At 63.3% G+C, this 50,657-nt stretch carries 39 protein-coding genes, 3 tRNA genes and 2 pseudogenes (1 of these 44 only partly in view); 16 read left to right on the top strand and 28 right to left on the bottom strand.

The window, feature by feature from the left end; genetic code table 11:
* Positions 1-173: 173 nt before the first annotated feature.
* Positions 174-247 (bottom strand) — tRNA-Gly (locus AUL30_RS17125).
* A 32-nt stretch (positions 248-279) separates the two neighbouring features.
* Positions 280-364: transfer RNA gene (locus tag AUL30_RS17120), tRNA-Tyr, on the bottom strand.
* Positions 365-585: 221 nt separating this feature from the next.
* Here AUL30_RS17120 and AUL30_RS17115 point away from each other — a divergent pair.
* A complete protein-coding gene (locus tag AUL30_RS17115; protein WP_062229127.1) occupies positions 586-1,395 on the top strand; it encodes a TrmH family RNA methyltransferase in 810 nt (269 codons plus the stop codon).
* Here the strand turns inward: AUL30_RS17115 and AUL30_RS17110 are convergent.
* Positions 1,357-1,620, bottom strand: coding sequence for a hypothetical protein (locus AUL30_RS17110; RefSeq protein WP_062229104.1), 264 nt, complete (start codon positions 1,618-1,620; stop codon positions 1,357-1,359). The genes AUL30_RS17115 and AUL30_RS17110 overlap by 39 nt on opposite strands.
* 143 nt (positions 1,621-1,763) lie before the next feature.
* On the opposite strand from AUL30_RS17110, the gene AUL30_RS17105 reads away from it, so the two are divergent.
* The gene (locus AUL30_RS17105; RefSeq protein ID WP_062229126.1) at positions 1,764-2,303 is read left to right on the top strand and encodes a TRAP transporter small permease subunit; all 540 of its coding nucleotides are present in this window, start codon (positions 1,764-1,766) and stop codon (positions 2,301-2,303) included.
* 33 nt (positions 2,304-2,336) lie between these two features.
* A complete protein-coding gene (locus AUL30_RS17100) occupies positions 2,337-3,833 on the top strand; it encodes a TRAP transporter large permease (protein WP_062229103.1) in 1,497 nt (498 codons plus the stop codon).
* Between the two features lie 82 nt (positions 3,834-3,915).
* Here AUL30_RS17100 and AUL30_RS17095 read toward each other — a convergent pair whose 3' ends face one another.
* Positions 3,916-5,019 carry a TRAP transporter substrate-binding protein gene (locus AUL30_RS17095; protein ID WP_062229102.1) on the bottom strand — a complete coding sequence of 368 codons (1,104 nt, stop codon included), beginning with the start codon at positions 5,017-5,019 and terminating at the stop codon, positions 3,916-3,918.
* 151 nt (positions 5,020-5,170) lie between these two features.
* Here AUL30_RS17095 and AUL30_RS17090 point away from each other — a divergent pair.
* Positions 5,171-5,246: transfer RNA gene (locus AUL30_RS17090), tRNA-Thr, on the top strand.
* A gap of 166 nt (positions 5,247-5,412) precedes the next feature.
* On the opposite strand, the gene AUL30_RS17085 is transcribed toward AUL30_RS17090, so the two are convergent.
* Complete coding sequence (locus AUL30_RS17085; RefSeq protein ID WP_157070266.1) at positions 5,413-5,862, bottom strand: hypothetical protein; 450 nt, start codon at positions 5,860-5,862, stop codon at positions 5,413-5,415.
* Between the two features lie 327 nt (positions 5,863-6,189).
* Positions 6,190-7,047 carry a hypothetical protein gene (locus tag AUL30_RS17075; RefSeq protein WP_157070264.1) on the bottom strand — a complete coding sequence of 286 codons (858 nt, stop codon included), beginning with the start codon at positions 7,045-7,047 and terminating at the stop codon, positions 6,190-6,192.
* Between the two features lie 823 nt (positions 7,048-7,870).
* Here AUL30_RS17075 and AUL30_RS17070 point away from each other — a divergent pair.
* From AUL30_RS17070 to AUL30_RS19550, 5 genes and pseudogenes are all read left to right on the top strand, one after another.
* On the top strand, positions 7,871-9,418 hold the full coding sequence (locus AUL30_RS17070; protein WP_202814524.1) for a recombinase family protein: 1,548 nt from the start codon (positions 7,871-7,873) through the stop codon (positions 9,416-9,418).
* Positions 9,418-10,317, top strand: a complete 900-nt coding sequence (locus tag AUL30_RS17065) for a plasmid partitioning protein RepB C-terminal domain-containing protein (protein ID WP_062229097.1) — start codon at positions 9,418-9,420, stop codon at positions 10,315-10,317. The genes AUL30_RS17070 and AUL30_RS17065 overlap by 1 nt, the downstream gene beginning before the upstream one ends.
* Positions 10,314-11,216, top strand: coding sequence for a plasmid partitioning protein RepB C-terminal domain-containing protein (locus tag AUL30_RS17060; protein ID WP_062229096.1), 903 nt, complete (start codon positions 10,314-10,316; stop codon positions 11,214-11,216). Before AUL30_RS17065 ends, AUL30_RS17060 begins: the two co-directional genes overlap by 4 nt.
* A gap of 777 nt (positions 11,217-11,993) precedes the next feature.
* Positions 11,994-12,158: pseudogene (locus AUL30_RS20170) on the top strand (integrase); the annotation flags it as partial.
* 646 nt (positions 12,159-12,804) lie between these two features.
* On the top strand, positions 12,805-13,977 hold the full coding sequence (locus AUL30_RS19550) for an ATP-binding protein (protein ID WP_083508019.1): 1,173 nt from the start codon (positions 12,805-12,807) through the stop codon (positions 13,975-13,977).
* A gap of 40 nt (positions 13,978-14,017) precedes the next feature.
* Here AUL30_RS19550 and AUL30_RS17055 read toward each other — a convergent pair whose 3' ends face one another.
* The 9 genes from AUL30_RS17055 to AUL30_RS17015 all read right to left on the bottom strand — a co-directional run bounded on the left by AUL30_RS17055 (position 14,018) and on the right by AUL30_RS17015 (position 24,745).
* Entirely contained in the window at positions 14,018-16,099 is a 2,082-nt protein-coding gene (locus tag AUL30_RS17055; protein ID WP_062229095.1) for a hypothetical protein, read from the bottom strand.
* Positions 16,099-17,514 (bottom strand): hypothetical protein, encoded by a 1,416-nt coding sequence (locus AUL30_RS17050; RefSeq protein WP_062229094.1) that lies wholly within the window; start codon positions 17,512-17,514, stop codon positions 16,099-16,101. The genes AUL30_RS17055 and AUL30_RS17050 overlap by 1 nt, the downstream gene beginning before the upstream one ends.
* Positions 17,515-17,523: 9 nt before the next feature.
* The gene (locus AUL30_RS17045; RefSeq protein WP_062229093.1) at positions 17,524-17,985 is read right to left on the bottom strand and encodes a hypothetical protein; all 462 of its coding nucleotides are present in this window, start codon (positions 17,983-17,985) and stop codon (positions 17,524-17,526) included.
* Positions 17,982-18,380 carry a hypothetical protein gene (locus tag AUL30_RS17040; protein ID WP_157070263.1) on the bottom strand — a complete coding sequence of 133 codons (399 nt, stop codon included), beginning with the start codon at positions 18,378-18,380 and terminating at the stop codon, positions 17,982-17,984. Before AUL30_RS17040 ends, AUL30_RS17045 begins: the two co-directional genes overlap by 4 nt.
* Before the next feature lie 309 nt (positions 18,381-18,689).
* Positions 18,690-19,313: a recombinase family protein gene (locus tag AUL30_RS17035; RefSeq protein WP_062229091.1), complete on the bottom strand. Its 624-nt coding sequence runs from the start codon at positions 19,311-19,313 to the stop codon at positions 18,690-18,692.
* A 114-nt stretch (positions 19,314-19,427) separates the two neighbouring features.
* Positions 19,428-19,730 (bottom strand): hypothetical protein, encoded by a 303-nt coding sequence (locus AUL30_RS17030; RefSeq protein WP_062229090.1) that lies wholly within the window; start codon positions 19,728-19,730, stop codon positions 19,428-19,430.
* Between the two features lie 861 nt (positions 19,731-20,591).
* Positions 20,592-23,105, bottom strand: a complete 2,514-nt coding sequence (locus tag AUL30_RS19545; RefSeq protein WP_083508018.1) for an AAA family ATPase — start codon at positions 23,103-23,105, stop codon at positions 20,592-20,594.
* A gap of 345 nt (positions 23,106-23,450) precedes the next feature.
* A complete protein-coding gene (locus AUL30_RS17020; protein ID WP_062229088.1) occupies positions 23,451-24,356 on the bottom strand; it encodes a hypothetical protein in 906 nt (301 codons plus the stop codon).
* Positions 24,353-24,745 (bottom strand): hypothetical protein, encoded by a 393-nt coding sequence (locus AUL30_RS17015; protein WP_062229087.1) that lies wholly within the window; start codon positions 24,743-24,745, stop codon positions 24,353-24,355. Before AUL30_RS17015 ends, AUL30_RS17020 begins: the two co-directional genes overlap by 4 nt.
* 517 nt (positions 24,746-25,262) lie before the next feature.
* Here AUL30_RS17015 and AUL30_RS19540 point away from each other — a divergent pair.
* The 4 genes from AUL30_RS19540 to AUL30_RS16995 all read left to right on the top strand — a co-directional run bounded on the left by AUL30_RS19540 (position 25,263) and on the right by AUL30_RS16995 (position 29,751).
* Positions 25,263-25,610 (top strand): Arc family DNA-binding protein, encoded by a 348-nt coding sequence (locus AUL30_RS19540; RefSeq protein WP_083508017.1) that lies wholly within the window; start codon positions 25,263-25,265, stop codon positions 25,608-25,610.
* The gene (locus AUL30_RS17005) at positions 25,610-26,794 is read left to right on the top strand and encodes a tyrosine-type recombinase/integrase (protein WP_062229086.1); all 1,185 of its coding nucleotides are present in this window, start codon (positions 25,610-25,612) and stop codon (positions 26,792-26,794) included. The genes AUL30_RS19540 and AUL30_RS17005 overlap by 1 nt, the downstream gene beginning before the upstream one ends.
* Before the next feature lie 218 nt (positions 26,795-27,012).
* Positions 27,013-28,122, top strand: a complete 1,110-nt coding sequence (locus AUL30_RS17000; protein WP_157070261.1) for a glycosyltransferase family 61 protein — start codon at positions 27,013-27,015, stop codon at positions 28,120-28,122.
* Between the two features lie 147 nt (positions 28,123-28,269).
* Positions 28,270-29,751, top strand: a complete 1,482-nt coding sequence (locus tag AUL30_RS16995; protein WP_062229084.1) for a PAS domain-containing protein — start codon at positions 28,270-28,272, stop codon at positions 29,749-29,751.
* A 22-nt stretch (positions 29,752-29,773) separates the two neighbouring features.
* Here AUL30_RS16995 and AUL30_RS16990 read toward each other — a convergent pair whose 3' ends face one another.
* The 3 genes from AUL30_RS16990 to AUL30_RS16980 form a co-directional block, all read right to left on the bottom strand.
* A complete protein-coding gene (locus AUL30_RS16990) occupies positions 29,774-30,145 on the bottom strand; it encodes a BLUF domain-containing protein (protein ID WP_062229083.1) in 372 nt (123 codons plus the stop codon).
* Positions 30,146-30,338: 193 nt separating this feature from the next.
* On the bottom strand, positions 30,339-31,343 hold the full coding sequence (gene glsA, locus AUL30_RS16985) for a glutaminase A (RefSeq protein WP_083508016.1): 1,005 nt from the start codon (positions 31,341-31,343) through the stop codon (positions 30,339-30,341).
* 34 nt (positions 31,344-31,377) lie between these two features.
* Positions 31,378-33,477 carry an ATP-binding protein gene (locus AUL30_RS16980; protein WP_062229082.1) on the bottom strand — a complete coding sequence of 700 codons (2,100 nt, stop codon included), beginning with the start codon at positions 33,475-33,477 and terminating at the stop codon, positions 31,378-31,380.
* Positions 33,478-33,746: 269 nt separating this feature from the next.
* Between AUL30_RS16980 and AUL30_RS16975 the strand changes: the two genes are divergently transcribed.
* Positions 33,747-34,535, top strand: a complete 789-nt coding sequence (locus tag AUL30_RS16975; RefSeq protein ID WP_062229081.1) for an outer membrane protein — start codon at positions 33,747-33,749, stop codon at positions 34,533-34,535.
* A gap of 64 nt (positions 34,536-34,599) precedes the next feature.
* On the opposite strand, the gene AUL30_RS16970 is transcribed toward AUL30_RS16975, so the two are convergent.
* The 7 genes from AUL30_RS16970 to AUL30_RS16945 all read right to left on the bottom strand — a co-directional run bounded on the left by AUL30_RS16970 (position 34,600) and on the right by AUL30_RS16945 (position 39,304).
* On the bottom strand, positions 34,600-34,836 hold the full coding sequence (locus tag AUL30_RS16970) for a hypothetical protein (RefSeq protein WP_062229080.1): 237 nt from the start codon (positions 34,834-34,836) through the stop codon (positions 34,600-34,602).
* Complete coding sequence (locus AUL30_RS19865) at positions 34,833-34,991, bottom strand: hypothetical protein (protein ID WP_157070259.1); 159 nt, start codon at positions 34,989-34,991, stop codon at positions 34,833-34,835. The genes AUL30_RS16970 and AUL30_RS19865 overlap by 4 nt, the downstream gene beginning before the upstream one ends.
* 70 nt (positions 34,992-35,061) lie before the next feature.
* Positions 35,062-36,285, bottom strand: coding sequence for an MFS transporter (locus AUL30_RS16965; RefSeq protein WP_062229079.1), 1,224 nt, complete (start codon positions 36,283-36,285; stop codon positions 35,062-35,064).
* A 95-nt stretch (positions 36,286-36,380) separates the two neighbouring features.
* Complete coding sequence (locus AUL30_RS16960; protein WP_062229078.1) at positions 36,381-36,842, bottom strand: DoxX family protein; 462 nt, start codon at positions 36,840-36,842, stop codon at positions 36,381-36,383.
* Positions 36,843-36,914: 72 nt separating this feature from the next.
* Positions 36,915-37,232 carry a hypothetical protein gene (locus AUL30_RS16955; protein WP_062229077.1) on the bottom strand — a complete coding sequence of 106 codons (318 nt, stop codon included), beginning with the start codon at positions 37,230-37,232 and terminating at the stop codon, positions 36,915-36,917.
* A 57-nt stretch (positions 37,233-37,289) separates the two neighbouring features.
* Entirely contained in the window at positions 37,290-37,664 is a 375-nt protein-coding gene (locus tag AUL30_RS16950; protein ID WP_062229076.1) for a diacylglycerol kinase, read from the bottom strand.
* On the bottom strand, positions 37,661-39,304 hold the full coding sequence (locus AUL30_RS16945) for a phosphoethanolamine transferase (protein ID WP_062229075.1): 1,644 nt from the start codon (positions 39,302-39,304) through the stop codon (positions 37,661-37,663). Before AUL30_RS16945 ends, AUL30_RS16950 begins: the two co-directional genes overlap by 4 nt.
* 125 nt (positions 39,305-39,429) lie before the next feature.
* On the opposite strand from AUL30_RS16945, the gene AUL30_RS16940 reads away from it, so the two are divergent.
* Both AUL30_RS16940 and AUL30_RS20165 read left to right on the top strand, forming a co-directional pair.
* The gene (locus AUL30_RS16940; RefSeq protein WP_062229074.1) at positions 39,430-40,101 is read left to right on the top strand and encodes a response regulator transcription factor; all 672 of its coding nucleotides are present in this window, start codon (positions 39,430-39,432) and stop codon (positions 40,099-40,101) included.
* 7 nt (positions 40,102-40,108) lie between these two features.
* Positions 40,109-41,416: pseudogene (locus AUL30_RS20165) on the top strand (ATP-binding protein); the annotation flags it as partial.
* A gap of 42 nt (positions 41,417-41,458) precedes the next feature.
* Here AUL30_RS20165 and pbpC read toward each other — a convergent pair.
* The 3 genes from pbpC to AUL30_RS16920 form a co-directional block, all read right to left on the bottom strand.
* Complete coding sequence (pbpC, locus tag AUL30_RS16930) at positions 41,459-43,540, bottom strand: penicillin-binding protein 1C (protein ID WP_062229073.1); 2,082 nt, start codon at positions 43,538-43,540, stop codon at positions 41,459-41,461.
* On the bottom strand, positions 43,537-49,023 hold the full coding sequence (locus AUL30_RS16925; RefSeq protein WP_062229072.1) for an alpha-2-macroglobulin family protein: 5,487 nt from the start codon (positions 49,021-49,023) through the stop codon (positions 43,537-43,539). Before AUL30_RS16925 ends, pbpC begins: the two co-directional genes overlap by 4 nt.
* A gap of 63 nt (positions 49,024-49,086) precedes the next feature.
* Positions 49,087-50,657: the 3' portion of an FAD-dependent oxidoreductase gene (locus AUL30_RS16920; protein WP_062229071.1), read on the bottom strand. 25 nt of this gene lie beyond the right edge of the window; the window shows 1,571 of its 1,596 coding nt (coding positions 26-1,596); the start codon falls outside the window, past its right edge; its stop codon occupies positions 49,087-49,089.

Here is a 50,657-nt window from a genome sequence, read left to right as displayed (position 1 = left end):
TTTATCGGTTTCCTGACGCTTAGCTCTGTGAGAACTGCGGCGCGACATATAGGCTTGAAACAAGAAAAACAAGCGCGCCGCGCAAAAGCCGTTGAAAGATGGAAGCCTGCACCGATACCTGGGGCGCTTCGTCGCGCCGGGCCACGGGCCTATCGTTACCTTGCAAGCGGAAGTGGAGCGGGTAGCGGGAATCGAACCCGCGTATTCAGCTTGGAAGGCTGCTGCTCTACCATTGAGCTATACCCGCGACAGTCCGAGACGCGCATGCTCCCGCGGCAGTGGTGGAGGGAGTTGGATTTGAACCAACGTAGGCTAAGCCAACGGATTTACAGTCCGTCCCCTTTAACCACTCGGGCATCCCTCCAGGCTCTGCCGCTTGGGAGCGTGTGCGTCGAAGCTGCTTTTCGGCCAGGCCGTCCCGCTGCTTCGGGCGGCGTTATGGAGAGGCCAGGCGCATCTGTCAACACACCGTCATGCAATTCCCAGGAAGTTCCGGGAAGCCTGCGGGCCCTACCGCACCGCGGGCTCGGCATGCCGCCGCAAAAGCCCGTCGCGCTTTGAGCGCCGATCATGTACATGGCCAGCATGACCGAGAACCCGCGCCACACCCCGAAGGATACCCATTACGCCAAACTCCGGCGCGCCCATCGCGACCGGCAGCGGGAGGCGGTGCCACAGGACGACGGCCGCGTGCGCCTGTACGGCCTGCACACGGTGCTCGCGGCACTCGACAATCCCCGGCGCAAGCTGATTCGGCTTCGGGCCACGCGCAACGCGCTGCAGCGGCTCGGGCGTGACCCCGCCTCGCTGCCCTGCCCCTTCGAACTGGTGGAACCCCGCGCGCTCGATGCCGAGCTCGGCAGCGATGCGGTGCATCAGGGCGTGCTCCTGGAGGCGGAGCCGCTCGCGAATGGCGGCCTGGCGCAGGCGGCCGGTGCCGACCTTCTGCTTGTTCTGGATCAGGTGACCGATCCACATAATGTGGGCGCCATCCTGCGCTCGGCAACGGCCTTCGGCGCGGGCGCAGTGGTGACGACGAGCCGGCATTCGCCCCAGGAATCCGGGGTGCTGGCCAAGGCGGCCTCCGGCGCGCTCGAAGAAATCCCCTATGTGCAGGTGGTCAATCTGGCCGAAGCGCTTGAGGATCTGAAAGCCAGGGGCTTCCAGCTCATCGGCCTGGATTCCGATGGCCCCCTGCCCCTCGAGCCGACATTCTCCGGTGGCCGAATCGCACTCGTCCTCGGCAGCGAGGGCAAGGGCCTGCGGCAGAAGACCAGAACCACCGTGGATGCGCTCGCCCGGCTGGAAGCGCCGGGGGCGATTCGTTCGCTCAACGTCTCCAACGCGGCGGCTGTCTCACTCTACGCCGCGCGAAAGCACCTCGCCGCGCGCTGATAAGCGTGCCGCCTGGCCGACAGCGCCGCGGGCCTGACGGTCCAGCGCGCGCAGGCGGATGTCGCGCAGCGTCAGCCTGCCGCCGCAGGACGCGGCCGTATCCCCCTTCGCCCGCATGCGCCGCAGGAGGAGGAGCTCGAAGGCAAGCCGCTGCGCAAGCGTCTCGACCAGCCGGGCCTGCCCTTCGATCCGCCGCGTCGCCGCGTCCACATTCGTTCCGGCCAAAACATCGACCCTTCCCTTGAATTTTGCGCCCCAGCACCCGCTAAGCGTTGGACATTGCGCGTTTCTGCGTGAACATTCGGCAGGGAAATAGCCTCGCCGCAAGGGGCGTCATGCCGGGCCGCGTCCCGGAACGGGGGGACGTCATGCCAATCCTGCTCGCCTTTTCGCGCGCGGTCGACCGCATCAATGCCGGCTTTGCCGTCATCGCGGATTATCTGGTGCTGGCCGCAGTGTTGATCAGCGCCGGCAATGCGCTGTCGCGCTACCTCTTCCATGTCAGCTCCAATGCGATGCTGGAAATCCAGTGGTACATGTTCGCCGGCATGGTGCTTTTGGGCGCGGCCTACACCTTGAAGCTGAACCAGCATGTCCGCGTGGACCTGATCTATGCGAGCCTGACGACCCGCCAGCGACTATACGTCGACATTGCCGGGTTTCTGATCCTGTATCTTCCCGTCATCGGAACCCTCTTCTGGCTCTGCTGGCCGTTTTTCCTGCGCTCGTTCCTGTCGGGCGAAACCTCCATGAATGCCGGGGGGCTGATCCTCTGGCCGGCCAAGGCGACACTGCCGCTCGGCTTTGCCCTTCTGTTTCTTCAGGGGCTGTCCGAACTCATCAAGCGCGTCGCCGCGCTGCGCGGCCTGACCGAGATCGAAACCCGCTACGAAAAGCCGCTGCAGTAGCCACGGGGCGCGTCCGCCAGGGAGTTCTTGCGTATGTTCGAATACGGACCGATGCCGCCGCTGATGTTCGGCAGCATGATCGTCTTCCTTCTGATCGGCTTTCCGGTGGCGTTCTCGCTGGCCGCGGTGGGGATGCTCTTCGGCGTGCTCGGCATCGTCTACGAGCATTTCAGCCCGAGCCTTCTGGGCGCCCTGCCCCTGCGCTTCTATGGCACCATTTCCAACGATCTGCTCCTGGCGATTCCCTTCTTCACCTTCATGGGCGCCATCCTGGAGCGCTGCGGCCTTGCGGAGGATCTTCTCGAAGGGTCCGGACAGCTCTTCGGCCCGCTGCCGGGGGGCCTTGCCTATGCGGTCATTCTGGTCGGGGCGGTGCTGGGCGCCATCACCGGCACCGTCGCGGCATCGGTGATCGCCATGGGTGTCGTGTCGCTGCCGATCATGATGCGCTACGGCTACGACATGCGGCTGGCGACGGGCGTCATCGCGGCGTCCGGCACGATCACGCAGGTGATCCCGCCATCGCTGGTGCTGATCATTCTGGCCGACCAGCTCGGTCGCTCGGTCGGCGATATGTATGCCGGCGCGATCGGCCCCTCCATCCTGCAGATCCTGATCTTCCTGGCCTTCATCTTCGTGATGTCGCGGCTGCGCCCGCACGCCATGCCGCCGCTGCCGCCGGAAGCGCGAACGCTGCATGGCTGGCCGCTTCTGTGGCGGGTGGCCAAGGCCATGGTGCCGTCCCTCGCGCTCATCTTCGTGGTCCTGGGCACCATGTTCATGGGGCTCGCCACGCCCACCGAGGCCGGCGCCATGGGGTCGATCGGCGCGATGCTGCTGGCAGCGCTGCACCGTCGTCTGAACTGGCAGCTCATTCGCGAAGCCATGGCCATGACCATGCGGCTGACCGCCATGGTGGTCTTCATCCTGATCGGAGCGACCGTCTTCAGTCTGGTCTTTCAGGGCATGGATGGCGGCCACTGGATCCAGTACCTCCTGTCACACATACCGGGCGGCGCGGTCGGCTTCCTGATCTTCGTCAACATCTTCATCTTCTTCATCGCCTTCTTCCTCGATTTCTTCGAGATCGCCTTTATCGTCGTGCCGCTTCTGGTGCCGGTGGCGGAGGCGTTGAACATCGACCTGATCTGGTTCGGCGTGCTCCTCTGCGTGAACATGCAGACATCCTTCATGCACCCGCCCTTCGGCTTTGCCCTCTTCTACCTGCGCGGCATCGCGCCGCCGCAGGTCCGCACGTCGGACATTTATCTCGGCGCCATTCCCTGGCTGTGCCTGCAGCTCGTGCTTGTGGCGGTGCTGATCGCCTGGCCGGAGTCAGTCACCTATTTCATCTCCCCGGAAGCCGTGGTGGACCCGGCCAATATCCGTCTGGATATCCCAATGCCGGGAGCAGGAGGCGCCGCGCCGGCCGCACCCTCCTTCGGCGCACCACCCGCCCCGACTTTCGGTGCGCCGCCGGCGCCGAGCTTCGGCGCCCCGCCTCCGCCGAGTTTCGGCGCACCAGGCTAGGCGCCAATGACAAAGGGGCCCCGCGATCACCTCGCGGAGCCCCTGTCACAAAGCCGTTGCGGTTGGCCGACGGCCGCCTCGCCTACTGGCCGGAGGCCTGCCGCGAATAGGCGTAGGTATCGTTGGTATATTCGGCGACGCGGAACCATTCGAAGCTCTGCGAGCGGAATGTGTTCCACGGATCGTAGATCGCCTTCCAGCGCGGATTGCTCTCGTCCAATTGCCGGTAGAGCGCCTGCGCCGAATCATAGGCTGCATCGAGCACGTCACGCGGCAGCGGACGCAACTGTACGCCCTTGGCGACGAGGGAGCGGATCGCCGTCGTGTTCTTTACGTCGTAATCGGCCAGCATGGAAATGTTGCAGGCCTTGGCGGCCGTATCGAGCGCCGTCCGGTAGGATTGCGGCAGTTCCTCGTATTTGGCCTTGTTGAAGACGTAGTGGACCGTCGGCCCCGCTTCCCAGAAGGCAGGGTAATAATAAAACGGCGCGACCTGATAGAAGCCGAGCTTTTCATCGTCATACGGCCCGACGAACTCGGTGGCGTCGAGCGTCCCCCGCTCGAGCGCCGGGTAGACATCGCCACCGGCAAGCTGCTGCCCGATGACGCCGAGCGGCGCGAGAACCTGCCCCGCAATACCTGCAATGCGCATCTTCAGACCCTGAAGATCGGCAACGCTGTTGATTTCCTTGCGGAACCAGCCCCCCATCTGCGTACCGGTATTGCCGCCGGGCCGCGCCACGACGGAATAGGGCTCCAGGAAGGTGTCGATCGCCTCGTTGCCGCCGCCGGAATAGAGCCAGGCATTCTGCTGCCGGGCGTTGAGGCCGAAGGGAATGGACGAGCCGATCGCGAAGGTCGGATCCTTGCCCACATAATAGTAGAGGACGGTGTGGGCGCATTCGACCGTCTGGTCGCTGACGGCATCCAGCGCCGACAGGCCGGGAACGAGTTCGCCCGCCGGGAAGGTATCGATGCGGAAGCGCCCGTCGGTCAATTCGGAAATGGTCCGCGCAAAGAGCTGGCAGTTGCCGTAGAGCGTGTCGAGCGTATTGGGAAAACTGGACGTCAGGCGCCAGCGTATGCTCGGGCTTTCCTGCGCAACGGCCGGCGCCGCCAAAGCCACCCCGCCCGCGACACCACCGGCCACGCTGCCGGACTTCAAGAGAAACTGACGACGATCCAATTGACCCTCCCACGCGACGCGATTCTTCCGATCGCCCAACTGTCTTTCCGTTCCGATCAAACGATAGCTGCGGCGGGAAGACAAGAAGGAACGGGCACGGCGCATTTCCAGGATGCAAGCCTGCCCAGCTTATGCTAGATGCGCGCGCAGGGCCGGCTTAGCTCAGATGGTAGAGCACCTGATTTGTAATCAGGGGGTCACGGGTTCGATCCCTGTAGCCGGCACCAATAAGAACAGGCACTTAGGCGGTATTTGGCTGGTTTGGCGTGTCGCGTCTTGTCGCACTCAGTATCCATGGTTTGTGGGGTTTTCAGCTGGGTTGCGGCAATTCTGTGCGACATGCTTGCGACATGGCTTTGCCGCTTCACACGAAGCCGGCGAGGTTCGTTAGCGTCAATCGAGCGATCCGCGGTCCTGCAGAGCGAAATTGTTTTCGAACTGCCCGAATTCGCGGATGACACGCGCGATTGTCATTCGCTGACGACCACTTTCAGCTCTCGATGCGACAGTCCGGGCGATATCGGACGGCACTATGAAAATACGACGACGTTCATCGGTTGTCGCGGGAATGAGAACAAACGCGATCCAATCGAACGCATCTTCGGCGTGAAAGCGGAACGCCTTCGTGTCGTTGGCGCGTGTCCGCGCCTTGACGGAAATCCTTTGAGCAGGCCGATCCACGGGCTGGGCAATGACATCGTACCCGGGCCAAAAGTCCGGTGCCTTCATCGCCGGCACACCCGCTAGGGTTAGCTCCGCCGCGATTAGCATTTCGCAAGCGTCTCCCATCTGTTTTGTCGTGTACGGTCGTACCGATCCTGCGACGTGAACCGTTTCTTCCATGAGACCCTCCAAGCCTAACTGCGCGCTCGTTCGCGCGGCGAAAAAGGGCTGACACAACTTCTGGTTGCTGGCAGCCCGCATTCTCGCTCAGTATGCTATGGGGATGATACAGCCGCCTCACCTCCTCGACGATCATCCCGACTACGCGTTCGAGTGCGAACAAGCACTGGACCAAGCGATCAACGATATCGGCGATGCGGCTGTAGCGGCCGGCTGGCATGATGCGGCCGTCGATGCCGCTCTCCTACGGATAGTGCGGGACCGTGTCTTCGGCCGCATTGAGGCAGAGCCACTCCTAATCAGGCCGCGCTTTCTCGATCGGTAGCGTCAGCCTTCCGGCGTCTGCTCGGCCAGCTCCCACACCCTGGCCCTGCCGGCACCGACTGCGCGGATCCAGCCGGCCCTCTGCATACGCTGCAGCTGAGATAGTCCTGAGCGTTGCGCTTTGATGCCGGCAACCTGACGAAGATCCGCGGCGGTCGCCTGGCCGACCCTTCGAAGCTTGGCCAGGATCTTTTTCGTTTCGGGCCGCTTCGCCAGCTCGGCCTCGCGTTCTTCCAGTGTCGGACGCTGGTATGGCTCTTTGACTGGTGGAGGGGTCCAGGCCCTACTGCCGTCTGGCATTGAGCCCGTAAGCAGCTCTGTTGCTGACCATAGCGTGTCCGGCCCTTTGGGGCCTTCGCGCTGGAGCCACCCGTCTGCCTCTCGATCACGAAGGGCTCTGGCCAACCGCTGACCGGAGATCTCGGGAAACCGGCGTCGCAATTCTTCGGTCGTTGCTGGCCCGTAGCGGCGGATGAGATCCAGGACCTTAAGCGTGGCGCTCTGGCCAGACGGGAGCCCTGTCCACGAGCGGTTAATCGGCTGCCACACACCGTCTATCAACTCGTCGCCGGGATCCAAGGACACTTCGAAGGCTAACCTGTGTGGCAACCTGATCCATTCGTGTTGCCAGTCTGCCCTACCATCGAAGAATTCCATAAATTCAAGCGCGCATCTGAGATGTGAGCGATCATCCGGCAAACGGTTGGCGACAACGGTTGCCTCGGCCAGCGCCGTGGCCCAAACCTTCGCAGCGTCCATCTTCAGGTCCGCAGGTGCGTTAGCGACTGCATCGTTCATCCGGGCCTGGATGACGGCTCGCACGGTCACCAAAAACTCCGCCCGCTTATCCAAGTCGATCACGAAAGCCCCCATCAATGACGTGGGTTCACCCTACACACTACCGTCTGCGGGCAAAAATGGATCGATCGTCGGGTTTGGCGCCTTGGTATATACGCATGATCGAGTTCGCAGCTCCCATGCACGTGAAGCAGCCGTGCTTGCACCTTTCCGGGTCTCGGCAGATTGCTGACATGATCTGATCTCGATCCGGGTGAACGGAGAATGCTCGAAGCGCTGCGACGACCAACATCGTTGTCTCTGGGCTTAACACCGCATTGTGCTGTGCCCTCGCGACCGCCTCCAGTCGTTCAGCAAGGTCAGGCAGGGATCTGTATGGGCGACGCATACCCACCTTATGGCGCGACACCGGATTGAGAACAAGTGGTGAACATTGCGAACTCGTGACGGCTTTCTACGCTAGCCGTCGACCAGGCGCACAAAGCGTTCCGCTTCGTCCCTCAGAGCGAATAGTCGAACTGACGATACGGCTTCCCGACGGCCCGCCATTAGGAGAAGCACTGTCAGGACTTCGGGAGAGTTTGCAGCCAATGACACCAGATGATGTCCGCGCGGCCCGACATCGCCATGTAGCCAGTTTGTAGCGGTCCGTTCGCATGCTCCCGTCCACCTTTGAACCAGCTTCAACGCGCGGTGGCTGTCCCCGATCTCATTGACCAGCGCTACTCCAACCGCCTTTGCGTATGCATCCGGCGTCACCGGAATGAACTTGCTGTTTTTCGGCAGCATTTTTCCATCCCTCCAATATAGCATTCCGTCTCTGTTGCACTTTGCTGTTGGCAATCGAGATGCGAATGGGAGAGTTCTGAGGATGCCTCCGCGCAGAATGACATGGCGTAAAACAGACGATGGGCGGCCGGTAAAGGCCGCATGCTACGTCCGCATGTCAACCGAGCACCAAAGATACTCCACCGAGAACCAGATTGGCGTGATCCAAACATTCGCCAAGCAGCATAACCTGGATATTGTTAAGACCTATCAGGACGCTGGCAAGAGTGGTCTAACGATTGAACGTCGGAGTGGCCTGAAGGCACTCGTTGGAGACGTATCATCAGGCAAGGCCGAATTCGTTGTCGTCTTGGTTTACGACATATCGCGATGGGGCCGTTTCCAAGACGTCGGCGAGAGCACGTATTACGAATTTCTTTGCCGACGTCAGGGTGTCGATGTCTGCTACTGCGCCGAGCAGTTTGAAAACGACGGCAGCATCGGATCTGAGATACAAAAGGTCGTCAAGCAAAGTATGGCTGCCGAGTACAGCCGAGAGCTCTCAGTCAAGGTGTTCCTGGGACAGGCAAATCTCATTCGGAAAGGCTTCCGGCAGGGTGGACACGCGGGCTTCGGGTTAAGGCGAACACTACTCGACGAAACCGGAGCGTTCAAACAGGAGCTTCGGTATGGCGAAAGGAAAAGCCTACAGACCGACAGGGTCATTCTTCGACCAGGGCCTGACGACGAAGTCGAACGGGTCCGATGGATCTTCAGTTCGTTCATCAGTGGCAAAATGCTCGAGAGCGATATCGCGTCTAACCTAAACTCACTGGGAATACGAACTGACCTAGGGAGGCATTGGACGCGCGGCACGGTGCATCAGATCCTCGTAAATCCGAAATATGTTGGCGACAACGTTTGGAACCGGAGGTCTTCAAAGCTCGGTGGCAGGTCGGAGCAAAACCCGAGGGAGGCTTGGATCGAGGAGCCCGACGCCTTTACGGCGATCGTGACCCGTGACCAATTCGAGCTCGTTCAGCGGATCATCGAAAAGCGTCATAGACGCCTTTCAGACAATGAGATGTTAGCTGTGCTTCGAGACATACTGCTCCGGCGCGGGCAGTTGTCCGGCCTGATCATCGACGAAGAAGAAAACGCTCCGTCCAGCAGCTGTTACGCCCGGCGGTTCGGCAGCCTTCACACGAGTTATCAGCTTATCGGATACGATACTGGGCGAGATTTGGCGTATCTGGCAGACAATCGCCGGCTGAGGGAGATGCATCCATCAGTCGTCAGTTCAGCCATAGGCCAAATTGTCCGCTCTGGCGGTACCGTCCAGCAGATGAGAGCCGGTCTACTGTCTGTTAACAGCGAGTTGGCGATCTCGTTGGTGCTGTGCAGACATAACACCTTACCCAGCGGCGCGTCACGCTGGACGGTGCGATTTGATACTGTTCTCTGCCCTGATCTGACAGTCGCAGTTCGAATGGACAAATCGAACACCGAGGCACGGGACTACTTCGTTCTTCCATTCGTGGAAATGACCACGGAGCATCTCAAGCTTAAGGAAGCCAATGGGGCCGGCTTGGACGCGTACAGGTTTGAAAGCTTAGATTTCTTAGGTCGCGTTTCATCCCGCACTCCGCTTCGGGAGGTTAGCTGATGCGTATCGATGAGCCGATCAGGCAATCATCCATTCTCCTAGTGCCTATCGCGTCAGTGCATGTTCTAAACCCAAGAACCCGCAATCAGAAAGTGTTTGCTGGATTAGTTGAGAACATTTCTACAGTCGGGCTTAAGCGGCCAATTACGGTCTCGAGAGCTCGAGCCGGGGATCGGAACGAGGCTTACGATCTGATCTGCGGCCAGGGTCGGCTTGAGGCCTGCAAGGCGCTTGGCGAGACCCATATCGCGGCGTCTGTGGTGCAGGCCTCGGAGGCAGATCGATATCTGATGAGCCTCGTCGAAAACCTGGCACGGCGTCGCCACAAGAGCGGGGATTTGCTGGGTGCAATCCGCGCGTTGGACGAGCGAGGTTACACCGGCACTCAGATCGCGGCGAAAACCGGCCTCGCCACGTCATACATCCATGGAATTGTTATGCTGCTAAAGGCCGGCGAGGCGCGACTGATTGGAGCCGTTGAGCAGGGATGGCTTCCCATGCGGTTGGCCTGTGACATCGCTCGGGTGGACGATGCAGGTACGCAGGTGATCATGATGAACGCATACCAGGATGGTCTGCTGAAGGGCGATCAGCTTCTGAAGGTTCGGAGACTGATTGATCAGAGGCGGATGGTGGGCCGGAACTACGAAAGGTGGAAGCACAAAGCAGCCACTCCGCTTACGGCAAATCGACTACTGCAGACATATCAACGCGAAGTGCGACGGCAGCGCATGGCGGTGAAGAAGGCGGAAATCAGCGAAAGCCGTTTGCTCTTTGTGGTTTCCGCCGTGCGGCGTTTGATGGCGGATGAGCATTTCAGAACCGTGCTTAGAGCCGAAGGCATTGAGACAATGCCAGCTGCACTATCGGAGCGACTTCAGTTGGAGGCGCAGACATGACCGGTGTTCGCTGGGCCTTCAAGCCTGAGATACTGACGATCCCACTAGCGAAACTGCTGCCAACGAAGGCCCTCGCTGCAGATCTTCAGTTCGCGTCCAAATTTCGAACCATCCTCGCGTCCGTACGGGAAGTTGGGATTGTGGAGCCCCTCGCTGTGTATCCGCAGGAGGGGGAAAACGAGGACATATACATACTCCTAGACGGGCACATGCGGTTAGAGGCTCTGAAGATACTAAACTCTACCGCCGCTCCATGCCTGGTAGCAACGGACGATGAGGCTTTCACGTACAACCGTCAGATCACTAGACTAAGTGCGATCCAAGAGCATCGTATGATCCTCACTGCCATTGAGCGCGGCGTTCCGCGGGAGCGTATAGCCGCTGCTCTCGAGGTGGACGTTGATCGCATTCGAGAGCGCCAAAATCTTCTTAAAGGCATCGCACCCGAAGTAGCCGAGATGCTGAAAAACAAGATGGCTAACCGTTCAATTTTTGCGGTTCTCCGCAAGATGAAGCCAATGCGCCAGATCGAAGCCGCCGAGATGATGATCGCTGCAAACATCTATTCTCTTAAGTATGTTGAGATGATCTACGCTACCACCCGGCCGGAACAGCTCGAACCATTGAAAGGGCGCCAGAAAATCCACGGCATCGCACCAAGCGATTTGGCCCGCATGGAGCGCGAAATGGAAAAGCTGAACGCGGACTACAAGGAAGTTGAGGACACGCACGGTGAGACCATGCTGACGCTGGTGGTGGCCAAAGGCTATATAAGCCGGCTCCTCGGCAACGCAAACGTCCTGGACTACCTCAAGCGGTACCATAACGAACTGACCGATGGGCTGTTCTCAACAATGGAAGGGATCGCAACAGATGCCCGCCGCATCGAAAGAGAGTGACGGCGGCCGATCAAACGATGCTAGGGTACGCAGGATAGCATCCAGGAGTGCGTCCGATGCCGATACCCAGTCCGACGGCAAATGAGAACGATCGCCGAGCTGAATGTGCAAGGATCGTTCAGGACATTGTTCTGCAGATCGAGCGTGAGGCGTTAGACGCAGGGTGGTCAGCTGCTGAGCTTGCGGAGGCCTTCACCCGTTATGCGCAAGGCGCGCAGTTAAGAGCTGTTCCTGCGGCTCAATATCAAGCACTCGCAAACGACCTAATTGACACCATAATTAGGAAACCCCGCTGACTAGGTCACTCTTCAGCCGCTGGGCTAAGTCAAGAATGGCATTAGAACGACCGCAATTACAAATTTCGCATTCGGTTGAACTGTCACACGCGTTGCCTGAAAGCCACGACGCGGTCGCTTCCTCACGCCAGATTTCGGGACGGTATGCAAGGCTGATTGTCGCCGCGTAGCGTTTCATGAAACAATGTCCGGTCTTGGGGGATCGGATGGGGAAGACAAGGAGCACATTTGGTTGGATTGCCGCTGGTGTGTTCGGCCTCCTCTGGCTTGGCTCTGGAGAGTAAGAGCCGAGACCGAGCGCCCCGCGCCCTCGTCCTGCCGCTTTCGCGGCTCCATCCGTCATCGAACGGCCGCCGCAGGTTGAGCGCACCGTGGCGGTGCAATCTGATGAAGGCATACGGTCTGTAGCTCGAACTGTCGCCTATGCGACGGTGCGCGTTCGGGTGCGATCTGGTCCAACGACATCAGACAGCGTTCTGGCAGCGCTCTTGCACACTTCGTCGGAGATGCTACCGAGCGCGCCTATCGCCGAGGCGATGCCTTGGAGAAGCGGCGTGCAATGATGGAAGCGTGGGCTGGTTTCTGTTTCGGCAACTCAGGAGATGACGTTGGATCGAAGGGGGTGAAGAATGGCCAGGAAGTCTAACGTCCGATCGCCTGCTGCATTTGCGATCAGTATATTGGCTCTGGCAGGATGCCAAACCGGCGCCGAGTACGAAGCTGGGCAGCAGGCCGCAATCGGCAATGCGCTCGCATCGTATCAGGGTCGTACAGTGGCCGACTTCATCACCGAGCAAAATGCTTTCCGATTGGTCGATGGTTACGATGCGGAGCCGGGACGGCGGATGTTCGTATTCGAAACGTCGCCAGTTTCGGTGACGACCACACTGCCCGCTTACACGCCCGCACCACGCACATACAACAACCAGGCTGTTGGTGCTGGGTTCAATAATGTGGCGTCGTCAATCGGGACTATCCCAGCCGTGTCTCGTTCGACCGTGCAGGTTTGCCGCGTTTCCGTCACAGCTCAGCATGACGGACCTGGTACTACCGCAAGCGACTGGACCGTGATGCGAGTTTCACACGGCGATCACTGTTAGCGACATTGGCAATATACGCGCACCGGTTCTCGAACGAACGCCCCACTGCATCTGTTCCTATGGAGCACCGCAGAAAACGTACCAGCTGACCCAGCCGAGCTAGACCGCTAATAGTCTACTAAAAACTACAAAAGGATAGGATAAATCGCTAGTGCGTGCTAGACATTTGTAGCGTTTAACGAGGAATGCGACGTGGACCCGTTTTCAAATCCCTTTGCGCCTGGGGCTGGAAGTCGCCCTCCAGAATTAGCCGGACGAGATACGATCCTCGAGAACGCTCGGATATCCTGTGGCAGGGCTTTGAAGGGGCGTCCCGCTCGCTCAATGATGCTGCTTGGGCTGAGGGGAACGGGTAAGACGGTTCTACTAAGCGAAATCGGCAGGATCGCCGAGAGCGAAGGATTGTTGGTTTCGAAGGTTGAGGCGCCCGAGAGAACGACATTAGCTAACCTTCTTTACCCGGAGATGCGGAAGGTAGCTCGGTCACTCTCTAACACTGAAGCCGCCAAGCAGTACGCTCAACGAGCACTGAGCGGTTTACGTAATTTCGCGGCAGTTTTCAAAATTGAATATGGTGGACTTGCATTCGGTGTTGAGCCTGCTCCTGAAGCCGGCCTAGCCGAGAGCGGGGATATTCAGCATGATCTCCCCGACCTCTTCGGTCAGATTGGTAGAGCGGCACAGGCTGCAGGCAAAGGCTGGCTGCTACTGATCGATGAAGTTCAATATCTTTCTGAGAAGGATCTTGCTGGCCTTATCGTTGCGCTACATCGAATGTCTCAAGACGGGCTGCCGGTGATCTTCGTCGGAGCCGGACTTCCGCAGGTTGCACGGCTTGCGGGAGATGCCAAATCGTACGCAGAAAGGCTATTCAGTTATCCAGCGGTCGGTGCGCTCGATAGTCAAGCCGCCGGAAAAGCTGTTAAGAAGCCAATCATTGATGAGGGAGCAAGCATTTCTGAGGATGGCCTACACGAGATCATTGATAGGACAAAAGGGTACCCTTTCTTTCTTCAAGAACTTGCCTCATTCGCTTGGAACAATGCTCCGGGGCCCGAAATCGACGCTACAGACGTAGTCTCATCCTACGATGAAACTGTTCGCTCCCTAGACGACGGATTTTTTCGAGTGCGTCTGGACAGACTTACCAAAGCAGAAGTGCAATTCGTGAACTCAATGGCATCCTTGGGTGATGGGCCTTACCAATTCTCTGACATAGCGCGGGCAATGGGTCGCGATCCCAGATCTCTAGGACCTGTTCGAGCGAGCATTATATTCAAAGGCATGATCTATAGCACCGATCACGGCTATCTAGACTTCACAGTACCGCTGTTTGCCGACTTTATTCGCAGACAAAACCCATAGCACGCGGACCTAATACCGCAGACTACCTGTCAGAATTGCATCACGGCTGTGTGATCAAAGTACTTGTAGCGCCTGCCATTATCGCCCGGATCAACTCCTGCGGATCTAACGTCGGCGGTGCTACCTGGGCGCGGCCGTAGCCGAAAATGGCGTCGATGAGTTCGTCTCGCTCCGGCCCCCGGCGGGACACGGCGTCTCCGAACTCAGTGCGCATCTGCTCCGCGCGACCGGCGCTACGGCGGTTGAGAAGCACATCGGCGCCCTTACCAACTGTGCGCTTCGTATCGCCCCACAAGCCGGTAGCAGGGTCGAGAGCGTTCAGAACGACATCCTGCTTGCCTTCATACTCCAGACCCCGCGATTGCCTCTCAGCTGTCGCGCTACCGCCCGTGATGGCGTTCGAGCGATTAGAGAAGGCCGTTTCATTCTGAAGGGTCTGCAGGAACTGTGTAGCTCGGTCATCATCGCCCAGGACAAGGCCGAGCTTCTCTCTGTTCCACCCCTTCTCAAACAGAGCTCGAGCTGCGGACGCGTCGCGGCGGGCCGTACCCATCACTTCGGCCAGCTGGTCACGCGCGCCGATCTGGAACGCTTCACGCTCGGCATCCGTCATCGAGCTCAGGCGGCGCCGAAGATCGTCCGGCCTGGTCGACGCGCTGAAGACGTCCTGACCGAGGGCCATCGCATCGCGGACGCGTGTGGGGCCCGACCATGCCTGGCGGGCTGCCGCGTATTCCGGATTGGCGTCGTCGAGTGCCCGAATGAACGATGATTGCAGTTCTACCAAAGCGCGGCCGCGCTCGTCCAAGGCCAATCTACCTGTGGTAGGATCGCGATAGGTTTCGATCTGCTGATCCAGCCCCTTCTTCGCCGCATTGAGCGTCCGCATGTTCGGCGTGCCCTGGATGATCGCATCTCCCGCTTCGTCGTAGCCGGCAATGCGAAGATCAAGGGGATTAAACTGTTCCCCTCGCGCGAGGGCCTCAAGCCTTTGTATCTCGACCCCATCGCGCAGCCCGCGGCGAATGTTCGGTTCGTCTATGAACTGCTGCATTCGATCGTTCCATTCGATCGGACGATCCAGTGCACCCCGGTACAACGGTTCAGCAGCAGCGGAACGAGTTCTAATCAGATCGTCCACCGTTTCGGCCATATTGCGAGCCGGGCCAAGTGCCGTGTCGGCTGCGTCTGCGATGCGCTGCGGCGCGCCTGCCTGGCGGTCGGCTAAGCGCCGGCGAACGGTCGCGGCGCCTTCGCCGGGCTTCGTCACCATCGCCGCCGTGCCGCGGCCGAGATTGTCGCCCAGATCAAGCAACATGGCGTCGTCGCCCATCTGCGCGGCGCGCTGCCGGGCGGCTGACACCGAAAGGCCATCCCGCTCCATCTCCCGGCTGATCTGCGCAGCCGTGCGGCCCGATATGCCAACTGGGGCGACAGCTTGGTCTGCAGCGCGGTTCCGCGCGATGGCGCTCGGGGCATTGGCAACTGCACCAGCCGGCAAGCCCGCAGCGAAACTTCCCGCAAGCGCGCCAACCGGCTCCCAGCCATCGGGCGCCATATCGGCGCCCGCGACCGCACCGGCACCTGCAGCGCCGCCGACAACAGCGTCTGCGGCAACGCGGCCGAGACTATTCGATGGGCCGAAGATGGTAGTCGCAGTCTGTGCCACCTGCGGGGAGAGCATACCAGCGCGATTGGCCGCGCCCAAGACGCCGGCCGGGACGACGGCGCCGACAACACCAGCTCCCGCGCCGCGGGCGAGTTGGTCACCCATTCCATCGGCGACGGTGTTCGCCGGATCCAGTTCCGGGCGGATTGCACCAAGAGTTTCGGCGATACCGCGCGAGCCCAAGCCGACATTTGGCGCCAACGGCTCGATCTCGGTTCCGAATGTCGCGTTGATGCCGCGAGCTGCGAGATTGCGGATACCGCGGGCAGCGTCGACCGGCGCCCCCGCAATCGCATACAGCGCCTCATTCGCTCCGGCAGTGGCGTTCATCGCCGCGCCGCCGAACTGGCCAGTACCTTCCAGCCTCGGCTGCTGGCGCCGCTCCCAAGGCTTCTGCGAGGGCATGGACGTGCCGCTCGCTTCGACGCCGTATCTTTCCCATGGGCCTGCCATCAGCGTATCTCCTTCCAACTGGAGGATTGGGCAGGATCTCCGCCAAGGTAGCGGTAGCCGTCCTCGATCGTGCCGATTGCCAAGGTGGAAGCGCCTGCGCCGCCTTCCGCGGCGGACCCGGGGTCGGCAGCTTCGATCATTGCTTTGACTTGCGGTGTCATGATCGACAGCCGGTTAAGGTCTGCCAGCTGACGGCGTGCGTCTTCAGCTTCCAACTCTCTGTTCTGGTACCCGGAGACAATCTCGCCGCGGCGCATATTGATATCCGCCTTTCGTTTCATCGTTTCCAGGATCAGTCGGTTCGCCTCAGGGTCGTAGCGAAGCCGAGGCAGCGAACGCAGCATGCCATTGTATTCGATGTCGCTTGTCGCGCCTGACCCTTCGACGCGTAGTCCTGGTGCTGCGCGACTGACAACCGCCTGCCATGCCGCACTCGAGGTAGTCGCTTCGGGAAACAGCTCTGCGAGGCGCCCGACAAGAGGACCTTGTGGGGCGCTGTCGACCAGCCCCTCCAGGATACTCAGATCCTGATTGAGCCCAGAGGCCGTCACGGCTGCGCTTTGCAGATCGCTCCAACGCTTGCCTTCGGCCTCGTCGAGCTTGTCGCGAAGCTTGCCGTCGGGCGCATCGCCGTTGTTGACCTGGACGAGCGGATTGTTCGGCGCAGCTTGCGCGCCGGTTCGAACCGCAGCGCCTGGGCTCATGAAGGTAGGAGCCCCATCTGCTCCGATGGCGCGCACGGGAGTGTTATCGCCGACAATAGCGTCGATCAGGTCTTGTTCGGAGAGAGTACCGTTTTCGACTAGTCGTCTCCGGTCTTGGCCGGCCACCTGCGTCTCGGATGGTGCGAACTTATCCCGAGCGAACTGCTGCAGGTCGGCGGTGGGCAGGCTGCCCATTGCCGCCGCCACCACCTCATCGGTGGATAGCGCCTGCGCCGCACCTTCCAGCTGAACACCGAGCCCTGTAGCAGCAGCTGTCTGACCCGGAAGGAATGCACGCTGGCCTGGGTTAAGGGTTACAGGTAGTGCGTTCTGGCGATCCATCGCGGCCGCTTCCATCATCTGACGCTCGGTCAGCGCACGCTGATTGTCGGCGGCGTTGTTCGCCCGCGAGGTCGCGGCGTTGGCATCTACTCCGTACCGCGCCGTCGCGTCGCCCATGTCGAGGGCGCGCCAGCTCTGCGTCGGATTGTAAATGCCGAGCGCCGTGGCTTGGCGGTCGAAATCCTGCTGCGGCATCGTGGTCGCGCCGGCGTAGAAGTCCTGGATCCGCGCCGCCTCTTCGGAGGCCGCCTTTGCCTTCGCGTACGCATACGTGTCCGACGCGCTCGGCGGTGCGAACATGGATGCAATGTTCGAGAACACCGCGCCGATGCTAGGGTCGTTGTACGCTCGGTTGGTCCGAATGGGCATCTGATGCTCCTAGTTCAAAACCGCGCCGGGGGCGGGTTGCGTTTCTTGGGCGCGGCGAATTGCGATCATCCGGGCGAACGGGTCACCATGGGCAGCAAGCCGGCGACGTCGGAAGAGCGCGTCGAGCTCGTCTGCAATCAGAGCAACGCGGTCGAGCCGGGCAAGTAGAATGCCTCGCGGCTCGCGCCTGTCGGCTCGCAGCCCCATCTGGATCAGCAATCCGGCAGCAGCGCCAAAGCCCATCCGAACGTCTTCGGGCTCCAACGAGGGTGACGCTGCGCGAGCAACATGGTCGGCAGCGAACCAGATGCCGTCTGCGAGTTCGGCTTTATCCGGCGACGCTGCGAAGACTGGGTCGAGAAACGCGATCAGGACAACGCGTAGCATCAAGACAGCTGGCTCGATCGGCTGCGATCCGTCCATATCGGCGATGTGCTTGCGGAGCACATCCTCAAGACGCCAGGCGGTCATTCGAAGACCCCCTGTCGAGGCGCATATGTCGTCGGATAGAATGGCTCACCCACGCGGGCCAAGGCTTGAATGACTACCGCTCGCCGCTGTCGCAACCGACCTTCAATTTCTGCTTCCAGCTGCGCGCTCTCAAGGCTGTTGCGGAAAATGCGTACGCTTGCGTGCGTGTCCGGATCGATCGCCTCGCGGGCTCCGTCTGAGCCGAGATAGGATATCAGGCTGACGGTCGCGTTGATGCCCCGCAGGATTTCAGCGCGAGTGATGTGTACGGGAAGGTGCTCGAGCGCCGCGGGTCGGCAGGATTTGAGCGCTTCTATATGGTTGGCGGCGGATGTTGGGGTGAGCGCAAAATCGTACCGGAAGGACCGGTCGATCTTCGTGATCGCCGCCGACAACTTTCGCAGCGTTTCAGCGCCGCGAGCCTCATTCAGGCATGCGAGCGCGCCTGGCGGGTCTGAGTAGGTTCGGCTCGGCGAGTGGAACATCGGAACGCCCGCGGTTGATCATGGGCCGATTATCGTCCGGATCCAATTGCGCTTCATCACCGAAAAATAGGCAACAAAGCGCCATGGCTTCGCGGGAAAAGTTCGGGGTAGCCAGAAATTTGTAGCGGGATGGGCCGCCGTTTCTGCCACCCGGGTCGGAGTACCCGGCGGGGGTGGGGTCGGGCTCCGCACCCACGCGGTGGCTAGGTCGGGATCAGCCTAAGTCGAAGCTATCTTCGTACGCTTGGCCAGCCGCGCCAATGTAGAGCGTGAGGCGCCAGTCGCTGCAATAATCTCGCTCCAGCTCATTCCCTTCTGGAGCATCCCGACGAGAGCACTGTTCCGCGTCGTGTTCTCCGGCCGTCCGCGGAACTTGCCTGCCGCCTTTGCCTTCAAAACTCCTTCGGCCTGCCTCCTACGGCGGTCGTCGTAATCCTTGGCACTTACGGCCGCGAGCAAATCCAGCATTAAGTGGTTAAGCGCATCGAACAATCGTTTTGTGAATTCGTCAGCACCCGGCGTAGCCATTGCCCACGATGTCGGCAAATCCAACGACACAATCCTCACGTGCCTAGTTTGGATCTCCGCCTTCAGCGACGCCCAATCGCCAACGGACAATCGGGTCAAGCGATCGATCTGTTCAACAAGCAAAATGTCACCGGGGCGGCTGTCGCGCAGCAGACGGAAAAGCTCCGGGCGGGCTAATGCAGCGCCGCTGGCGTGCTCAACGTAGGCACCGGCTACATTGAGACCCCTCTCCTCCGCAAAGCGCTCCAAGGCGCCGCGTGCCCGCTCTGCGTCCTGATCGATAGTTGAAGCTCGGAGATAAAGGCGGGTCAACATTCTAGGCACCGGTTCGTTTTGACTAGTACCATTAGTACCGGTTCGTTTTGAGTTGTCAAACGGAATTATCGAACCGCTGTTTGGCCAGTGCCATCCGGGTATACCCAAATGGCACTAGTCGAAAACGCCATCTTTTCGTGAGCCAGTTCGCATGCTCTCCCGCATGCGGCGCAATTCGCGATCAATTTCCTCCGGCGTCATCTCGTGCGGTTCTTTCGCACGCTCGGCTTCGTCAGCTTTACCAAAGCCGCCGAGCGCCGCGGCGCGGAAGAGCAGACCAGCCGCGGTGGCCCTGGCAGGGGCAGGAGCCTTCGGATCCTGGCAGATCGCGATCGCTGCATCAGCTGCTGCCCGAATGCCTTCCACCTGAATGGTGCGCAGTACATCGCGACGTTCGCTCTCGATTTCATCAGTCACCCGAAAACTCCTTCTCCTTGAGCGATGGCACGCTCATCACGCATCCGCTGCAACTCAGCTAACTCAGCGTCGAGCGTAGCAAGCCTGCTGTCGGCTATTGCCGGCGCTGACGCATGGGCTTCTAAACTCGCCCGGGCTGATCGGGCCTCCGCGATCTGCCGCCGGCGCGCGGTTCGCGCTGCTGGATCGCCGGGCTGATGAGCCGCCTTCCACTTGCGATAGCTTTCGCGCTCAGCCTCGTCGGCGGCTAAGAGGCGCCGGTTCAGTTTCTTTGCCGCTCGGTCCCGATCACGAAGTTTGCGGTCTAACCGCACACCCGCATCGGACCGATTTGGGTTCGGCCATTGCGGACGATGCCAATTTTTGCCGCGAGGCGTCTTACCGCCGTGGCAGTCGCACTTTCCATTTTCCATGGCTATCCGGCGGCATTGCTCGCCGGTCGATCTTGCCGTTGCCGAGCATCTCGGTCGGAAGGGCCGAACATTCCGATTATAATCGGTAATGGCCTGTCGAGCTTGCAGGCGGACATGTGCAGGGCAGTTCCCGGGCCGGCCAGTCATTGAGCGCCGCTCCTAGGCCAGCACATCTGGGGTATCATCTCGAGGCGGCACGCCGCCGGACAATTTGTCTTTCTCACCCACTCGGCAACGAACTCTGATACCTGCGACGCTAAACCTGCAACCGCCCCTATAAAGGGGGGCGTTGCAGGTTTGCAGGGTGTTGAGGTCTGCAGGTTTCCTAACCCCCGCAGATGCTGGGTTACAGCTCCATACATGCGAGAGGTGCAGCCTTCGCAGGTATCTGCAGGTTTGCAGGTTCCCAGAAAATAAGGGTTTTGGGCATTTGCAGGTCTCGCAGGTATCACTCGAAAACACCTCCGTTCGAGACTTCTTCAGCTTCGACAATCTGTCTGACAAATTGTCGGTGGACATACCACGCAGGATTACCGGCCGTTTTTTGCCTCTCACGCCATACCGCGTAGACGCATCCATCGACCTCGACCTCACGGGCATGCCTCCTCTCTGAGGGGACCACCGCATTGATCTTCTCGCGTCCAGTAGTCGCGCTGAACCCGAGGCTGTCACACATGACACGTGATAGATCTGTCCGAGACGTAGCGTCTTGGGTCATTGTGGAGGCGATAAAGCGAAGCAGTTCGGCCTCCTGTCTGGCGCCGCCATCTGCCTTGGCCAACGCGGCGAGAACCCGCTGCCGACTTGCGTCGAACCGGAGGTGGACGCCGACTGAGGAATTCGCCCGTGCGGCTACTTCAGGAACCGTCGATTGGAAATCTCTCGGCGCAACCCGCTCACCTGTCGGCAGGGCTGAAATCATCTCGAACCATTTCTCGCCAGGTTGCCGGCGAGCGTAGTTGCGCTTTGCATCATCCAAACGAACCATCTGAGATGCACGGTCGGGTGGCAACGCGAGCTCGGCAGCAATTGCAGGGCTCATCGGGAACAGAGTGTAAGCCGCCCGTACAAAGCCCATAATGGAGCTGCTCCCGCGTGACGCGTCCGCACTGCCGGCGCTCTGGTCTGAGTTACCTCGAGATTTCACTGTGTGATGGATGAGATCAATCGCAGCGCCGGACCGTTGCGCGAACGACCGGAGTGATACGCCCAAGGCCTCCATATCGGCCGAAGCGTTCTCATCGAGACCGCGATGCAGGGCAATCATCGGATCCAAGCCAACATAGACAATGCCTTCGCTACGAACGAAGGCAGCGAAAGCCGCGATATCGGGGTTGGGTGAAATCGACCCGTTGCGCTCCTTCCGCTCGGCGAACACCAAGCGGTGGTCGTCGTACCCGGACAGTATGCGAACGCGTTCACGAACTATGCGGTCTGGAACCTCGTGTACCCGTGCTATTGCCATTATCCGGCGACGCATTTCCTCCCGAGGATCTTCCGCGTTGTAAATTAGCACCGGACCAGGGCGTGCAACGTACTCTTGGGTCAGTGATCTACCGGTCGCAATTGCCAGCGCTGTTAGAATAGAAAAAGTGGACTTGGACACGCCTGGAGGACCAGAGCCGATTGTCACCACGCCAGGTTGAAAGCGCGTGCCGAGAACAAACTGACGAGGAGGTATTACCTCAATCTCATCGACGTCTAGACGAGAGGCCGTGGCGAAATCGAACGTTGGCTCGCCATCTCCAGAAGCTCCGGAGACAGCGGGAAAAAGCGGTTCCGATGGCTCTTCGAAATACCGCTCCACAATACCGCGGGGGGAATGGGGGTAGCCGCACCTTTCCCAATCACGTGCCAGCGCGCGAGGCGTCAGCTTTTCAGCTCGATCATGACCGGCCTGTACCGAGTGATCCCAAACCCAAGTGAGGGAAACGTAATCCTCGGCCTCAAACCCGGACTGCGCTAACAGTCGAGCGAGGGCCTCGCGATATCCTGACCCGGTCGTATCGGACGGTGCGTCCTGCCCATTCCAAAGCCCAGCAAGCGATGAACTCTGAGCCATGGCAGCTTGCAAGCGAGATTTCAGTCCCGCTGGCAGATCCTGAAAATCTATCGCGGCCGTCAGTTTTCCCCATGCCGAGGAAAATTCCGACTGTCTCCGCGCAATTGCGTCGTCACGATCGGCAGCGTCCTGTGTCGCCTTTGCGAGCGGCGGTGCGAATGCCGCGAATTGGTCCGGCGACATCACGGCGCTCGTCTGTCTAACCAAGGTTGCAGGGCGCATCACCCGTCCTCTAGCCTGCTTGCTTAAGTTGGGGGTGTTTACGGTACCAGGCAGTCGCGCGAGGCGATCGATGTTCTGAGTTGCGTCGCCCGCGAGCAGCCGACTTATGCTTCGGCCTTGAGCCTCGGCCCAGGCGGTCACTTCATTACTGACTGGCAATGGGTCCGAGAGCTTCCAGTGCAGCTGGAAGCCGCCACCGCTATCAATGACAAAAGTCGGTGGGAACGCAGCCGTGTCGTCGCGGAGACGTGCACCGAGTGCATCGATTTCCTGCGGGGCATTTCGCCCCGGAAGGTCGATATCAGCGGAGATGCTGCGTATATTGCCGATATCGGTCTTGCTCAGCTTGCCGTGTCGACTTCCGGGTGCAGGTTCGTTCGGTGAAAAGTAGAGATTGTCACCACGATCTATGCCCTCAAGGATGAAGCGTCGGGCTTCATCCCACCGCCCGGGGGGCATCGTGAACCCATCCCATCGAAGGCCGTTGTAGCGCACGATATTGTGCCAACCGTCAGGGTCGAAACGCTCAAGAAATGAAACCGCGGCATCCGCACGATCTTCGGGCGATGCTGCGCTGACACGTAGGTTGGGTTCGTCTGCTCGATCGGCAACGACGTCGCCGAACAACGCTGCCGGCTTACCATTCACTTTCGGCTCGGAATGCGCTAAGGTATTCATGTGCAATCCTTATTCCGGCGCTGGCGGTTCGCTCCCGCTGGCGCCGTCTACTTTCAGGGACGATCGTTGTTCACCACGAGCCTGAGAGTGGGCGGGCGGTTAATGCGGGGACGCTGACGGACGAGTGCGCGCAGGCTGGCTACAGTGACCCCGCTTCGTCCATTCACTTCAACGGGCTCCAAGACCTCAGCTCGGAGCCATGCCCTGATCCAACTATCACTGCGGCCAGCCCAGGTAGCCGCCTCGGCAATAGTCAAAGCCGTCGGCTCGGTTGTCCTCGTTGCAAGTCTCATGGCGCTCCCTCGAGTTGTTCCGCCACTATGCTGGCATCAAAGACGTTGCGCTTCATGCGGTCATTTTCGACGTTAAAGGGACACGCCGCCGCTTCTCCAGCATCTTGATTTGATGGCGGATCACGTAGCTCTCGAGGTGTTCAACTGCCCGTTTGCGCTGGCTGTCGAACGCTGGGTCGTGTTCATTTTCAGCATCGTGCAGCCACTGGGCTAAGTCGCCGCTGTCGATGACGCTGTTTAGCCTGGCTTCATGGTTTGATGGCGAGTAGTCGGATGCCCTGAACAGCTTCCACGCCCAATGCGCGATGCGAATGTCGTCGGCCAATCCTCCAGCAAGCGACGCCGTAGCGAAGGCCACTTCGGTCCGATCAGGGTTCCAGACGCTCCACAGCGGTCCAGTGTAAGTCGCCAGGCGACTACGGACATGGGAGTAGCTGACAACGCCATCCTGAGCCCCACGTGGCTTGCCCTTCTGAGCAACAAGCGCAGTTCGGGATATCTCCCCGGCGCCAAACGTCACGAAAAGCCCGGCAATGGCCGCGTTCAGTTGACGATCAAACGCCATGTTGGCCTGTGTCGCGGCAGACCGCTTACGCCCTTGATGCGTGTCCTGCTGCTTTAGCAGCACATAACGCAGCGTCCGATTTTGCCATACTAGGCCGCTGATCCAGTCAACGAGCTCCTGATTGACAGTGTCAATGAGGCGCTCCGCGTCCTGCGCGACCGCTTCACGAACATTTCCGAATTCCTTAGTCGCCCTCGTGCGGTGCCGGTGAAAGGCTGCGTTGCTCTCGCCCCGGTCGAGCCGAAGTGTCTCGGCAACAATTCGGAAAATGTCCGGATCAATCTCAACAGGGAGAGTAAGACTTTCGGTTTCACGTACTTGCAAACAAAAGCGCAAGAAATGGAGCACGGAGCGTGGATGAGGCGTCAGCCGCCGGCGGTCTTCAGGGGTCATTGCCCCGCCCCTTCAGATGAGGCCCACGGGCTGAGGTGCCGCTCCGAGAAGCCGCGCGCGACCAACCAGTCAACACCGCCGGCAGAAGCTTTGTCGGCGACGTCGAAAACCGACCATAAAAGGCGGTCGAGTTCATCGAGATAGTGGTCGACATCCGCATTATTCGCGGCAGCATCCCGGATGCGCGACACGAGATCCGACGCCAGCTTGGTCTGGATCGCGGCGTCGAGGTGAGAAGTTGCCCGCACCGTTGTGATTGCGGCACGCAGGGCTTCGGCCCTCTCTGCGTTGCAGCCGCTGCCAGGAGACGCATCTTCCAGTTCACGTGCTTCGGCCATCAACTTGGCGATGTCGAGCACAGAGTGGGCGGTCTTTGAAATTGCGGTCACGTCTTTTCCCTTTCGAGGATGCCCGGCCGTCTCGCTTCGCTGCGACAGTCCAGGAGACAAAGCTTCACCGCTCCGGCACCTCGAGGGTGCAGGCAGTTGACGGTGATGGTGGGATCGTGAGATCGTCGCCGCTGTTCAGGGGCTTTGACAGTCTCAATTACTGAAGGCTTCGAAGTTGGCGCTTCGGAGCCTTTACCTTTTCGGCGTCATGCCGCTTCCCCCATAAAGAACTCGATGAGCTTGGACCGCGATGCGACCCATCGCTAGCCGACCTGCCGCGCAGGCAGATGGCCATTCTTCAGCATATGATAGGTCTGCGGAACGTTACGCCCGATGACCTTCCCAATATTTTCGATCCCCCAAACGAGATCGAGTTGATGGTCGTGTGTGCTCATTATCAACCCTTTCCTAACCAAACCGGCAGACCGCTCGTTGTTAGTGCGTCATTGGTGTGGCATTGAATGTGTGGCACTGGTGGGTCATCAGTGTCAACCACTATTTGCGTCACGGGTGCGGCATGGCTAGAGAAGACCTTCATTTCAGGCTTAGGATACCGGACGATCTCAAGGCTCAAATCGAGCAACGTGCGAATGCATCGGGTAAGAGCATTACCGCGGAAATCGTGGAAAGGCTGCGACACAGCTTCGAGAAAGAAGCGCACTTTATTAAGCTTGTAGAGGACACCCGTGAGCAACTGGATACGCTAAAGACAACCCAAAGCTTTTTCGTTGGTATCTGGGAAGACGCGCTCAAGGAACTGCGCAATACCGGATCGCTTTCGGAGGAAAATCGCAAGTTCGTTACCGAGATGACGGCAATGATGCGCAAGAGTGTAGGCGAACGTAAACCCTCGATATTCGACTAATGAGTGTCCGCAAACGCACGTGGACCACGCCGTCAGGCGAAGAGCGCAGCGCATGGGTGTGCGAATACACAGACGCAGGCGGGAAACGGCGCCGCAAGACCTTCAAACTGAAGAAGCAGGCTGATCAGTTCGCCTCGTCAGCCGCGGTGGAGGTGCGCCAAGGCGTGCATGTGGCCGACAGCGAAAGCACCACAGTCGAGGAAGCCGGCCGGCTTTGGCTAACCGGGGCGCGGGTCTCAAACCTGGAGCGCTCGACAGTCGAAGATTACGCGCGCCTGCTGCGGCTGCACGTCAATCCACTGATCGGACAGACGCGGCTGAACATGCTGACGATCTCTCGCCTGCGCGCATTCGAAGATGAACTGCGGGAGAAGGGTCGTTCGGCCTCGATGACGCGGCGCGTCTTGACCACCATGTCGACACTGCTGGCCGAGGCACAGGAGCGCGGGCTGGTCGGGCGGAACGTTGCGCGTGACATGCGGTCACGGCGCGGCGGTGGCGAGGGTCGCCATCAGGGGAAGCTGAAGGTCGGCGTCGATATCCCCAACCGGGAAGAGATCCGCGCACTAATCAACAGCGTATCGGGCCGCTGGCGCCCGCTGATCTTGGTTGCGGCTTTCTGTGGCCTTCGCGCATCCGAGTTGCGCGGCTTGCGATGGGTCGATGTTGATCTCGGCAAACGTGAGATCCACGTCCGGCAACGCGCTGACCGGTTCAACGCCATAGGGTCACCGAAGTCGGTCAGCGGCGAACGAACTGTGCCGCTGCCTCCGATGGCGCTGAACACGCTGCGGGAGTGGAAGGTGGCGTGCCCAAAGGGGAAGCTCGGTCTGGTCTTCCCGAACATGTCCGGCAATGTGGAGGTGTTGGGGAACATCTTGAAGCGTGGCCTGCATCCTGCTTGGGTAGCGGCCGGCGTCTCGATCGACACCGGCAAGCGGGACAAAAAGACCAAGCCGATCCTCGTGGCCAAATACAGCGGCCTCCACGCCCTGCGGCACTGGCATGCGTCCTGGCTTATCAATCGCAAAGAAGACGGCGGCCTCGCCCTGCCCCCGAAGTCCGTTCAGGAGCGTATGGGACACTCTACGATCGCCATGACGATGGATACCTATTCACACCTGTTTCCACGGGGTGACGATGAGGCAGAGTTGGCCGAAGCCGAGGCATCGGTGTTCGGCTGACGCGACACGGATGCGCCAAGAACTAAATTAGCATGCAATAACAACAGCAAATTCAGGATTTGTAATCAGGGGGTCACGGGTTCGATCCCTGTAGCCGGCACCAAGCTCCCTCCCCCCGAATGGGGGATGCCTGCGCACGTTGGGTGAATTGACGCAACTGTGATCGGATCGTAAGCCTGCCTTCGAACCGATCGACGCGCCCCCACAAGGAGGTGGCCGTGTATTACCGTCTTCCCCTGGAAAATTACCTTCGCAAGCGTCTCCGGCAGCGCCAGGTCCTGGAGGCGGCGGCCTGTGAGGTTGCCGTGGTGCAGCCGGAGGAATCCGAGTGGTGTGCGCAGCCGGCCGTCCATCTGGCAGGCCAACTGGAGCGCGCGCAGAAGAGCGTGGAAGGGCATGCCACGCTGCAGGAGGAGCTGCAGGCCTGCCGTCCGGGCCTCGTGACCCATGCCGCAGTGATCCGCTACCGGCTGCGCGATGCGATCGTGCATCGGGCCGGCTACGACGCGCCGGGCTTCGCGAACCGGATCGTGTCCCGGGCATCGCCGCTCATGTCGACGCGTGAGGGCGCACATATCGAGCGGGCCGTCTATTGCATGAGCCCCGTGTCACGCCGTTACTTCGGCCACTGGTTGCAGGATGCCTGCGCCACGGGCCTGATGAAGGAACAGGAAGACAGCCTGTTCCTCGACGAGCGGCCGGACTGGTCCCACTGCGCGGCCTATAGCGATGCCTTCGGCTTCTCCCCCGTCACGGCGCCGACCGCTCGCGTCGATCTTCTGACCGTCTATCAGGATCACGGGCAGGGTTCGTCTAAGCGCGCGCGCTATCGGCGCATGCGGGATCTCCTGCGACGCGCCATTCCTGTCGACAAACCCGGTCCGAAGGCCGTCTATCTGCGCCGCGGCGCGACAGGGGCCGCGCGGCTGGTCGCCAATGACGGGGCCGTCAGCGATGCGCTGTCACGGCGTGGTTTCACCATCGTCGACCTGCAGGACACCAGCGTCGCCGCGCTGCATGCGAGCCTGCGCCATGCACGGCTCGTCGTCAGCATGGATGGCAGCCACCTCAACCACATCTATACGGCCGCTGACCCGGGAACGGCGATTCTGTCCTTCATCCCGGCAGACCGGTTCACCGCCACCAATGTCGGCTACTGCCGGGCGGCGGGCATGCGCTTCGGAATCCAGCTCGCCATGCCGGCGCCGGGCGGCTACCAGGTCGACATCGATGACATGCTGCGGACCCTCGACCTCCTGGAAAAGGCGGAGGCAGCGCCGCTCGCTTCACAGACGGTCCACGCCGGCGGTACGCCGAGCTACGCCTGATCGTCGCGGCCGCACACGCAAGACTGGTCGAGGGGCAACGGTTACGCTATTAATGCGTGCATGCATGCTCTTCGCCTCTGCCGTTCCCGGCCGAACGCGTTGCTCCAGTGAAAAGCCGCGTTCACACGTCATCGGGAACTGCCAGCCTTGCCAGACTTCACGGAAGAAGCGCGGATCATTCGTGAGCTGACACGCTCCGGAGGCGGGCCTGATCCGTTTTCGTCGGCGGTACGCGCTACGCGAATGCCGATGCTGATCACCGATCCGCGCCAACCGGACAACCCGATCGTCTTTGCCAACGCGGCATTCGCGCGGCTGACCCTTTATAGCCGTGATGAGATCATCGGTCGCAACTGCCGGTTTCTGCAAGGGCCGGACACCAATCGTGGTGAAGTCGCCCGCCTGCGTGCCGCGATCGAGATGCGCTCGCCCATCGAGCTCGAGCTCCTCAATTACCGCAAGGACGGTTCGACCTTTTGGAACCGGCTGCTCGTATCTCCCGTCTTCGGCGATGATGGTGCGTTGACCTATTACTTCGCCTCGCAGTTCGACGTGACCGAAGAACGCGAACATGTGGACCGCCTGCGGCGGGATCGGGACACGCTGGAGACCGAGCTTGTCCGCCGTACGGCCGAACTTCAGGCGAGCGAGCAGCGCCTGCGCTTCGCGCTGGAAGCCGGCCGGCTCGGGAGCTGGAGCATCGACCTGCAAACCGGCCGGCTGACCACATCGGCCGAGTGCAAGGCGATCTGCGGCCGCCGCCCGGACGACTCGCTCACCCTGGACGAGCTGCGGGCGTCGATCCACCCCGAAGACCTGGCCCTGCAGATACAATCCATCGAAGACGCCATCGCCAACCACAGCCTGCTCGATGTCGAGTACCGGATTCATACGCCGGCGGGCGAAGAGCGGTGGGTGCAGATCCGCGGACATGCCAGCTATCGGGCCGACGGCGTGCCGCTTTTCATCACCGGAACGACACAGGACGTGACGGATCGCCGCCGTGCGCAGGGCCAGCGCGCGCTGCTGGCGCGCGAGCAGAGCCACCGCATCAAGAACATGCTGGCCTCACTACAGGCGATCGTGGCGCAGACGATCCGGCGCGCGACCTCGCTCGACGAGGCAGGGGCCACCCTCGCCGCAAGGATCCAGGCCATGTCGGCAGCCAACGACCTTTTGATCAGCGAGGACTTCGGCGACGCGTCCATCGCCGATCTGGTTCGGCGCACGCTGGCGCCCTTCGGCATCGAGGATACGCAGCGGTTCCGCATCCACGGGCCGGACCTGCGCCTGGAACCGCAGCAGATACTGGCTTACGCGCTGGCGCTCCATGAGCTTGCGACGAATGCGACCAAATACGGCGCCTTGTCCAACCAGGAGGGGACGGTGGAAGTGTCCTGGCGCATCATCGACGATGGGGCAAACTCCACATTGCGTCTTAACTGGCAGGAGCGGAACGGCCCGACGGTGCAGCGCCCGGCGCGCACGAGTTTCGGCACGCAGTTGATCCAGCGTGTTCTGTCGCAGGAAATCAGCGGGACGGTCGAGATCGCCTACGAGGCCGATGGTGTCATCTTCGTGGCAACCTCGCCCATCGCCGCGACGCAGGCAGAGTTGCAGCCAGCCTGACACAATGGGACCGCAAGCGGCTTTACGGCCGCTCGTGCACGCGCCGGATCTGGTCCACCATCCCGACGACGACGCCGAAGGGAAGGCTGACCATCGACCAATCCGCAAAGTGACGCGCCCGCACATTCAGGGCGAAGGTCTGCGCGATATCCGTGTGCCGCTTGTCGATCTGTATCTTGCGGAACAGATCGACCACCGCACTCTGCGGGCCTTCGAGGACCTGCATTACATCGCTGCGAAGGATGCCGACGCAGCCTGTTATGCCTACCCGGCTGTTATAGGCGGCCGAGCGCGACAGAAGGTCGTCCAGCGCCTCGGGCGCCGGCTCCCCCACGAAGCGGCTGACGTAACCGATGGAATAGATCTGCGCAGCGTCGGCGGCATCGATGAGCATGAATGGCGTGGTCCCGGCTGTCGGGCACGCATCGGTCGGCTGCCCCGGAATGGTTCGGGTGCGAAAGTGCGTGCCGCATGAGGCCAAGCCCAAGACCTTCAAGTCGGCGACCGCATCTCACGCCCGCACAACCGGAAGTCTAGGGCCGATTGGCGTTCAGGCTCCCCGTGCAATAGACAGCCAGGCAAGTATCTTAACCGCCAACGCCACTCTTGCGACCATGCCGTGATACGCCGAAGACCGACCAGTCCGTCAGCGCCGTCAGCCGCTCCAGGCCGAGTGTGCCGAGCCAGCTGTTGCCCATCGGGTCCAATGCCGGCGACCATACGGCGATCGAGGCGCGGTGTGGGGCGATGGCCAGGATTCCGCCGCCAACGCCTGATTTGGCCGGCAGCCCGACACGGTAGGCGAAGTCACCCGAGCCGTCATACTGACCGCACAGCATCATGATGGATAGGACCCGCCTTGCGCGGTGCGCGGCCTTGCGCGTAATGCCGTCGCCGTCATTGGGATCGTCACGCATGAGAAACCGTCCTGCCCGCGCCAGCCCGCGGCAATCGAGCGTGATGGCGCATTGGCGTACATAGGCGTCCATCACCCGCTCGACAGGATGGTTGAGGTTGCCGAAATGCTCCGTCATGAACAGGAGGGAGCGGTTGAGCGAGCCGCCTCTGCGATCGCTCTCCATGACCGCGTCATCGACGCTCAGGGTCTCACCGTCCAGCATGCTCTCGATGAAACGTTCGACATGTCGGTTCGGCCCGGCCTTCCCCTTCAGACCGACGAGCATGTCGCAGACCACAAGCGCGCCGGCGTTGATGAAGGGGTTGCGCGGTATGCCGCGATCGCGCTCCAGATCGATGATGGAGTTGAACGGGTCTCCTGAGGGCTCCCGGCCCAGCCGCTCCCAGATGGCGTCCCCAAGCGCCTCCAGCGCGACTTCGAGCGCAAAGACTTTGGAGATGGACTGGATGGGAAAGCCGACGCCGGCATTGCCCGCCGCATGCATATTCCCCTGCCGCGTCAGGACGGCGATGCCGAAGCGTTCGAAATCGCCCTTGCGCGGCTTCGGCTTGCCCCGTTGCGCGGCAGCCGCCACCGCTTCCTCGTAGATGGCGGGCGCGCGTTCGCGGACATGGTCGGCGACGGCCTCGACGATCGGCTGAAGCGCATCCTCCGCACCGCGATCCTCAATCATGACGTTCCTCTTTCAGATACGCAGGACCGGGCGGTCAGCCCCCGATCATCGCCTGGATACGGTTGGACAGGATCAGCATGTCGAAGGGCTTCGTCACCACCTGCATGCCGGGCTCCAGATGGCCGTGGCTGAGGACGGCGTTCTCGGCATAGCCAGTCACGAACATCACCTTGAGGCCCGGCCGCAACTGTCGCGCGGCATCGGCGACCTGGCGTCCGTTCATGCCGTTCGGCAGGCCGACATCGGTGATGAGAAGATCGATGGGCGCATCCGACTGCAGGATCCTGAGCGCCTGCGGCCCGTCCCCCGCCTCCATCGCCGTCAGGCCCAGCTCTTCCACTGCATCGACGATGAGCATCCGCACCAGTGGCTCGTCATCTACCACCAGGACGGACTTTTCTTCCAGCGATCGCACGAGAGGTGCGATCTCCGGTTCGTCGATCGCGTCCACGCTCGCATGATGGCGTGGCAGGTACAGGCAGACCATCGCACCCTGCCCCACCTCCGAATAGATGCGAACCTGGCCGCCCGACTGGCGCACGAAACCATAGATCATGGACAGGCCGAGGCCTGTTCCCATACCGATGGGCTTGGTGGTGAAGAAGGGATCGAAGGCCTTTTCGATCACGGCCGGCGTCATGCCGGTGCCGGTATCGGACACGCACATGGAAACATATTGGCCGGGCGGCAGGTCGCGTTCGCGCGCGGTCCGATCGTCCAGCCAGCGATTGGCCGTCTCGATCGTGATGCTGCCGCCATGCGGCATGGCATCGCGCGCGTTGATGCACAGGTTCAGAAGGGCGTTTTCGAGCTGGTTCGGATCCACGAGAGTCGGCCACAGACCCGCCTTTGCGACCGTTTCGACGGTGATCCCGGGGCCGACGGTCCGGCGAATCAGATCTTCCAGATCGTGGACCAGCCGGTTGATGTCCGTGGCCTTCGGGTCCAGCGTCTGCCGGCGCGAAAAGGCGAGAAGCCGATGCGTCAACGATGCCGCTCGCTTGGCGGCCCCTTGCGCGGCGATGACGTAGCGGTCGAGCTCGTCGATGCGGCCCTGCTGCAGGCGGGTGCGCACCACATCGAGCGAGCCGGAAATGCCGGCCAGAAGATTGTTGAAATCATGCGCCAGGCCGCCCGTCAGCTGGCCGACGGCCTCCATCTTCTGGGACTGGCGAAGCGCTTCCTCGGCCTCCATCAGCTCACGCGTCTTGTCCGCGACGCGCTGCTCCAGCGTCTCGTTCAGATGGCGCAGCATGTCGTTCGCCTTCAGCCGTTCGGCGACGGCCGCTCGGCGCTCCTCCACGTCGAGCAGCACGCCGGGAAAGCTCAGCGGTGTCCCATCGGCGGCCAGCTCAACGCGGCCATTCGCCTCCAGCCAGTAGTATTTGCCATCGGCCCGGCGAGTTCGATACTGGTGCGCATAGGGGCCGCCGCGGGCGATCGCCTCCTCGATGGCGCGGGCAAGGCCCTCGCGATCGTCGGGATGGACCGTGTCCACCACCTGGGCAAGGCTCAGGCCTTCGCGGCCAAGCGCCGGATCGAGGCCGAACGCCTCTGCAAAGGCGGCATCGATGGTGAAGCGGTCGGTCGGCAGGTCCCAGAACCAGGTGCCGATGATGGCGCCGGCCGCCAAGGCGAGCTGCACCCGCTGGATATTCTCACGGGCAACGGCTTCGCTTGCCCGGAGGGTTTCTTCGGCGCGCTTGCGGTCGGTGACGTCGCGGAACAGGACAGAGACCTGCCGCAGGCTCGCCGGCTCGAGGCGCGATGCGGCGACCTCGATATAGCGGCCGACATCGGCGAAATCGCGCTCGAAGCGGATCGGCTGACCCGTCGCCAGGACCTTGCCGTAAAGATCCACCCAGGCTTGCGCCTCGGTCGGGGCGATTTCGTAGACGGACTTTCCGACAATGTCGGCAATCCCGGTATGGCGCTCATATCCACTGTTCGCCTCGACATGGATGTAGTCGCTTAAGGGCCCGTGCGATCCATCGACGAACTCGATAATGCAGAAGCCGTCATCGATCGCCTCGAAGAGGGCTCGGTAACGCGCATCCTTCGACGCGGCGGCTACGGACGATTCCGGCTCGGAAGACGCGTCATCGGCTTTTGCGCGTTCAGAATTGGTGTTCACGGCATGTCACTCGAAGGGATCGTTGCGCGACACATAGTCGCCGATGCCGTGCCTTCAACCACGAGAAACCGGCGCAACTCCTGAGGGAGCGCGGGATTGCAACTTCAAGTCTTCCTGACGCGAAGCTGGATCAATGAAATGTGTAATGCGGCTAACATTCCGGCCTGACATGCATGCAGGCTGGACGTCATTGTCGAAAAGACCCGTCGATGCGTTCGAACCACCGACGGGCGTCCTGCCCTTCGGGGTCATCCATTGGAGGGGAATACATGAAATACCTGGCGGCCTTCGGGCTTCTTGCTGCAACGACCCTGCCGGCAGCGGCTGCGGATGTCATCTTCGAGGAAACCGTCGTCACGCCCGTCGTGGCCATGACGGCGCCGTCCTGGACCGGCTTCTATATCGGTGCGCAGGCCGGTGGCGGGTTCAACCCGTCCAACCCGGACAATATCAGCATCATTCCGAGCTTCCCGGGCGCCTTCCCCGGCAGTGCATTCGGCTCCAACTACACGTCGAGCTTCGAATCCGGCTTCGTCGGCGGCGGTCATGTCGGCTACGACTACCAGGTCGGCAACTGGGTCGTCGGTGCCATTCTCGACATCAACGCCACCGATATCGGTGAGCGCCAGAGCGCCTTCTCGAGCACGCCGGCCTTCTACACGGCCGAGCGCAGCCTCGACTTTCTGGCGACGGGCCGCCTGCGCGGCGGTTACCTCCTCACCCCGCAGACCCTGCTCTATGCAACCGGCGGTGTTGCCTATGGCGATGTGAACTACCGCTTCGAAGCCAACTCGGCCCCCTTTGCCACCGCCGTCGCCTTCCCGGACGACAGCGATCGCTGGGGCTACACGGTCGGCGGCGGCCTGGAGTTCCTGGCCACGGACAACATCTCGTTCGGCGTCGAGTATCTCTACACCAATCTCGGTGACGACGATTCGACGACGCGCTTCTCGGCCGGGCCTTTCGGCGGCGGCGTCGGTGGCTTCACCGACTTCACCGGCACCAGCGACTTCGACTTCCACACGATCACGGCCAAGATTTCCTACCGCTTCAACTGAGCCTTCGGAACTTCCAGCCAAGCGAGGGCCGCCCATCGAGGCGGCCCTTTTTGTTTGACGATTCTCAGGCCGCGGCGCGAATGGCCTCGACCAGCCGGTCCAGAGCTTCTTCACCGGCTTGCGTCAGGCGGCCGCGATCGCCCTCGACGGTCAGAAGCCCGGCTTCGCGCAGGACTTCGACACCGCCGGCATCGGCGCTATGCCCGGCGCCATCGCGAAGGACGACATCACGGACACGCTCGCCGCTGGCAAGCTGGTGGTAGGCGGCGAAGGTCAGGACGGACAGGGCACCATCCGTCATGCCCGGTCCTCCGTCTGACGCGGCGCGTCTTCGGCATCGGCCGGGACATCCTCGCCCAGTTCGATCCCGTCCTCGTAGGTGGGGGAGCGGCCTCCCTCGCCCGTTTCCGGAAGGGGCCGCGTATCGTCAGGCTTGTGCGGATTGATATCGGACATGGGTACCTCCTTGTTGTGGGATGGAAGCGCGCCGGGGCGCGACAGGTTCCCGCATCCGCTGACTTGATGGTTATGTCGTGCGCGGCTCGGCCGGGGCGATGACGCGGGACTGGGTGATGAAGAGGATCAGCGCGAAGACTGCCACGCCGCCATGCACCCAGTAGGCCAGGCCATAGCCGCCGAGCCCGGTGAGCCAACCGGCCACCAGGTTGCTCAATGACGCGCCGATGCCCTGCATCGTCATCACCGCCGCAAGCCCCACATTGAACCGTCCGGTTCCAGACAGGATGCGTTCGGCAGCGACCGGGGTGGCGATGCCGATGAGCCCCGCGCCGACGCCGTCGAGGATCTGGACCGGAAAGATCGATTCGAAGCCGGTGAAGAAGCCAGCGATGGCGCCGCGCAGCGGCAAGGCGATCAGCGCGATCAGGAAGACCGACGCCAGCCCGTGCCGCCGTATGAGCCAGGGGGCCAGCAACGCCATGACGATCATGGACAGTTGCGACACACCGGTGGTGATGGCTGTCGTGCGGAACGGGGTGCCGAGCTGGACGGAGAAGTCCTGCGCGATCAGGCGGGACATGGGCGCATTGCCGAAATGGAAGATCATCAGCGTCACGGCCAGGAGGATCAGACCCCGGCTGCGGAACAGGATGGACAAGCCGGAGGGCTGGGGCCCACCCTCGTCGGCGCCGAGTCCCCGGGCAGCATCGTGATCGATATCGCCCGGGCGGATTGCCAGCGTTGCCAGAACGGCCGCCACGGCCGTCGCGGCCATCAGCAAGACGACCCCGGTGATCCCATAAAGTACGGTGACGGCGTAGATGCCGGCCAGCGACAGGACGTTGCCGACATGGTTCCAGAACTCGTTGCGCGCGATCTGGTGCGGAAACGCCTGCTGGCCCACCAAGCCGAGCGTTAAACCCGTCAGCGCCGGGGCGACGAGCGCGCCCACGATGGCTGTCAGCGACTGCCCGCCGAAGACCGCGTAGCTATCCGGCGTGGCCAGCACCCAGAGCGCAGCCGCAGTCACGAATATGACGGGCAGGATGATCAGCGCGCGCTTGTGGTGCGAGGAATCGACATAGGCGCCGAACAGGGGCGTGGCGATCATGCCGAGGAGGCCGCCCATCGTGGCGATGATGCCGAGCGTCATCGGCGTCCAGCCATTGGTCGCCAGGTAGCCGTCGAGGAACGGGCCGAGCCCGTCCCGCGCATCGGCCAGGAACAGGTTCAAGGCCGCAAGCGCATAGAGTGATTGCCGGCGATGCGCCGGTTTCGACGAAGCCAACATCCGGAACTCCTTGTCCGGATGCTGGGGAGGATCGCATCTCGGCGGCCCCGGAACGGGCCGCCGACGGGATTGGTTCCCGGCTAAGAAAAGTTACGTCAGAACTGGCGTCCGAGGGCGGCGTCGACCGAGTGCCGGTTGGCCCCGCGAATGGCGAAGAACAGCGTGATGGCCGCCCAAAGGATGGACTTTTCCGCGCCGGAATAGCCCTGCCCCTGCGTGATCCAGTGGAACCATACGGTCACGAGAAGGACGATCGTCGCGGCCAGGGCGGCCGGGCGGGTCAGGAAGCCGATGGCGATCAGAAGTCCGCCCAAGAACTCCGTCAGCGCCAGGAGCGGCGACCAGAAAACGCCGGGATAGAAGCCGAGCCCCTCCACCATGCCGACGGCACCGAAGGGGTTCATGATCTTCGGCAGACCGTGGGTCACGAGCGCCAGCCCGCAGACCACGCGCAAAAGCGTTTCGGACGCTGTGTAGAGGCCGGCATAGAGGCCGTTGAGGGCCGGGATACGCGAGGGCACATCGAATCGAGGATCGTTCATTGTCTTGTCGTCCATGCAGGAACATGCCATCTGGCCGCGCGCGGCCCAAGGTCATGGCAGTTCGATTTCAGGTCTTGGTGTTATGCGTCAGGCCTGAAGGGCACGGGGTGGGCGCTCGCGCGCGGCCGGAGAGGTTCCCTCCGGTAGAAGCAGCGCCTGCCGCCGGGGCAAAACGATCCGGACCGGCCGGATGGCAAGCTCCGCGACGGCAGCCGGGATGGCCTTGGCGGCACAGGACGGGCCGTCCTGCGCACCGGGCAGAAGGATCGGCTGCAGATCGGCCTTCAGGCAGGCCTGTATCATGACCTTGCTCGGGCACGGGGCATCCACGGTGCTGGCGGCACGCGCAGCCGCACCTGCGGACAGGACGAGCATCAGCGCCAGGAGGATACGCAGGACAAGCATGCCCTCTGGATTAAGCCGCTAAGGCTGCAATCGCAAGGTGCAACGGCACCATAAGGATCAGACCAGCCGTATCAGCGACGCCGCTGCAAACAGCCCGTTGGCGACAATGAGCGAGAAGACGGCGAAGGAACCGAGATCCTTAGCCTGGCCGGCAAAGGTCGAAATCTCCGGGGACACCCGGTCCACGATCACCTCGACCGCCGTGTTCAATGCCTCGCAGGCGAACAGGATCATCAGGAGCACGGCCTGCAGCAGGACCTCTGCCACGCCGCATCCGGCCAGAAGGAGAAGCCCCAGGAGCAGGCTGGCGGCCAGGACCTCGTGGCGGAAGGCCGTTTCGTGCCACAGCCGGCGCAGTCCGGCCATGGAATATCGTGCCGCCGCAAGGACGTGCCGCGCGCCGGATGTCTTGAGCCCGGTGCCGATGGTCATCGCACCACTCCCCGATGGGCCTCCGCGACCTGCGCGTTGCGGCAGGGTGCGAAGATGTCGAGCCCCGGCTCGTAGACGGCGGTGGAGACCTCCGACATGCCCAGCATCGTATGGAACACATTGTCCTGCGACAGTTCGGCATCCGACAGATCTGCCACGCAGGCGCGGTCCAGGGACACGAGATCCCCGTAGCCGGGCGAGAACCAGGCGATCATGGGCACATGGGTCTGGGTTTCGGGCGCAAGGAAATACGGTGCGCCGTGAAGATAGAGCCCGTTCTCGCCCAAGGATTCGCCGTGATCGGACAGGTAGAACAGGTTCGTCGCCAGGTCGGTGCGCGCGGCGAGATGGTCGATCATCTGCGACAGGACATGATCGGTGTAGAGGATGGTGTTGTCATAGGCGTTGACGATCTCGTCCCGCGTGCAGTCGGAGAATTCCTGACTGTGGCAGGCGGGCCGGAAGCGCTCGAACTCCGGCGGGTAGCGCTCGAAATAGGCCGGGCCGTGGCTGCCGAGCTGGTGCAGGACGATGACGCTGTTGCCCTTCACCGCATCGAGCGCCTTGTCCAGCCGCTTCACGAGGATATCGTCATGGCATTCGCCGCCGGAACAGGAGGCGGTGTCGTTGCCGGCCGGCAGGAACTCATACGGAATGCGGTCGGCCACCTGCATCGAACCCGTATCGTTGTCGTACCAGCGCACGTCCTGCCCGGAATGGGTCAGGATATCGACGAGGTTCTCGCTCGCCAGGGCCTTGGCCTCGCTATAGGCCTTGCGCGGATAGACCGAGAACATGCACGGAACCGACACGGCGGTGGAGGTGCCGCAACTCGACACATCCGTGAAATTGGCCACCTGCCGTTCCCGCAACTCCGGGGTCGTGTCGCGGCTGTAGCCGTTCAGGCCGAAATTCTGCGCACGGGCCGTTTCCCCCACGACCAGCACGGTCACGACGGGTCGCGCCGAATGGGCAATGCGGTCGGACTGGCGGGCATCCAGGCCAAGCGGCGCGGCGACGATGTCGCGCTCCTGCAGGCGGCGCGCTGCGTAATGCACGGCGGAGGCGATCGGCGCCGCCGGGTTCAGGCTTCCCATCAGATCGCGATGCGCACGGAACGTGCCCGCAAAGGACTGGTAGTTCAGGGCGACGATGCCGAGCGCCAAGGCCAGCGCCGGCAGCACCATGCCGGCATTGCGCAGGACTTTCGCCCCGAAATCGCGATGTCGGACCCTGACCAGGGCCACCAGGCCGGCCGGCAGCAACCCGAAGAGGATCATGTGCAGCACATAGTCCGGGGTGATGAGGTGCCTGGCCTCGGCCGGCGTGGTCAGCATCACGTTCTGGATCATCTGGCGATCCACCAGAATGCCGAACGTGTCCATGTAGAAGCTGGCGGCGGCCGCTATGAGGATCAGCGCGATGAAGAGCGGCTTGGTGAGATACTTGACCGACAGGGTCGTCAGCGCGGCAAAGAACAGAAGGTACAGCCCGGCCGCGAAGGCGGCCAGCGTCAGCGGGTAGCGGCCGAAATACTCCAGCCCGCGGGACCAGAAGGAAAGATTGGGGCCGAAAAGAAGCCATGCCGCCACCAGGGCGGATAGTGTGATGCTTCCCAGGGCAGGTCTGTGCAGTCGCATGGCGTTCCTCAGCGGCAAGGGCCGTTCGCAAGCCCTGCCCTATCGCTCCACGCTGGCAGGCGACTGGCCGCTCCTATACAAATCCGTATAGTGCCCTGCCCTGCCCGCGAGCCCGGACCCGCGCTATGAAGCTTCTCCTGGTCGAGGATGACGACAGCATCGCCGCCTATGTCGCGGCGGGCATGACGCAGAGCGGCCATGATCTGGACCGTGCGGCGGATGGACTGACGGGAATGGAACTTGCCTTCACGCGCGATTACGACGCGCTGGTGGTCGACCGCATGCTGCCACGGCTGGACGGGCTGTCGCTGGTGCGGGCGCTGCGCGCGGCCGGCAGGGACGTGCCCATCCTGTTCCTGACCTCGGTCGGCGGCGTTGACGACCGCGTCGAGGGGCTGGAAGCGGGCGGCGACGATTACCTCCTGAAGCCCTTCGCATTCTCCGAGCTTCTGGCGCGCCTGAACGCGTTGACGCGGCGGGGCCCGGCGCGGCGGGAGGATACGATGCTCGGGGCCGGGGACCTGACCATGAACCTCATCGCCCGCAGCGTGGTGCGGAGCGGCCAGGCCATCGATCTGCAGCCGCGCGAGTTCCGCCTTCTGGAATACCTCCTGCGCAACAAGGGGCGGCTGGTCACGCGGACCATGCTTCTGGAGCGTGTCTGGGACTTTCACTTCGACCCGCGCACCAATGTGGTGGAAACCCATATCAGCCGGCTGCGCGCCAAGGTCGACAAGCCCTTCGACCGCGAGATGATCCGCACCGTGCGCGGTTCGGGCTATATACTGGAGGGATGATGCCGCGATGCTGCGCACGATCGCCTTCCGCTTTGCCGGCACCTATGCGCTGATCTTCAGCCTGCTCGTGGCCGCCATATTGGGGATCACCTATGTGATCGCCACGGCCGAGATCGAGAACATATCGCGCCAGGAAATCCTCTACGACATGGCGGCGCTGCGCAGCGCCTTTACGGAGGGCGGGTTGGCGGAGCTGGCGCATGCCGTTCACGAGCGGTCCGAAGGCGCGCCGGGCGACAATTTCTACCTTCTGGCGCAAGGCGAGCGCTTCCTGGGCGGCAACATCCCGGTCTCGGTCTGGCAGGATGGCTGGCAGGAAATGCGCCTGCCGGCTGAGGTGGTGGACGGGGATCAGAACCTCAAGGATGCGGCCGGCATGAACAGCGACAACGAGGTCCGCCTGTTCAGCCTGGGCGAAGAGATGGGTCCGTACCGCGTCATGGCCGGGCGCAACTCCCACATCCTGCACGAGACGAAGGAGATCGTGCTGGGATTCCTCCTGGCCGGGAGCCTTGCCATCGCATTCGCGGCGCTGGCGACGGGTTACGCGCTCAGCCGGGCGCCAGCGCGCAGGCTGGAGCGGATCCTGGACCTGACCCGCCTCGTCACCTCCGGTGCGCTCGACAGACGGTTGCCCCTGAGCGCCCGCGGCGACGAGATCGACCGGCTGTCGGCCCATATCAACGCCATGCTCGACCGGATCGAACGCCTGATGCAGAGCCTGAGGCAGGTTTCCACCGACATCGCGCATGATCTGCGCACGCCGCTGGCGCGCCTGCGGCAGCGTCTGGAAGGCCTGCGCGAGGGGCCCATCGCCCCGGACGCACTCGACGCCGCCCTGGATCAGGCGCTGGTGGAAGCCGATACCATCATCGATACGTTCAACGCCCTGCTCCGCATTGCGCAGGTGGAGGCCGGCGCACGCCGGGCAAGGTTCCGCTCGGTCTCCCTGTCCGCCTTAAGCGAGCGGCTCATCGATCTGTACCGCGAGGTGGCGGTGGATGCGGGGCACCGGGTGGATGAACGGATCGAACCGGGAATCATCGTCGAGGGCGATCCCGATCTTCTGACACAGCTTCTGGCCAATCTGATCGAGAACGCCATCACCCACATGCCGCCGCCCGGGCACATCGCGCTGACCCTGACGCGGGACGGGGCGGAGGGGCTGCTTGTCATTGCCGATAGCGGGCCCGGCATTCCCGAGCCCGAGCACGCCATGGTCTTTCGGCGGCTGTACCGCCTGGATCGCAGCCGCTCGACCCCGGGCAGCGGACTGGGCCTTGCCATGGTGGCGGCCATCGCCGAACTGCACGACGCCACCATCCGGCTCGGCGATGCCGGGCCCGGCCTTATCATCTCAATCCGCTTCCCCATCGTCGAGGCGCACACGGCTGGTGGCCGCATTGCCGACGCTGTCGATCACGGCGATCTCGGCGAAGCCGGGCAGCGCGACCGGCACGGAGGCCTCGCGCGGGAAAACGGATGACGCGACCGGACGGCCATCCAGATACCAGGTGAAGGGCGGTCGTCCGCCCCGGACCTTGAGCGACAGGAACGCGCCATCCGGCGCATCGAGGCCAAGTTCGACACGCGCGCCGGACGGCGGGAAGACGATTTCCGGCCGGCCGCTGGCATCCACCCGCGCATTGCGGGCCCCGATCTTGCGCAAGGGGGGCGGCAGGGCTGCGGTGCCGGCGGCCAGGATGCCCGGTGGGGGGCCATCCAGGCGCTCCGCCCCGCCGAGCCTTGCGAAGACGCCCCGCAGGATCGGCAGGGCGCTGTCTTGGCCGACCAGGCCGGAAACCGGTGCTCCGTCCGGGCGCCCCACCCACACGCCGACCACACGCCGCGCATCGTAGCCAAGGCTCCAGGCATCACGATAGCCATAGGAAGTGCCCGTCTTGTAGGCGAGCGTCCCGGGCGAGCCGCTGCTGGTCGTCGGCCCGCCGGCCAGGATCGACGTGACGTACCAGGCAGCCTGAGGCGACAGGATCCGCCGCGCCGGCTCCCGCGGGCCATCCGCCCGGCGCGTCAGGGGCATGGACACACCGCCATTGGCAAGGCCGCCATAGACGCGCATCAGATCGTCCAAAGTGACGCCGAGCCCGCCCAATCCGATGGCGAGCCCGGGCAGGCTGCGGCTGCCGAGTTCGGGCCTGGCGCCGGCAAGTCGCAGGCGCTGGATCAGCCGCGCAGGTCCGACCAGGCGCAAGAGCTCCACCGCCGGGAGGTTGCGCGACAGTTGCAGCGCCCGCCGCGCCGTCATCACCCCCTCATAGCCATGGTCAAAATTCTGCGGCCGATAGCCGGCAAAGCTGACCGGCCGATCGTCGAGAAGGCTTTCGGGGTGGGCCACCCCGCGCTCGAAGGCGAGGCCGAAGATCAGAGGCTTGAGCGTCGATCCCGGGGAGCGCAGCCCGCGCGACAGGTCCACGAAGCCCTGCCGGGATCGGTCCAGCATGTCCGGGCCGCCCACCGCAGCAAGGACCTCTCCGCTCTGCGGATCGCTCACCATGATAGCGAGGCTCTGCGGCGAGGGCATGGAGGCGACGCGCTCGCGCGCATAGGCTTCCACCCGTTCCTGCATGGCGCGATCGATGCTCATGCGCAGAACCGGCGCGTTAGGCTCGGCACGCCGCAGACGCTCGGCCTCGTGTGCGGCCAGCATGGGCATGGCGTGGCGCCGGGCTGGCATAGCCTCCCGCCGCGCACGCCCGGCTTCGTCGGCCGACAGGATCGCCAGCGCCTCCATCCGGTCGATCACACGGTTGCGCGCCAGGCGCGCGCGCTCGGGTGCGAGATCCGGGCGGTTACGCTCCGGCGATTGCGGCAGCGCCACCAGCAGCGCACTTTGTGCGGCCGTCAGCCTGTGCGGTTCCTTGCCGAACCAGGACAGGCTTGCCGCACGAACCCCCTCCACCGGGCCGCCATAGGGCGCGAGCGTCAGGTAAAGAGACAGGATCTGCGTCTTGTCGAAGCGCCGTTCCAGCGCCAGAGCCAGGGCGATCTGCTCCAGCTTGGCCGACAGGCTGCGCGGCGGCAGGCCGGCCATCAGGCGCGCCGTCTGCATGGTGAGCGTGGAGCCGCCGGACACCAGCCGGCCATGCGTCAGCGCCTGAACGGCAGCCCGCGCAAAGGCGATCCAGTCGACGCCGGAATGCGCGGCGAAGCGCTTGTCCTCCCAGGCTGTCAACATGGCCAGGAAGCGCGGATCGACGAAGGCCGGTTCGGCGGGAAGCCGCCACCGCCCGTCCGGCAGGGGGAAGACCCGCAACAGATCGCCATTACGGTCCTCAGCGATCACACCCGTCTCAGGAGGACGCCAGTCTGCGATGCGGCGTGCGCCGTACCGCTCCATCAGAACAAGGCCGAGCACCGCGACCGCGACGCATAGAAGCGCGGCGCTGGCAGCCAGAACGCCCGCGCGCCGATACGTCATTCTGCCGTTCCGGCCACCACCAGCCGGGACTCCCCGGTGCGGCCGCGGCGCTCGGGCTGGTACATGTTCTCCACCACGGCGGCGGGGTGCATGAAGCTGCCGGGTGATACGGCCCGCACGACATAGGCGAAACGCATGGCGGCGGTATCGTTTTCGGACAGGTCGACGGCCACGATGAAGCGCTCGGTCCGGAACTCCGTATGGGCCACGTCGTCGGTCAGCTCCAGAAAGTCCAGCGCCGCCACATCACCGCCGCGCAGGATGGCAGGGTTGTCGATCTCGAAGCCCGCCGGAAGCGGATCGTCGATCACCAGGCGGGCGGCATTCCGGTCCACCGGCTGCACATCCAGGACGGCGACGAGCCGATCCCCCTGGCTCACCCGCTCCAGATCGGCCGGTTCGCCCTCCAGCGTGTAGTAGCTGCGGGAGATGGCGTAGCCGGACGCATCCGCCGGCAGCGGCTCGGTCGGCACGCCGCGCAGCGTCAGATCGGCCGAAAGCGGTTCCTGGCCCGCATTACGGATCGTGGCCGGCTGGGCCAGGTCCGACGCCGTGAAGCGCGTGGCATAGGCGCCTTCCCGGATTTCACCGTCCAGTTCCAGGCGGGGCGTGCGCGCGGTCACCATCGCATGCGCCGCCAGGAGGGACCAGGCGTCCTCCTGCGTGGACAGATACGTCCGTCCGGATCGCTCGGCGCTGATCTTTTGAATGAGTGGCTGCAGGTCGGTCCCCGGAATATCGCCTTCCAGCCCGAGCGTCAGCATGGCAGCACTGTCGCGCAGGGCGCTGCCGTAATGCCGGAAGGCGTCCGCGTCACCCTGTTGGCCGAGCATGGACCGGACGGCATCGCGGTAGACCGTCTCGGCGCGCACGCGATCGTTATAGATGGCGAGCGCGGCGGCAAGCTGCGCCTTGGCGAGCGGGCTGCGGAACTCACTGAGCTTGTTATCGGCGACATAACGCAGATCGCCGATGGCGGCCCGGCCGGATCGGGCCAGAACGTAAGAGGCATAGGATGCAGGCGCCCAGTCCGAATGCTCCTGCTGGTAGGAAACCTGATTGGCCAGATTGTCCAGGGCCATCGTCAGCGCCTCCCGCGGGACGGCGTAATCGGCTTCCGCTGCCCGGGTCAGGAAGTCGGTCACATAGGCATCGAGCCACAGATCCCCGTAATCCGGCGCCCACAAGCCGAAACTGCCGCCCGACCCCTGGTTCGCCAGGACTTTCGTGATCGCCTCCTGCACGCGGGCGCGCACGTCGACACCGCTGCCGAGCCCGGCGGCCAGGACCGTCTCATCCAGATAGACCATGGGCAGGGCGCGGCTGGTGAGCTGTTCGGTGCAGCCATAGGGATAGAGATCCAGCGCGCGCACCGCACCCGCCACATCGAAGCCGGACAGGCTCGTGACCGACAGCGTGGCCGAGGCGCCCGCCGCGCTGAACTGCGCAAAGATCGTATCGTCGAGCGTGATGCCACGGCCGGGCGCGAGCGGGAAGCTGGAGCGTGCCACGGCTTGCGGCCGCAGGGAACGCACTTCCATGGATACATGCTTTTCGAGCGCCGCGCCGCCATCCGGCGGCGTGACCGTCAGGGTCAGCTCCGCAAGGCCGGGCGCTGCCGCCCGCACCGGGATGGTGTAGCGGGCCCGTCCCTCGGCGGGCAGGTCCACGGTGGTCGTCGGCGACGCTTCCACCTCCAGGACGCCCTCCCCGCCCGTCAGGGCGAGCGCGACCTTGCCGGAGGGCCCGTCCACATGCGCCAGCTCCACGACGATGCGCGAGCTATCGCCCGGCGCCAGGAAGCGCGGACGCACCAGTTCGGCCACGATCGGATCCCGCACCACAAGGTCACGATCCGCCTGGCCGACGCCGTCCTGTGTCCACGCCATGGCCATCAGCTTCAACGTGCCGTTGAAATCGGGAATGGCGAGCTCGACCCGCGCCACGCCTTGCGCATCGGTTTCGACGATCCCGGAATAGAGCGCGACGAGCTGGTCCATGGGCGGCGGAGACACGGCGTCGGCGCCGGCATCGCCGCCCGAGCGCACGGCACCGAGCGCGCCCTGCATCCGGTCGATGAGCCGGCTGTACAGATCCCTGATCGCTACGCCGAGCCGGCGTTGCCCGAAGTAATAGTGCGACGGCGCCGGCGCGGCGAAATCGGTGATGTTCAGAATGCCGACATCCACGGCCGAGAGGGTCACATAGGCGCGCGTGCCCGCCGCCAGCCCGGCGACACGCACCGGAACTTCTATGGATTGCCGCGGTGTCATGACCTCCGGCGCCTCGATCGATACCTGCAGGTCGCGGGCGCCCGGATCCACGGCGGCATGCGACAGGCCGATGGCCCGGCCCGGCATGCGCCGTTGTTCCAGATCCATCGGGCGGTAGATCATCGCCGCCACATAGGCTCCGGAGCCCCAGGCCTGGGTGACCGGAAGGCGGATATCGGCGCCATCGGCCGGAAGGTCCACGCTCACGCGGTCGATCAGGCTTTCGCCAAGCACGAGAATGTCAGCCTTGCCCGCAAAGCGCGGAACGACATGGACGATGGCCTCCTCGCCCACCGCATAGCGCGGCTTGTCCAGGCTGACCTCGGCAATCTCGGGCGTGTCGGCGGCCGTCGCCGCGACGTACCATCCGGCATCGAAGCCGATGCTGGCGGGGATCACCCCTTCGCCCGAAACCAGAAGCTCGTAACGCCCCCAGCCGACCGGCGCGGAAATCTTGCCCGATCCATCGGCCGGAAGGTCCAGCATGCCATCGGCAACGCGTTCGCTGCGACGGATGGGCTCGTAATTCCACTGCCCGCCGGACTGGTACCACTGGAACTCGGTATCGATGCGGTTGAGCACCCAGCGCAGCCCCGTCTGCGGGAGCGTGGCGTCGGCCGCCCCCAGGGCGATGACCGAGAAGCCGGCCGTGCCGCCCTCCGGCACCTCGCCGTCGAAATCGGGCCGAATGCCGATCCGCGTGCCCTCGGCCGCGACCGGCACGGTCTGGCGCCGTTCGACGGGCCGGCCGCCGGAATCCAGCACCCGCACGATCAATTCCGCGCTGACCGGGCGGGTGGTCGCCGGGGGCTCGAAGGGGGACAGCCCGATGCCGGCCACCCCCTCGGCATCCGTTTGCGTTCCTTCGAAGGGCACGCGCAAGGGGGTGACCTCCTCGTCGGAGAGCCCGAAGACGTAACCGGGCCGGGCGGCAAGGGACTGCGCGGCCGACAGGACGACTTCGCCCTCGACGGCAAGGCCGGCAGCCGGCGCCCCGAACAGGTAACGCGCTTTCAGCGACACGTCCGGCGGCGCGGAGGGATCGAACTGTGCAACGGGATCGACATCGAAGGCGATCTTCTGCGGTTCGAAGTCCTGCACCTGCACGTCGGTCGAGGCCAGGGCCGGCCTCTCGGGATCGATATGGAGGGCCACATGCCAGCTTCCGCGCATGGCGCCGGCCGGCAGGTCCACATCCTGCGCCGTGCCACCGGCATCGCGCGGGGACACGACCCTGCGCAGATATTCCACGCCATCGGGCCGCCGGACGATCATGGTCAGCACCGCGCCGTCGACGGCCCTGGCGTCTGCATCGCGCACAAGGGCCGTCAGGTGGATCGTTTCACCGGGGCGGTAGATGCCCCGTTCCGGCGTCAGGAAGACATCCAGCGCATCGGCCGGCGCCCGGCCGGCCACGCCGCGATCGGACAGGTCGAAGCCGGATGTCGTCAGGTCCAGGAACACGAAATCGGGCTCTGACCCGCCGCGCTCGGCGGTCAGGAGCGCAGGTCGGTCGCCGCCCGTTCCCGCCAGGAGGCCTGGCGCGAAGGTGGCGTGCCCGTCGGCGTCGGTCGTGGCCGTGGCCAGGATATCGTTGTTGGCTGCGATGAGCTGGAGCGTGATGCCGGCCAGCGCGTCGGCGCGCCCGAGCGAGCGGACGGTGACATGGAAACCGTCCGCGCCCGACAGCGTCGAAAGCCCCAGATCGGTCAGCACGAACCATTGCAGCGCCGGCTCGTCGCGCGCGGCATTGCCGTTGGACGGCGTCGCCGCCAGAAGATAGATGCCGGGCTTGGACTCCTTCAGGACATCGGCCAGCGGAATGGCCGTCACCGTGTCCTGGTTGAGCCGGTTGGCGACGCTGACCGTGCCGGTCCACACCTCTTCGCCGCTGTTTGCGGCGATGTCGTCGAGCTGGTAGCTGCCGAGCCGCGTGAGCAACTGGTTGTCGCCGAGGGACCGGGCCAGCTGACGGTCCCCGAGGCGCAGCAGGCGCAGGGAAATCTCGTCCGCATTGACGCTGGTGACCGGCAATGACACGGCGCCACCCGACGGCAGGACATAGGCGTTGCCCGCAAAAAAGGCCGAGGCGGTGCGATCGCGGACATAGACGATGCCTTCCGCATCCTTGCGGAGAACCTCGCCATGTGCGGACGGAATGCCGGCCCGTGCCTTGACCCGGTAGCGGCGGCCATGCTCGACGCCGTCGACGCAGAGCTGCCGGCCCGAAGCGGTCACCGGGAGCGCATCCCCGCCATCGACGGACAGGTAATCGCCGGCGCGGTCCGATCCGATGAGAGAGGGGGACAATTCATCCGAGAAGTTCATGCAGATGCGCGGGCTGGCGGCATCGTTGTCGACGCTGTTCCCGGTGACGCGGAAGCCATGATCCGTCAGGGCATCCTCCAGCCTCTGGGCGATCTGCGGATCGGCACCCAGCGCAGTGGCGGCACGCCACGTGCGGATCGCCCCCCGCCAGTTCTCGTCCTCTCCCTGCGCCTGGGCCAGGAGGTCCAGGGCGGCGGCCGCTTCGGCATCGTCCGGCGCGGTGACATAGGCCGATATGGCCGCCTGCGCACGCAGCGCCTCGACCGCCCTGCGGCGGTCCCAGTCCTCCGGCTTGTCGTCGAGCGCGGACTCGGCCAGTGCCCGCCAGGCGGATGCATCCCCCGGCGCCACGCCGAGATAGCGCCGATAGGCCTCGATGGCGGCGGCGGGGCCAGCCTCGTCCGACGCGGTCCGCGCAGTGCTCAAAAGCTCCTGCGGCGTCTGCGTCGTGCCCAGCGCTTCGCCCTGCAACTGCAGGCGCAGGCGCCGTGCATCGTCCACCAAAGACGACGGCAGGAAATCGAGGCTGGCCTCACGCGCGGCCATGGCGGCGGCATCGGGTTCCGGGCCGGCATCCACAATACGGCCCGACATGGCGCCGGGCGTCTGCCGGGCGGGGCCGACTGCGGACTTCAGGAAGCACCAGCCGGTGGAAACGTTCAGCGTGAAGGCCTTGCATTGCGTATCGGACAGGCAGGCCGTTTCGCACAGGTTGGCATCGGCATCGCGCAGGACATCGTAATCATGGCCGTAATAGTCAAAATCGGGCGCGGGGACGATGCGTCGTTCGGCGGCGTTACCGGAGCCGGCGCCAGCCAGGACCGAAACGGCAAGGGCGCCCGCCCACAGCATGGCCTGGAGCCGCTCGCGATACTTTGCCATGGCACTTTCCCCCACCCAGCCTGCGGCTCAGCTTAAGGCGAAATCACCGCGCAAGGAAGCCGTTCACGAAGCCGAGAGGTGGTCCGCCAGCCGTAGCGCCAGCGCCACCGCCGGCAGGGTCGGATTGGCCTGGCCGGCCGTCGGAAAGACCGAACTGCCCGCCACGTAGAGATTGGAGAGGTCGTGCACGCGGCAGTTGGCATCGACGATACCGCAGGATCGGTCGGCGGACATGCGGGTCAGGCCGATCTGGTGGTATCCGTCGAGGGCCTGCCCTGCCACATACGCGTCCCGCGTGCCGGCTTCCACGTGATAGTCGAGCTGCCCGATACCGTTCGCCCGCAGCCAGGCATCGATACGTGCGTGGCTGCGGACCACCGAGCCCGTGTCGGCCGCAGAGAAGCGCAGATCCACACGCAGGCCCGGCCCGGCCTCCGGCCCCTCGGTGGCCAGTTCGACGCGGCTTTCCGAATTGGGCGCATGCTCGGCATGGTAGCGCAGGAGGTAGCGTCCGGCGGGGTTGAAGAGTGCGAAGGCGCTCCCATCGCGGCGGCGTGCGGACAACTGCCGCCCCAGCGCCACTGCAGCGCGCGGGTCGAAGCCGTTGCGCAGATTGGCCATATGGCACGCCGTTCCGCCCTCGTGGCGCGGCGCCTGCCCATGGCTGACCCGCGGATAGAGCCGCATTCCCGACAGGGCGAGGTAGAGGCCGGAAAGGAGGCCGCTGCCATGCGTCGGATCGGAAATGGAATAGCTGTCGAGCCAGAAGGCGGTGTTGAGAAGCGCCATCTCCTCCTGGATCGCGTCAGCGCAGGCGAGGCGCTGGCGATGGATTCCGCCCCCTTTTGTACGCTGAAACCAGAGACGGCGGGCAAATTGCGGGTCTGCGAAGACGATGCCGGCTAGATGCCCGGTCAGATGGCCGCAGTAGAAGCGGCCGAGCGGCCCGCCCTCGCCGCCGAAAAGCTGCGGCATATGCCGCCGGGATACCATCAGGAGCCGCGTGTTCTCAAGCCCGCCGGCCGCCAGGACATAGGCATGGGCGCGTGCCGCCTGGCACCGGCCCTCATGCTCCACCTCGACCCCGCGGATTCCATCCGAAGTTGCATCGATCAGGACGCGGCGGGCCTGGCAGCCCGTATGCAGCATGAGATTGCCGGAGCCGCGGATGGCGGCGTCATGCGCATCGGCGACATTGCCGTTCTGCGACCAGAATTCGGTCCGGTCGAGCAAGACGGGCTCGCCGTCGGTCATGGAGACCTGCGTATGTGCTGGCGGGGTGCAGCCGAGGAACCGCAAAGCATCGGGGTAATGGCGCTGCAGGGCGTGATGGGCGAGCGGCCAGCCGGAATGCGGGACGTAAGGACGTTCCCGGAAATCGATATCGTCGAAGGCCACGCAGCGCCCGCCCCAGAGGTGCGAGGTGCCGCCGACCGACCGCATCATGGCGACATCCGGCCCGGCATGGCTGGCATTGACGAACTCGATCGGCGGAGCCGGCACCGTGCGCCCGGTCTGGAATCCGTATCCCGCCTCGATCACCATGACGCGCTTGCCCTGCGCTGCGCACCGCAACGCCAGGGACAAGCCGACCGGACCCGAGCCGACGATACAGATATCCGCTTGCGCGGCTG

The sequence above is a fragment of the Aureimonas frigidaquae genome (genome assembly GCF_001463905.1).
Lineage (GTDB): Bacteria > Pseudomonadota > Alphaproteobacteria > Rhizobiales > Rhizobiaceae > Aureimonas > Aureimonas frigidaquae.
This window is presented reverse-complemented; position numbering and strand designations above follow the sequence as displayed.

Coding starts and splice junctions, on each gene's coding strand:
- AUL30_RS19540 (WP_083508017.1), top strand. CDS start 25,263: ATGGCTAGAGAAGACCTTCATTTCAGGCTTAGGATACCGGACGATCTC.
- AUL30_RS17020 (WP_062229088.1), bottom strand. CDS start 24,356: ATGACCCCTGAAGACCGCCGGCGGCTGACGCCTCATCCACGCTCCGTG.
- AUL30_RS17035 (WP_062229091.1), bottom strand. CDS start 19,313: ATGTTGACCCGCCTTTATCTCCGAGCTTCAACTATCGATCAGGACGCA.
- AUL30_RS17005 (WP_062229086.1), top strand. CDS start 25,610: ATGAGTGTCCGCAAACGCACGTGGACCACGCCGTCAGGCGAAGAGCGC.
- AUL30_RS17100 (WP_062229103.1), top strand. CDS start 2,337: ATGTTCGAATACGGACCGATGCCGCCGCTGATGTTCGGCAGCATGATC.
- AUL30_RS16950 (WP_062229076.1), bottom strand. CDS start 37,664: ATGACCATCGGCACCGGGCTCAAGACATCCGGCGCGCGGCACGTCCTT.
- AUL30_RS16945 (WP_062229075.1), bottom strand. CDS start 39,304: ATGCGACTGCACAGACCTGCCCTGGGAAGCATCACACTATCCGCCCTG.
- AUL30_RS19865 (WP_157070259.1), bottom strand. CDS start 34,991: ATGTCCGATATCAATCCGCACAAGCCTGACGATACGCGGCCCCTTCCG.
- AUL30_RS16960 (WP_062229078.1), bottom strand. CDS start 36,842: ATGGACGACAAGACAATGAACGATCCTCGATTCGATGTGCCCTCGCGT.
- AUL30_RS17065 (WP_062229097.1), top strand. CDS start 9,418: ATGCGTATCGATGAGCCGATCAGGCAATCATCCATTCTCCTAGTGCCT.
- AUL30_RS16940 (WP_062229074.1), top strand. CDS start 39,430: ATGAAGCTTCTCCTGGTCGAGGATGACGACAGCATCGCCGCCTATGTC.
- AUL30_RS17050 (WP_062229094.1), bottom strand. CDS start 17,514: ATGCCCATTCGGACCAACCGAGCGTACAACGACCCTAGCATCGGCGCG.
- AUL30_RS16990 (WP_062229083.1), bottom strand. CDS start 30,145: ATGCTCATCGATGCCGCCGACGCTGCGCAGATCTATTCCATCGGTTAC.
- glsA (WP_083508016.1), bottom strand. CDS start 31,343: ATGATTGAGGATCGCGGTGCGGAGGATGCGCTTCAGCCGATCGTCGAG.
- AUL30_RS19545 (WP_083508018.1), bottom strand. CDS start 23,105: ATGAATACCTTAGCGCATTCCGAGCCGAAAGTGAATGGTAAGCCGGCA.
- AUL30_RS17105 (WP_062229126.1), top strand. CDS start 1,764: ATGCCAATCCTGCTCGCCTTTTCGCGCGCGGTCGACCGCATCAATGCC.
- AUL30_RS16975 (WP_062229081.1), top strand. CDS start 33,747: ATGAAATACCTGGCGGCCTTCGGGCTTCTTGCTGCAACGACCCTGCCG.
- AUL30_RS17060 (WP_062229096.1), top strand. CDS start 10,314: ATGACCGGTGTTCGCTGGGCCTTCAAGCCTGAGATACTGACGATCCCA.
- AUL30_RS16955 (WP_062229077.1), bottom strand. CDS start 37,232: ATGCTTGTCCTGCGTATCCTCCTGGCGCTGATGCTCGTCCTGTCCGCA.
- AUL30_RS17085 (WP_157070266.1), bottom strand. CDS start 5,862: ATGGAAGAAACGGTTCACGTCGCAGGATCGGTACGACCGTACACGACA.
- AUL30_RS17070 (WP_202814524.1), top strand. CDS start 7,871: ATGACATGGCGTAAAACAGACGATGGGCGGCCGGTAAAGGCCGCATGC.
- AUL30_RS17055 (WP_062229095.1), bottom strand. CDS start 16,099: ATGGCAGGCCCATGGGAAAGATACGGCGTCGAAGCGAGCGGCACGTCC.
- AUL30_RS17115 (WP_062229127.1), top strand. CDS start 586: ATGACCGAGAACCCGCGCCACACCCCGAAGGATACCCATTACGCCAAA.
- AUL30_RS16925 (WP_062229072.1), bottom strand. CDS start 49,023: ATGGCAAAGTATCGCGAGCGGCTCCAGGCCATGCTGTGGGCGGGCGCC.
- AUL30_RS16965 (WP_062229079.1), bottom strand. CDS start 36,285: ATGTTGGCTTCGTCGAAACCGGCGCATCGCCGGCAATCACTCTATGCG.
- pbpC (WP_062229073.1), bottom strand. CDS start 43,540: ATGACGTATCGGCGCGCGGGCGTTCTGGCTGCCAGCGCCGCGCTTCTA.
- AUL30_RS17045 (WP_062229093.1), bottom strand. CDS start 17,985: ATGACCGCCTGGCGTCTTGAGGATGTGCTCCGCAAGCACATCGCCGAT.
- AUL30_RS16970 (WP_062229080.1), bottom strand. CDS start 34,836: ATGACGGATGGTGCCCTGTCCGTCCTGACCTTCGCCGCCTACCACCAG.